Origin of the sequence: Oceanobacillus oncorhynchi, from assembly GCF_000821065.1 — a bacterium.
Taxonomy (GTDB): domain Bacteria; phylum Bacillota; class Bacilli; order Bacillales; family Amphibacillaceae; genus Oceanobacillus; species Oceanobacillus oncorhynchi.
This window is the reverse complement of the sequence record NZ_CDGG01000001.1, coordinates 2,649,241-2,706,911: the sequence shown is the minus strand read 5'-3', so window position 1 is coordinate 2,706,911 and position 57,671 is coordinate 2,649,241. Positions and strand designations below refer to the sequence as shown.

The following is a 57,671-nucleotide window of genomic DNA, read 5'->3' as shown; positions in this document are numbered from 1 at the left end:
CGATTACGAATGGAATTTATTATAAACTATTTTATTAAATATGTAAACAGTAATTATTACGTTTTAGTTTTTTTATCTGATAGCCTCAAAGGTTAACCCTACCTGTAATAAAAAATTTGTACAATAATTAATAGAAGGTTCCTGTTCCAGCTGCGAACATTAGAATCGTCAAAGTAAAAAACCATGGACACCTGCCCCCAAGTAGAGTCAGATATCCATGATTGATAAGCTGCTTTATTTCATTGTAACGCCGCCGTTCGCAGCAATAGACTGCACGATAACAAAGCTTGAGGATTAACTGCTTAGCCGTAATACCGCATCAGCAATTTCATCATCCTAACCTGCTGTTCGGATTCTCCTTCGCTCAACCTTGGAAATGCTTGAATTCCGACGAAGGATAGGATACGGCCACTCCTATTTCTATATAAATTTTTGATTCCCATGTCTTTTTTAAACAACCATCTATTTTAACAGCAATCTCTCCCAATTAGGAATAAGTGCAGAAAAAAAGAATCGGATTAACCTTTTCATAGTAATCCGATTCTCTCTCTATGCATGTTTCTCGCTATGAATTACTTCCACTAAATGTGACTCTGACTTTGTATGGCCATGGATATCACAATAATACACGACGGTTTTTATTTTATGAAAAACATCACAGGTGCGTGTTTCCCTGAGGAAATTTTTCCAATAAGTATATTCATGTGTGTCAACGTGGATTATTTCATAATTAGTGCTTGATATTTCCCAATTGTGTTCTATTTCATCCGTCGTCGTGTCTCCCTCAATAATTTCTGCTCCTGCTTTAGGCAACCCTATTGAGAAGTATAGAATAAGCGTAAGCCCTATTGTAAAAAAAACATTTCTCAATTTTATCAGCCCTTTTATCATTTTATTTAATTTAATAATTCTTCTATGTAATTTAACCAAGCAAATGAGAAATATACCCCTTATACGACAAAAATGGAGAGATGCCCGACACTGTAAAAACAGTATCATGATTATTTATGAATCTGTTTTTTTATAGAAAAGAATACCTCCGGCGGCTTGTTGCTGTTATCTCGTTAATGTCGGCTGTATAATTTTTGGCAGCTTTCGTGATACTTGTTTCTAAAGCAACCGTTAAAAAGTATTTAATAATTCTTATCTTCAAATCCCTCTCACAAATCACATAATATTCGTACTAATTCACTCAAAGCAGCAGTACCAAAAATCATTCGATAACGTTTTTCCAACCTAGAAAAAGATTTTACACAATACAGATGCAAAAATATTGTAATCATGCGGTACTCTTCTGGAGATGATTTTGCATTTGCTTTAGCTCAAGGGTTAGAAAGCTAATCCTAATCATTTATAAACCGTGATGTGGTTAGTTCACATCACGGTTTACTATAATTTCTAATATAGTTTTTTTATCTTCATCCATACAATATAGGAGATAGTAAACGTTGATTATTCTTCCTCTTCATTATCACTATCACCATCAGAACCCTCAGCTTCTTCGTCGTGATCTTCTTTGACTTCAAAATAGGAATCTAAAACACGTTCCCCAACTTTTAAGTTAATCTGATCTCCTTCACCAATTCCAACATGCGGTACAACTACTGCAAAAGCAATTTCCGGATCATCAAATGGTGCATAGCCGACTAAGGTTAAATTATTGAGGTCAAACCGCTCTCCATCAACAAATTCCGCTGACTCTGCTGTCCCTGTTTTTCCTGCCGGGTTATATGATTTATCATCGAAATAATCATTACCTGTTCCTTGTGACCCTTGATAGGAAAGACGAAACCCGTCCTGCACACGACTAATTTCATCATCTGTCATCTCAATTCGGTTCATCGTCGTTGTATTGGACGAATAATACAATGGGCCAAGCTCATCCATGGAAGCAACTGGATCACGGGCTTCCTTTAAGAAATGAGGCTGAACACGATAGCCATCATTCGCAATCGTGGATACATACTGAGCAAGCTGCATGGTCGTATACGTATCATACTGCCCGATGACAAAATCAAGCAGATTCCCTGGATTATCAGGAACCTGTCCTCTTAATCCAGTACTCTCATATGGAAAGTCCACTCCTGTAGTCGAACCGAGTCCGAATTGATTAAAATAATTTTGCAGGGTTTGCAACGTTTCACCCATGTTTATATCTAAATTGGCATTTCGCGGCATCGGATGACGATAGTCTCCCCCTAACCGCAAGGCAACATAGAACATATAAACGTTAGAGGACCTTTCCAGTGCAGTTAAATCATTTACCGTTCCCATATCTTGAACCGACCTTTTCACTTCCGATCCTGCCAGCCGCATCGGTGCATCGTTAAACGTTTCCCCGGGAGAAATAACTTCGGAATCATAACCTGCCAGAATTGTTGCCCCTTTAATACTGGAACCAGGCTCATGCGCGTTAGCCAACGCTGTAAACCCGGCATTATTATTATATTCATCATTCTCGGTATCATATTCTACACCAGAAGTGGCTAACAGTTCTCCCGTTTTCGGATTCATAACAACAGCATAGGCATTGGTTGCAAACCGATTTTCATATGGGCTGCTTGCTTTCATGGATTGAAATTCATCTAATAAAATATCATCCACTTCCTGCTGAAATTCTAAATCTGTCGTTAATACTAAATCTTTTCCCCGTTCGCCGTCCACAATCGTTTCTGAACCGATAATCGATCCATTTTGGCTTGTCGTATATTGGATTTGTTCTTTACGACCGCGAAGGAAATCTTCATATTGCTCCTCAAGTCCACTTGTACCAACACGATCGTTTCTGCTGTATCCCATTGTTAAGTAAGCATTCAAATCCTCTTCAGGAATACCTTCTTCCTGACTGGAGACGTTGCCTAGAATACTAGTTAACGTGTCTCCATTTGGATAAACGCGGTCCCAATCTGTACTGGCATTGATTCCAGGCAGTTCATCTAAATTTTCCGCTACAGCTGCATATTCCTCGGCTGTGACATCTTCATTTTTGACAACCTGCGGGGTTAAAGCATAGGCACTATCCAATTCTTTTTTTATCGCAATAATCTCTAATTCATCATCTGTAAAATCGGAAATTTCTTCATCTGTGATTAATTCCAGCGTGGCATCATATACCTCGGAATTCTCCATTTCTTCTGTATTGACCGTCTCTAGCCGCTCTTCTATCTCTTCCTCATGATGCAATAGATAATATTCTCTTCTATCTCTGTCTGTTATTCGATCGATGGTTTGTTCATCACCCATATCGATATATTGCGCCAGCTTTTCAGCTACTTCCAGACGCTCCTCTGCTTGCACATCATTCGAAGGTGTGTACGTAATAGAATACATTGCTTCATTATCTACAATAAGTTCTCCATTGGTATCATAGATTTTCCCCCGGGGTACGGGTACATTCGTTGTATCTAAATTCGTCCTCTGAATTTCATCTTGATACGATTCTCCATTTAAAATCTGAACAACACCTAACTGAAGTACGAGCGCAGAAAATAATAGGAAGATGGCAAAAAAGAGGATATTCATACGTATAGAGAGCGGGGCTCGTTTTTTCTTATTTTTTTTGTCTGCCACTTTTCCCCTCCTTGTTCTATTTCAAGTATATTATCAATATGATATCTTTCTTGAAATACTTTGTCAGCTGATTGAGCAACAAATTTAAAATAATTCATTCTGCTGATTATTCCCATTTCAGATTGTAAAGCTCAAGTAAGTACATATCAAGTTAACCAATCCGTTTTAATGTTTTCAGAAATTTCTTTTTAATATTGGTACGCTTTTTCATCTATTTAATACCTCTTTCCTTGTATAAATAAACCCTGTTTTATAAAAAATCCCTTTATAAGATATGAGGCAGTTATTTTTCTAACGAGAACCTGGCCTATGGACAATTCAGCAGCGTTTTTGCTCATCAGGGTTTAATGAATTCCGAAGGGCACCGTGAGAATATATTGCAGGATAACTTTGCTGAATTAGGAGTTGGTGTCGATTTTAATGATGACAATCAGCCATTTTTCACAGAGAATTTTTTAAATGATCAGTGGTTATACTAACGCCCAAACAGCTATTTAAAAGGGTGACATCCATTGGTTCTGGAAGAGAAGAAATATATTTACTTTGAATTTGCCTTTGCTCTTCTCTTCCTACATATAATGATAATAAATTATTAACGCATCTGCGTTATAAGCTTTCCTTACTAGAAGAATCGCCATATTTTAAAGCAAATACTTTGAAATTTTTACAGCCTCTCTTCTATCGGGATTTCCCATGACGAATTTATTTCTTCTCGATGGCAAATTACCTGCCCATCATTATAATAAATTATCTTCAAATGGCAAAACCTAAGGTAATATTACATTCTCCCGTATCATTCCCTATGTTTAAGAGGTGACAACACATGAATTTACAACAACTATTGAAAAATATTAGTAAACCGATGAGTATACCAAATATGATAATCAATAAAATAACAACAAATTCCAAATCTGCAGATAAAAATGACTTATTCATCGCTATAAAGGGATACAGTTTTAATGGTCATGATTTTATTAATCAGGCAATCAAGGCCGGTGCGGTTTGTATTATAGGAGAAGAAGACCTCCAAGAGTTATCCGTACCATATATTCGAGTTCCTGACAGCCGTCTGGCTTTAGCTGAAATAGCTTCTGAATTTTACGGAAACCCCGCAAAAGACAAAAAAATAATTGGTATCACCGGTACAAACGGGAAAACCACGACAGCTTATATGATAAAACATATTTTAGAGGATTCTGGTCATACATGTGCCATGTTTGGATCCGTAAACACGATAATCAATGGGGAAACGTATCCTTCGCTGAATACAACACCCGATGCGCTGAGCCTGCAAAAGCACCTGGCAATAAGTAAGGACGAATTTGTTATTATGGAGGTTTCTTCACATGGAATAGCGCAGGGCAGGATACATGGAATTGAATTTGATTTTGGTCTGTTTACCAATTTAGATCACGACCACCTTGATTATCATCACACGATGGAAGATTATTTCTTAACCAAAGCCAAAATGTTTGAAGCATTAAAAGACCATGGGTATGCGATTATCAACAACTATAATGAATGGGGAGCAAAGCTTAGCAGCATACTTCCATCCCGTAATTTCTCCTTAATTACTTTAGGGAATAAAGAAAGCGATGCGCTAAAGATAAATAAAATAACCCCTGGTTTTTCTGAAATCTCCTATAAAGGATGTAACCTTCCCCTTCAATTAACTATCCTGGGACAGCATAATACGTATAATGCGGCGATGGCATTCTTGACAGCCTCGCAAATAGGCGTCCCCATTCAGCAAATCATGAAATCATTACGTACATTCTCTGGTGTTCCCGGAAGATTTGAACTATTCAAGCGTTCAAATGGGACAACAATTGTTGTAGATTATGCCCATACTGCAGAAGCTTTTTCTAATTGTCTTACCACTGCTAAAATCGAGGGCGCCGAAAAAGTTTTTCATGTTTTTGGTTTTAGAGGAGACAGAGATTCCAGTAAAAGAAATAAAATGATAACTGTTTCTAAAAAACTGGCGGATGAAATCATTCTTACATTTGATGACTTAAATGGCGTCCCCTCTGCTGCTATGCTCCAAGAGCTCAATGAACTAAACGAAGGACAGGTTATTTCAGATCGCACCTTAGCTATACAGTATGCTATTGAAAAGGCAGCGGAAAAAGACTGGGTAATCATCACGGGGAAAGGAAATGAACGTTATCGCTTGGATTTCAGTTTGCCAGTGAGCTCCGATAGAGAAACTGTGGAGTATGTTTTGCAAAAAGAAGGGAAAAGGGTGTTAGAAAAGGAACATTTAAAACTGCGTAATTTATTAAAATAGCTGCGAATAAAGTGAAACCTCATTCCGCGAGGGTTAAAAAGAAAATCCCTGCTGAATAAGGTTTCACTTATCAATTTATGATTTAAAATGTTTCCTCCACAAAATCACTAATCACCCCTATCGCCGCTTTACTCCCTTCACTTGCAGCAATAATCAGCTGCGGCGGACCAGATGCATTATCTCCGCCGGCATAAATCCCTTTGATACTTGTCCGGCCTTGCGAATCTGTTTTAATTCCACCCATCTCGTTCAGCTCTAAACCCAGGCGCTCAGCAAAAGGGGCAGCCTGCTCCATTTTATAAGATATAAAACCTGCTTCTTTATACAATTCGTTTCCATTCTTAAATAAAATTGCTTTTAATTGCTCATTTTCTCCTTGCAATCGTAAAATTTCATCATCAATAACCTCGAATTGCTTTTGCTTCAAAATATCTCTTTCTTCAGCGGAGAAGCTTTCTTTGCCATTTGTGCAAATGACTATATCTTTATTCCAATTGGAAATCATTTTTATACCATGAAAAGAAAATTCTCCATCAGCAATATAAACCAGCGGAATGTCTTTTAGCTCCCACCCATCACAGAAAGGGCAGGCAAACAGGCTCTTTCCATAAAAATCATGGATTCCTTGGATATCAGGCAATACATCCTTCAGTCCTGTTGCCAGAATAATGGTTTTTGCTTCGTAATCCTTCCCTGCTTCTGTGTGAATGCGAAAAGGAGAAGCAGCCGAATCTATATCGGTCACCCGGTCTTTTTGAATCACTATATTCGGATACTTTTTTAAATCTGCATGGGCCGCTTCCCGAAACTCAGCTGGTTTTACACCATCTCTGGTAATAAAATTATGAGATTCCTGTGTGACAGCATTGCGCGGGGCATCATCATCCAATAAAATCACTTCTTTTTTTCCTCTGCCTAAAACAAGAGATGCATTTAACCCGGCAGGGCCTCCCCCGATAACAGCACAATCATATACCAATATAATCTCCTCCTTCGTTACGCAGGTTCTGTTTTGCGTAATTTTTATTAACTATATCGTAATGATTACGATTTATCAAGTAAGGAGATTCTTTCTTATCCATTCTTTGATTCAAGCAGAAGCTGATGAGATTCTTTTTTACTTCAATCTGTACTATATGTAAAATAAAAGAACCTATAGAAAAATATCCCATCATCTATAGATTCTACTTATTTTTATATTTCATTTCTAAATTCGTTATTAAGAGCTCAGTACCTTAATCCCTTTAACAATATTCCAGATAAAATAATACACATCAATGATAAAACACACAGCTATCGCAATTATCATTGCAATAAATAATCTGCCGCTTACTTCATCTGTCCAAACTTGTCCGATGCCAATTGAAAAGATAATGATTCCTGCAATAATGGTTGCGATAATTGGAATAAGATGTGTCCATAAGGCTTTCTTCGCGTGCCCTTTTGTTTCCTCATCTCCAAGAATCCATACCAAAATCGGAAATAAAAATGGCGCAAAAAAGATACTAAAATAACATAATGATGATAATAATTTATTCCCTTCCATCCAATAAACTCCTTCAATATTCTCTAATAATAAGGAAGTTATTTTATCATTTCCTTCCTCAAAAATACACCCTCTTTTAATGATAAAAGGGTGTATGTAAACAATAAATTATTTAAAAGTTTTCTGCCACGTAATCACTGAGTACACTTATCGCCGCTTTGCTTCCTTCAGCCGCAGCTACAATCTGTTGAGGCAGACCGCCAGCATTATCTCCTGCAGCATATACACCTTTCCTGCTTGTGCGTCCATAGGGATCTATTCTAATTCCCCCCGCGCCATTGGATTCTAAACCCAGACGCCCGGCAAATGGTGCAGCCTGCTGTAATTTATACGAAATAAACCCGGCTTCGCGACGGAGTTCCTTCCCATTCTTAAATTGAATGCTTTTTAATTGCCCGCCTTCTCCTTGCAGCCGCAAAATTTCGTCTTCTAAAACCGGAATATTCTTTTGTGCTAGGATAGCTTTTTCCTCTGGAGATATACTATCCTTCCCATTTGTGCAAACAACAATATCCTTGCTCCAATTCGAAACCATTTTCACACTGTTAAAAGCATGTGGATATGCAGCAATATAAACCAATGGAAGATCTTTCAGCTCCCACCCATCACAGTACGGGCATCCAAAAAGACTTGTTCCGTAAAATTGTTGGATACCTTCTATCTCAGGAAGAATATCTTTTAATCCCGTTGCCAAAATAATTCTTTGCGCATCAAAGACCTGCCCTCTCCCTGTTTGAATCTGAAAATAAGAGGCAGCAGGAACAATATCAACCACTTGATTTCTTTCAACGGAAACCGTTGGATATTTATTTAAATCTTCATAAGCCGCTTTTTTAAATGCTGCTGGATGAATCCCATCTCTGGTAATAAAATTATGAGATTCCTGTGTTATGGCATTACGAGGTGTATCGTCATCAAATAAAATAATTTCTTTTCTACCCCTGCCTAAAACAAGTGATGCATTTAATCCGGCAGGTCCTCCTCCAATAACTGCGCAATCATACAACATGATGATTTCCTCCTTTTTACTGCAGGATGAAATTTCGTAATGATGAATTTACTATAAAGGAATCCATGTGCTTTATCAAGATGGAAGTCGATATAATTCACATCATAGGAAAATGAAACCACTTCGAATAATTCACTGTTATCCACAAAGCTTCTCTGCTTGAATTAGATTTACATTTTTATTCCAAAAAAACACTTGAAAAAGGATTCGCTTCTTCAAGTGTTTTTCCATTATATGTAATTTTATTTTTTGGCATGACTGTATTTAATAGTATACATCAACGAAATATATAAGTCTATTTTTTTCTTAATTTCATTGCTAAAATGAACAAGACATTCAGTTAAGGGGGATTCGCAATGGCATTTGAGGAAGAAAAAAAGGAATTACATGAAACCTTATCAATTATCAACAAGCAATATGAACGTTTAGCCGAAATACCGGAATATATCGGCGATGATTTCACAGAAAACGTATTGGAAGGCAGCCGGCAGCGTGTAAGAGAATCTCTGACGATTGCTAAAAAGGAACCCTATTTTGCCCGTCTTGATTTTAAAGAAGAAGAAAAGGAGGAAGTGAAAGCCACCTATATCGGGAAAGCCGGTGTTTTTGATGAGCACACCGGAGATGTTCTGATTACGGATTGGCGTGCCCCGATAGCCAGCCTGTTCTATGGCTTTAGCGGGAGTGAGGATGACGTCTATTATCTTTCACCAGACGGCATCGTAGAAGGTGAAATTTATTTAAAAAGAAATATCGTCACTTACAATCAGGAGCTTCAAAGAGTGGTAGACCGCTATATTCGTGGAGAGCAGGAGGCTTCCGGAGGAGATGAATTCTTATTATATAAGCTGGAAGACCAAAAGGATAACAGACTTCGTGATATTGTTGCGACCATCCAAGGAGAGCAGAATGAAATCATCCGTTATCCTTTAAACAAGGCTGTTATCATCCAAGGTGTTGCCGGAAGCGGAAAAACCACTGTGGCACTGCACCGATTAGCTTATTTATTATATGAATACCGGGAGCAATTAACGGCGCACCGGATGATTATTTTTGCACCGAATACCATCTTTCTTGATTATATTTCACAAGTATTGCCGGAATTAGGGGTCGGAGATATTGTCCAGACCACCTTTCCAAAGTGGGTCATGACCTCCATTATCGATGATCCGAAATGTAAGCTGGAATCTCTCAGTGAAAGAAGGAAGGCTTTTTTTGAATCCGGCACAGCAGAACAGAATAATTGGAAAGGCTCTTTAGAATTCCAGCAGCAAATCAGGGAGCAGTTATCGCAACTAGAAAAGGATTGGATCCCGGAAGAAGATTTTATTCCCTGGGAAAATAAAAAAGGTGTTCCCTTAGAACAAATTAACACTTGGATTGAAGCTGATTTTAAAGGCAATCCAGCCACTAAAAAATATGATAGGCTTAAAGCAAAATTAACACGGTGGATAGAAATAGAAGCTAAGATGTATGAAGAGAAAAAAGAACAGGAGCAAGCCCGTAAAGACGGCAAAAAGGAATTAAGAAGATATTTAAGGAAATGGAAAAAAAGAAAACCTTATGAACTGTACGCACAAATCTTAAAAAAGATGGAAAGAACAGACCTTTTGCCGCCTAAGGATAAAATAACTTTAGATGACCTGGCTCCCCTGCTCGATATTCATGATTATTGGTATGGAATTGAAAGAGACGAGCGATTTGATCATGTGGTGATTGATGAAGCACAGGATTTTTCGCCCTATCAGGTTTCTGTATTGCATGCACGGACTAAAACAGCGTCATTTACGATATTAGGAGATTTAGCACAAGGTATTCACAGCAACGAAGGAATTGACGAGTGGGAAAACTTTATTGACCTTTTCGGCACATCCCGCTCGAAATTCTTCCAAATGACAAAAAGCTACCGCTCCACGTATGAGATTATTGCGTTTTCCAACACCATTCTCCGTCATCTTGCCAATCGTCCGGCCTATGCAGAACCGGTATTTCGAAGCGGTGAGGAGGTACAGATCCAACAAGTAGATACAGAGGAAAAATTAGAGAAAATCACAAGCTGGATACATGATATGAAAAATAAAGAGATGAAGACCATTGCAGTTATTTTAAGATCGGAAGCTGATTGTAATGCGGTTTATCCAAAGCTAAAAGAAAAGATTCCAGAGTTAACCATGATTACTACCGAGGATAAGTCGTACGAAGGAGGCATTTCCTTATTGCCTGTATATGTATCTAAAGGACTGGAATTTGATACGGTATTAATGGTCGATGTTGATGAAACGCGTTATCCAGTGACAGAGCAAACCGCAAAATTATTATATGTTGGCTGTACCAGAGCGCTGCATCATTTATCCGTTATTCACAGCGGAAATGCATCGAAGCTGATTTCTAATGTATAAATATTGAATTAGACAGAGATGAAAAGCAATTCATTTGGCTGGTGGAAGTTGCTTTTTATTTCAGTATAAAAAGTGAGCAGTTTGAAATATAACCTGCTCACTTTTTTTATACTATAGCATGCGGATTACTTATTCTTCTTTTCCTTGCTTGCCTGCAAGCTTTTTAATCTCTGCTTCGCTGTACTCTGTAATTTCTGCTACTTCGCTGATAGACATGCCCTTTTTTATCAATTTTAAAACGATTTCTTGCTTTCCTTTCTCTATGCCTTCTTCTATCCCTTCCTCTTTTCCTCTCTCAAAATAAGAATTCGGCAGCTGTAAAACCATGTCTTTTTCCTCCTCCGGCAAGTTCTCCATTTGCTCCATCATTTGTGCCGGGTTGATTTGCATACGGGTGATCATGCGCAGAAACTCCAGCTTCACCTGAACCCTCTCATGCTCTTCATATCCCATCTGACTGAGCAAGGCTGCGGCGGCCGGGTTGTCTGATTGAATATATGCTTTCCAGTTTTTCTTGATTAAGTGTAATTGTAAAAAGTTAAATTGAAGGACGTCTTGGGTGGGGGGATCGATTCTGAATTGCGTCGGTTCTTCTTTTTCCCTATTATAACTCAAAACAGCGATGGGTTTGCGGTGTTTGGCGTAAAGGTAAGAAAAATAGAGAAACATTCTTTCGGGAAAATTTGCTTCATGAGTTGATTGCGCTTCGGTATAAATATGGAGTATTTTGTCTTCGTGGTTCAGCTTTACTGCTGCGAGAACGTCAATTTCTTTCTTGCGGCCATTGATGTAGTCCAGATACACTTCTTGTTCGATAAAGTGAAACTTCATTCAGCGGTATTCTGAATGGGACTGCGACTACTCGCCCCATCAAAACCGCTGTTAGTTGAACCAATCGGGCCGTTACTGGCTGTTAGACCTTCCACTTTGAAATAACAGATTTTCTTATTTTTGATGTGGAAGTCTTACAAAAGCACTTCGGTGGGACGAGTAACCGCAGTCCCAGCCAGTTACACTGCGGGGAAGGTGACCTTGGAGAAATCAATGTGAGGGTGAAGATTGGGGAAAAAAGCTTCGATAAATTCTTCAAAAAACTCTTGTATCAGCTTTTTTTTCAGCCGATCATGCTTCATGTAGTCTGCTTTTTTTTCTAGAATTAATGGTACTGTGAACAATAGACTTGAAATAAGCAGCAGAAATATAAATCCACCTACTCCGGCTGCATAGGTGGATTTATATTTCTGCTGCATTTTATCAGCCTACAAAAGCGACACCATAATATGTCAAAACTGCAATAACAATCCCATATACCAAAATACTTGCACCAGCGGATATGAATAACTTCACTTTATTCATCCCTATTCCATTGGCAATCACTGCAACAGCCCATGAACCAATGATCGGTGTCAGCAACACAACAACTAATGGTCCTTGCTTTTCGATACGATATTTATATTTGCTGTTTGCTAATTTATCCAGCCATTTCTTAATACGTTCTGATTTTGCAAGAAGCTGATAGAAAAAAGCAATGAACGGGACCGGAAGAAAATTCCCAAAACTGGACCAGATAATGGAAGAAACCGCATCTAATCCCATCACCATCGTAGCTGGAATTGCAATATATATTTCAAACATTGGAAAGAACCCAATAAACCATGCAGTAGCCGCTAAGCTCAAATAATTAAACATAAATTATACTCTCCTCTTTCTTTACACTACATTTTCTTTATTCCTATAGTATAATATAAAGTATATGGTTACCGTATACTCAAGCGTAAAGTTGGTGATGAAATGGATTCTTCCAAAAAAATGATGACAACTGGAGAATTTGCAGATTTATGTGAGGTCAAAAAGCAAACGCTATTCCATTATGATGAAATTGGTCTGTTAGAACCGGAATACAAAAATGAAAATGGATACCGTTATTACACGATTCAACAAGCTGAGGCTTATAGCGTGATTGATATGTTAAAAGAAATCGGAATGTCTTTGGCGGAAATCAAAGACTTTTTACATTCCAAAAACACAAAGAAGATTACTGATTTATTAACGGAAAAAGAAAAACTGGTGGATATAAAAATACGGAAAATGCAGCGTATCCAGCACCTCATTAAAAATCAGAAAAGGCAAATGGAAGAAGCATCACAATTAGACCTTGATCAATTTACTATCGAGGATATGAAGGTAGAACAGATTGTATTAAGTGAAAATATTTTAAATTATTCTCATAAAGACATCACAAAAATGGTTATATCGTTTATGAAATATGTAAAACAAGGCGAAATCAATGTGGAAAATTGGGGTGCTCTTATTCGCCACGAACAAATAGAAACAGGAGATTATTTAAATTATTCCTATTTCTATTTACGTGAGAACCAGCTTCATTTAACAAAGACATTTGAGAAAAAAGCTGGAAAATATGTCATTGGCTATCATAAAGGAAGCTATATGCATACGTATCAAACATATGAACAAATAAAAGATTATTTGAATGAGACAGGATATCGTATTTGTGGTGACAGCTTTGAAGAGTATCTCTACCTAATGGATGGAAGCAGCTTGAATGTAAGTGCAAATTACGTAATTAAAATAATGATTGAGGTAGAAGAAAATAACTGAGCGACTTTGCTTGCTGTATATATGTTTAATATGAGTTATATTGATAAACCAATACACTCATCGTCTTTATACTAATAGAAAACACGGCCCCATCAGTCCCTCTAGACTGCGAGGGTCAATTAGAATAGCCCCTTTAAATTCACATAATCCAGCTTCTACAATTGCTCAACATATTGCCGTCCTAATATCCTCGCTATATTCAAGCTAATCGGTCAGCACAAAAAATTCGTTTCACACTTTCTCTTTCCCTTCTGCCATGACCGACATAACATTATCCAGCAAATCCCTCAGCTTTTTCATTTCCGGCACTGCATTGCAAAGATAGTAATAATTCTTTGTTCCCTCCCGGCGGATATCAACGATTCCAATTTGTTTCAAAATCTTTAAATGATGTGATACAGCTGGTCGTGACAGCTTCGTTGCTTCTGTTAAATCAATTACACGAAGCCCTTGGCATCCATTGCAAGCATGGTCATTCAATAAAGCAACAATGATAATTTGTCTTTTTTCATCCCCTAAAGCGATAAGAAAATCCTTTACTTCATCAAATTCATTCTTTAAATTCTCTATTTTATTTGTTTTCATATACATCCTCGTTTCATTTGAATAATCAATCGTTCAAATTATTAAACCATTAAATTTTTATTACGTCAATAGCATGGATTCGTTGTGCATAATTAGAAAATGATCTTTGAAGTTACTTTTCATTTGATTAGTTGACATTTTTTAAAAATCAAGCTATCATACATTATTAGTTCAAACGTTTAAATGTTTAAACCATTATTCTAATAAGGAGATTTATCAAATGAAAAAACATATGAAAGCAATGCTTATTCATAAATATGGACAAAAAAATATGCAATTGGAGAATGTTCCTATTCCTGAAATATCTGATGATGATGTATTAGTAGAAATTCACGCTGCGAGTATTAATCCGGTTGATTTCAAAATTAGAGACGGAAAATTAAAGCCGCTCATCAACTATAAAATGCCATTGATTCTTGGAAATGATTTTTCCGGAACAGTCCTCAAAACCGGGAAAAATGTAACGAAATTTAAAGCTGGGGATTCTGTTTATGGACGTCCAAGAAAATCAAGGATCGGTACTTTTGCTGAATATATTGCTATTCATGAAGATGATATTGCACTCAAACCAGAAAACGTAACATTTGAAGAAGCAGCGTCCGTACCATTAGTCGGGTTAACTACCTATCAGGCATTTCATGAGATATTAAATCTTAAGCCGAAAGACAAAATTTTGATTCAGGCAGGCTCTGGCGGAATTGGAACCTTTGCGATTCAATTAGCTAAAGAGATGGGAGCTTACGTCGCTACAACCGCAAGTAGTGCCGGGAAAGATTTAGTAGAGAGCCTGGGTGCAGATAAGGTCATAAATTATCGGGAAGAAAATTTTGAAGAAGTATTAGCTGATTATGATTACGTATATGATACCTTAGGCGGCGATGCTCTAGTTAATTCGTTTCAAATCCTGAAAGCCGGCGGAAAAATTGTATCAATCTCCGACCTCCCAAATGGCCGCTTTGGAAAAGAGAATAATTATCCTTTTTGGAAAACAATCGCTTTTAGATTGATTTCAAGGAAATTAACAAAATTAGAAAAGCAATATCAAGTGCAATATAACTTTTTATTCATGAAGCCCAGCGGCGAGCAATTAAATAAAATCAAAGAACTTATCGAGGCTGAAAAAATCAAACCATTCATTGATCGGGTTATTCCTTTTGAAGATGTACAAAAAGCAATGGAATATTCCGAATCAGGCAGGGCAAAAGGTAAAATTGTTATTAAAATCAAGTGACTTGTTCTTGATGTATGTTTTAATTATATCTTTCTCTCTTTAACCAGCACGGCAGAAGCTTTTTCAATAAGGTGATGCCCTGCTGATTAGCTTTTTCATATTAGAAGGTATATACGAACCGAACTAATTGAAAAAACATAAAACTATTATTCCACTCTTTACTTCCAGCCCAAATTCATTTATTATATATCTAAATAATATATATCAAAAAGATATAAGGTGAGATAAATGCAAAAATATAATGACAGCACATACGCCATACTTGGCATTTTAACCACAAACTGTCGTTCAGGCTACGAAATAAAACAGTTTATTGATAATAGCCTGAATCATTTTTGGAAAATTAGCTATGGACAAATCTATCCGACATTAAAGCGGCTGGAAGAAGAAGGTTTAGCTACCGTTCAAACATTAGTACAAGAAGGAAAACCAGAGCGCAAGGAATATTTTCTGACAGAGAAAGGCAAAGATGTTTTAAAAAATTGGCTGGAGCAGCCGTTAACGCAATTGCCAGTCGAGCGGAATGAAGTATTGCTGAAGCTGTTTTTTGGCAGGCATCAGACAAAGGAACAAAGTCTCTATCTGTTAGCGGATTATAAGCAAAAGCTAGAGAAGCTGTATCAAACATATGAAGGAATTGAAGAAGGTATTTCCCGCCATAACACGAATCATCAGGATGCAAAATATTGGCTGTTTACTTTAGATTATGGAAAACGTGTGACGGAAGCTGCTATCGCATGGTGTGAGGCCACAATTAAGGAACTCTAATTTTTAAGGAGGAATCATCCATGGGTAAAAAAATCTACTCTGGCAGGTATACTACGGAAAATGATCAGGATGTTGTTGTTTTTATTATTGGGATGCGTATTAATAAACGGCTCGCGGTCCGGAAGTGGGGACCTGTGTTTACAGCCATGCCCGGTATGATTAAAGAATTGTATGAAAACCAAGAGGAATTAGGGTTTCTTTCCATGGAAAGCTATTTTGGTCTGCGCACTACCATCATGGTTCAATACTGGCGTTCTACAGAGGATTTGCTCGCTTATGCCAAAGGAAAAAAACATTTGAAAGCATGGCAGAATTTCAACAAGAAAGTTGGGGAAAATGATGCTGTCGGCTTCTATCATGAAACCTATCAGATAAAAGCCGGGAGTTATGAATCTGTCTATCGAAATATGCCCTTATTCGGCATGGGAAATGCGAAAAAGCATATTCCTATCACAGCACAGCATAATTCGGCACGTAAACGGCTGCAAGGCGTAAAATTAAACTAATTCCGTTTCTTTTCCCTTCACAAAAAGAGGCTGGGACATAACTAGCCAAAAATAATGAAAAGATGGATTTCACATCGGATTTTAATGTGAAATCCATCTTTTTTTGAAATCATTGATAGGTAGGTACATAAAAAGCGGCTAGAGGCAGCGTATCTTCTCAGATTCACTGCCATTAAGGCGAATCCCAATTCATTTTCCACTTTGGGTTTTCCTCGTACAGAGAAACGAGTGAAACCCAAATTAGCCTTCAAGAATCCAAAGAAAGGCTCTACATCTATTTTACGTTTTCCGTAAAGCTTGCCCATTTCTTCATCTGAAAGCTGTTCTCGTATCGTCTTCTTTTGTGCTTCCCATTTTTCATTATAAAATATTTTTCGGTTGTTGCCTTCCTTTGCTTTGGTACATTGCTCTCGTAAAGGACAGCCTGTACAATCTTCACATTCATAGACCTTAAATTGTCGCTGGTAACCATACTTATCTGTCCGCTTGGCATCATAACGATAGGTAACAGCTTGTCCGTTTGGACAAGTAAAGGCATCTTGTTTGGCATCATAATCCCAGTTGGCGGTGTTAAAAGGATTGTTTTTATATTTTTTCTTCTTCTCCTTACGATACATATTGTAAGTGATAAGGGCAGTTCGTAATCGTTCCAGGGTGACATTTTCTATATTCTGTTCACTTCCATAAGCTGCATCTGCTACGAGGAAATCAGGCAACGCAAAATAATCCTTTTCTATCCGATCTAAAAAAGGAATCCATGTTCGTGTGTCCGTAGGGTTCGGAAAAATATCATAGGCTAATGCGTAACGTCCTTCCGTTGCCAATTGCACATTATAAGCAGCTTTCAACTGCCCATTCTTCATATGATCATCTTTCAACCGCATAAAGGTGGCGTCATGATCCGTCTTAGAATAGCTGTTACGTTCTTCTAAAATCTCCAATGCTTCTTCATATTTTTCTTTACGGCGAATGAAATCGTGTACCTTTTTTAAGGCTTGTTTTGGTTGCTTTCGTTCCGAACGCAAAACTTTTCGGTCTTGTGCTTCTTCCCTTGATTCGATTTGTTCCGTATAGGTTTGGACAGACTTATCCAAATCCGTTGCCATCTGTTGAAGTTCCTTTGTCGTTAGAGCCTCAGGGCTTTCCCGTTCGATTTCTGGAATAATTTCTTTTTCTACCAGTTCTTCATAGAGTGCATTCGATTTCTTGATAAGGTTTGCTTGATAGCGTTCAATCGATTTTCGCCAGACAAACGTGAATTTATTGGCATTGGCTTCGATTTTGGTTCCATCGATAAAGATAGCCTCTGCATCAATCAACTCTTTTTCCACCAGCTGACAACGAAACTGAACGAAGCACTGACGCAATAGTTCTTTTACTTCCGGATTCACACGAAAACGGTTGATGGTACGATAGCTGGGCTCATATCCTTGCGCAAGCCACATCATCCGCACACTGTCTTTTAATAATCCTTCGATTTTTCGGCCAGAGAACACTGACTGGGTATAAGCACATAAAATAATTTTCATCATCATACGCGGATGATAGGCTGGACAGCCTGTCTGACGGATAAAACCGGTGAAAGCTTCTTCTGGAATCTGTTCAATAAATTCATGGACTGTATAAGCTATATCATTTTCTTGTAATTTCATCTCGAAATCTAATGGCAAAACGATTTGATTTACGTTATAATATTTATACATAAGGATACCTCGATTCTGTTTTTGTAGTGGTACTTTAACTTTATCAGAAGGTATCCTTTTTTTGTACATTTATTTCATTTTTTTTATCCAATTAAAAAAGTGACTTCCTACTTGCCTTAGTAGAAAGTCACTTTTTCTGTTTTTACTGGGTTTTGTCCCAGCCTCTTTTTTGTAATCACGATTTATCTTTTTGCTCTACATTCTCGGACTTATCCTCCATAATATCATTCGCCGTGCTCTTAAATTCTCTTAATGTTTCTCCAGCCGCTTTACCAATCTCCGGTAATTTTTTCGGTCCAAAAATGATTAATGCCAGAACAACAATAAGGATTAATCCAGGAATTCCTATGTTTGCTAACCCCATTAAAAATCGCCTCCAGCTCTTAATGGATTTTTTACATTAAACCTTTTTCTTTTAATTTTTCGCTTCCACAAGCTGCCCGCCATTTTTTAGAAAATCAATCGTTCCTTCTGTTGCACGATAGGTTAAAGCTGCAGCTGTGGTGGTAGGATTGGTTACTCCAAAGTGTGGAAAAGCGCTCGATCCACATACAAATAAATTATCCATATTCCACATTTGTAAATAGCTATTCACAAAGGATGTTTCCGGGTCATCTCCCATAATTGCTCCGCCACTATTATGCTGAAAAAGGAGTACTTAGCCAACAATCCCACCCGTTGTCATTCCTGCTGTTTTAATAAATTGACGTCGAGATACATCCACTTATTGCTGGTTTTCACTTACCTTCCCCTGTTTGTCATCCTTATTCTCTGAAATGTGACTCCCCCCTTATTTACAATCACACATGTAAAATATATTTTCGAAGCTCCTCCTTTCAAGCTTATGTAAAAAGACTGCTATTATATATAATATGTGGTCATCATAACTAGAAAACAAACATCTGTGAAGAACCTAAAAATTCTAGGTTACCTATGGAAAACAGAAGAACATGCCTGTTGTCTATCTACTAAAAATGAAAAAACTGCTAAATTAATAAGGTTAGTACGAAGGTTCATCCCGAGTTAATTATATACCCTTACATTAATTTCGAAGTACTTTGTTTAAGCACTTCTTAGGTATACCATTTATTTTTATAGACTATACTTCCCTTAAGTCATGTTACCAGTATGTATATGAATAAATTGTCTTATATATAACTGATGTTTTTATGAACACCTTAGCATTCTATTCTTACAGGCAATTGTTTGCGATAAACTCCAACAGAAAAAGAATGAATCACTGCCTTCTCGGGAATGTTATAACTTGCAAGCTAAAAACATACACTTTGGAGGAGATTATTCATGTCCCATCAACAACATCAGCAGCTCATTGACGCACTGCAAAACTGTATTGTTGCATGTAATCATTGCTACGATGCATGTCTAAAAGAAGAAGATATTAAAATGATGGCCGAATGCATCCGTTTGGATAGAGAGTGCGCCGAAATTTGTTCCTATCTGGCACAAGCTCTATGCAGAGATACGCCTTTTGCCAAGGAACTTGCTTCGGTTTGTGCTAACATTTGTGAAGCATGCGGAGATGAATGTAAAAAACATAGCCATGCGCATTGTCAGAAATGTGCGGATGCCTGCTTCCAATGTGCAGAGGCATGTAAAAAGAGTGCTTAAACGCATAAATAAAGAAGCAGCTCCTTTTATAGAACTGCTTCTTTATTAATTATTCTGCTTCAATTGTGACATCTCTAAAGAATGGGAAGCTGCTTGGAAATTGATAGTATCCATTTACTTCATCACGCAAGCCGGATAAAAGAACAGAATGATAAATCGGCACGATCGGCGCCTCATCTACAATCATTTGCTGTGCATCTGCATAGAGAGATAGCCTTTCTGCTTCATCGCCCTCTTGTCTGGCATCTTCCAGCAACCCGTCCACTTCTTCATTTGCATAGAAGGAACGATTCCCCGGCGCACCAGCATTATCAGAATGAAACATGGGGTATAAACCGTAATCCGCATCCAGCGTTACCGTTCCCCAGCTTCCTAAAAACATGTCAACGCTTCCGTTTGCAGTATCTTCTAAATAAGTAGCTGTTTCTGTCATTTGAATGTCCACGTCTATTCCGATTTCATTCAGCTGCGATTGGATGACTTGTGCGATATCGCCTGTATTTGTATCATAAGCCATCAGGGTTACCTCTAAGCCATCTGCATAGCCGGCATCCTCCATCAGAGACTGGGCTTCTTCCACATCTCTGTCAATAGGCTCTATATTTTCATCATATCCAAATACAGTCGGTGCAAGAGGCCCTTTTGCCGGTAAAGCAACTCCGTTCAAAACGCCATTAATAATTTCATCCTTATCTAAGGTCATCGCAATCGCTTGACGGACTCTTTCATCATCAAACGGCTCACGCTCTACGTTAAAGCCTAGATACGTCATACTGGCACTATCAGACTGCATCACATGTGTGCCATCATTATTGTCGACTTCCTCCACATTATTGGCATTTACCGGATAAATAAAATCAGAGTCCTCAGTCTGAAGCTCCGCAATGCGAGTTAAATCCTCCGGAACAAAATGGAATGCAATAGAGTCCATTCCAGCTTGCTCTCCCCAATAGTCTTCGTTCTTTACTACGGTTATTTCCCCGCTGACAGCACGTTCCTCAAATTTAAAATAACCTGTTCCTATCGGATTTTCATTTACAACAGAAAAAGGTTCTTCTCCATTTGCAATTGCTTCATTATCTGCTTCAATCGCCTCCAGGCTGATCATATGCCCGCCTGGATGTGCTAAATGGGCAGGTAATGCGGAAAACGGATATGCTGTTTCAATTTGAACCGTGTATTCGTCGATCACTTTAACGTTTTCAATCATGTCAAAGAGAAAGCCAAGCGGAGAACCTATTTCCGTATCACGTACACGGTCTAAATTTGCTTTTACCACTTCCGCATTAAAAGGAGAACCATCGTGGAAAGTAACGTCTTCCCGCAGCTTCGCCTCCCAGACCGTATCCTCGATTTGTTCCAGGCTTTCCGCCAGTGCAGGCTGTATTTCCAAGTCTGTATTCTGTTCTACCAATGTATCATACAAGGTATTCATTACATATAACGAATTACCATCATTTGCTGCATGCGGATCAAGCGATACAGGTTCTGACGCTAAGCCTGCCTTCAGCTGTGTTTCTTCCGCCGTTTCTTCGGCAGGTGCTTCTGTTTCATCTTCTGGACCGCTGTCATCTGCACATGCTGCCATCATAACTAACAAGGAAAACAGTATCGTCCATCCAATTATCTTCTTCAAATTTACTCCCCCTCATTTTCTATGTAGAATCTCCTTCATTCTGATAAGAATACAATTCTTTCAGTTGAGAATAAGTATATACTATTTTTAAAAAAGTGAGAAGAAGTAAATCTGCTGCTCCAAAGTGATAATAAGAAACTGTTGAATTAGATTGCGGTAAAAGTAGTCGTGTTTTAACAAAAATCTTGGCAATTCAAAAATACCAACGTTCTTCAAACCGAAAGTAATGTCCTTACAGCACTAACTTAACCAGCCTTTTTCTTTCACTCTCGCTATGGCTTCTATCCGGTTATCCACCTCTAGTTTATCCAAGATAATTGAAATATAGTTTCGAACGGTTCCATTGGATAAATGTAATTCTTTTGCAATCGCCTTGGTTGTTCCCCCCTGTGTTAACAGCTGCAGGACCTCTATTTCCCGTTTGGTTAAGGGGTTTTCTTCTGCAAAGGCAAGATCGATCAATTCGGAGGAATACAAACGCTTCCCCTTCATAATCTGACGAATGGAGTCGGCCAAATCCTCGCTGGGGCTATCTTTTAATAAGTAACCATCGACTTCTGCCTTTCTAGCCCGTTCAAAGTAGCCGGGTCTTGCAAAGGTGGTCAGAATAATAATTTTGCAGGAATCCTCCCTTAGATACTCTGCAGCATCCAGACCTGTCATAACTGGCATCTCAATATCCATTAAGCAGATATCAGGGCACTCTTGCTTGACTAATGCCAACAGTTCTTCCCCATTACCTGCTTTTCCTACCACGGTCATATCTTCTTCTAAATCCAGGAGCGCGCCTAAAGCTCCTAACAATAACTGTTGATCTTCTGCAATTACAATCCGAATCAAATTCAAACCTCCTCCATTTGCCTTAATATCTTTGGCACCGTCATATCTACTTTAAACCCTTTCGAATGTGCAGTGATAGCTAATGTCCCGTTGATAAAGGATAAACGCTCTCTCATCCCTTGAAGGCCATTTCCAAATTCAGGAACACTATTCTTCCCTATCCCATCGTCCTCTACCTGCAGTCTTATTTCCTTTTCTGTTTCTGAAAATTCCACGGAACAGTGATCTGCCTGACTATGCTTTACGACATTCGTTACTGCTTCTTTCAAGCACATACTTAATACTGTTTCCATTAACATTGGCAACGATGATTGATCTACTTTAATTATAATTTCATGCTTGATTTGTGCGACTTCCATTAATTGTTCGACATGCGCAAGCTCTTCTTCCAAGCGAACATTTTTCATATCCGACACCATTTCCCGCACTTCTTTTAATGCATGTCTGGCTGTATTCTGCACATCCTGCAGCTCTTTTTTCGCTTTTGCAGGGTCTTTCTCCAGCAGTTTCCCCACAAGTTCACTTTTCAGACCGATCATCGATAATTTCTGACCTAAGGTATCATGTAAATCACGGGCTATTCGATGCCGCTCTTCTACAATTGCAAGTTCAGCAATTTTGCGGTTAGCATCTTCCAATTGTTCCTCCAGCTCCTCCTGTTTCAAACGATTATAACGATTAATAGGTATCAGAATAACTCCTAATATGGTCATAATCAAGAATGGCAGCTGATTTAGAAACAGGGAATAATTAAAGAAAAATCCTGCCGTGATGGAACCTATAATCACGACCATGTGTATCACATACATCGTGATAAACCCTGCTTTGCCACGAACATTCCCAACAAAAAATGCAGTAAATAAAGCAAAATAAACGTATCCATATAGAATTGTCATCACCGTATTAATAATAAATTCCATCGTTAACCCGATATACATAAACGGTTCAAGGGAGTTAAAGGTAAACCAGTAAATCGCAAAGAAAAGTAATGTTAACAATACGCCAACACCGATCTCCCAAATCGAAGTAGAGCGAAAAATAAAGTAAAACGGCAACACACAAAAAATAACCCAAATATATATGCTTAATCCTGTGTTTCTTGGAAAAATATAATACCATTGACGCACGATTTGTCCCCCTATTTTCTCGCTTGACGTTATTATACCAAATATATCTCGTGAACGATAAAGAACCCCCTAAAACGTGCAGGGGGTGTGCAGCCAAGCCAGTTATGAGCGAATCGTAGAAGTTGACTTTGCTGTCGTTATCCTTTGATTTTTTGATTGATTTAAACGATGCTTCATTTCGCGGAAGCTGATAAATGTTTTCTGTTCTTCATCATAGAGACGGAATTTGATTGATTTCAAACTCGTTTTTAACGTAATGATAGTCGCATTGTGTAATGGCGGCGTTTCGCGGTGTGCTTGCTCCAAATGGTAATTAGGGACTTTGGGTGCTAAATGGTGCACATGGTGATAACCAATACTTCCCGTCATCCATTCTAACCATTTCGGCAGCTTATAGTAGGAGCTGCCATCTACCGCTGCTTTCACATAATCCCATTCTGACTCATTCTCAAAATAAGAATCCTCGAACTGATGCTGAACATAGAATAACCAGATTCCTAAGAAACCTGCAATATAAGCAATCGGCAGCTGCACGAATACAAGCGCCTGCCAGCCAAGCAGAAAGCCTATAAGACAGTAAATCACAATTAATGAGATATTAATAATATAGGTATTCTTTCGTTCCTTTTTTTTCGCATCTTTACGATTAATCCGATTACTATAGAGAAATAGCGAAAATGGTCCTAAACCAAACAAAATAATTGGATTGCGATATAAGCGATATTGCAGTCTCTCCCATTTTGTTGCCTTTTCATATTCCTCTACAGTCATAATCCAGATATCACCGGTGCCTCGCTGATCTAAGTTGCCGCTTGTCGCATGATGAATCGCATGTTCTCTTTTCCACTTTTCAAAGGGAAAATGAGTAATTACGCCGGTAATGGTGCCAAGCAGTCGATTTAATTTCGGTTTTTTGAAAAAAGATTGATGCGCGCAATCATGAAAGATAATAAACGTTCGGACCATGAAGCCCGCCGCAGCAATGCTGCATAACAAACTTAACCAAATGGAAACAGCTAAACTTTGATAAGCTAAAATCCACAGGATAAAAAATGGAGGTATCGTATTCAATAGTTGAACAATACTCGTTTTCGTTTTAGATGTTGCGAATGGCATAACGTCTTTTCTAAGCTGTGCTTGCTTTTGTTTGCTCATTGGTATCCCCGCCCTTATAAACTTACTATGATTTCAGTATAAGGAATCGAGCAATGAAATGTTAGATACAGTTGTCAGTAATTTGATATGACACTTGTCATATTTTCTGGATGATGTTCCCCTGTTATGGATTATACTTCACTTAACAGAAGGTTGAATAACGATTCTCCATGATTTAAACCACACATCCCACAGGAAAAAGCCAATTGGTTATAAAACGGGTAACCAATTGGCTTTTTCATTTTAAAATTATTTCCGTTCTTTCATCAGCCTGTATTCACTAATCCTGCAGCTACCCCATTGATTGTCAGTAACACCTCGGTCACCAGATCTTCAGGAGGATTAGCTGTTTCTCTTAATTTATGGATTAAATCCACCTGCAGGAAATTAAGCGGATCGACATATGGATTACGAAGATGAACAGAACCTTGAATATTTGGCGTGTGGCTTAGCAGTTCCTCATTGCCGGAAATGTCCAGCAGCGCCTTTTTTGTACGTTCATATTCATCTGCAATATCTTCATATATCCGTTTTGCAGTCTCCGAATCCTCAACTAATTCCAGATATTCTTCAGCAGTTTTCATATCTGCTTTCATCAATGCCATTTGTAAATTATTAATCGTCACTTTGAAGAAAGGCCATTCTTTATACATTGCTCGTAAAGCTTCTAAATGACTCGCATCTTCCTCAATGAAAGATTGCAGACCTGTGCCCGCTGCATACCATGCAGGCAGCATGTACCTGGATTGTGTCCACGCAAATACCCATGGAATAGCCCGTAAGTCTTCAAAACGCTGGCTGTTCTTCCTGCTCATCGGCCGCGATCCAATATTTAAAGCACCCAATTCCGTCAAAGGAGTTGCCTGATTAAAAAACGCTAGAAAATCCGGGTCGCCAAACACCAGCGATTGATATTTTTTCAATGATTTTTGGGAAATAGATTCCATTGTGATTTCCCATTCTTTTTGACGCAGTTCTTCTTGATCCGGTGTATTTGAAACCTTGGCGGACCTTGTAAATAAAGCAGAGGCTGCCTGCTCTAAATTTCGGTAAGCAATATCTTCAAGAAGATATCTGGAAGAAAGCACTTCTCCCTGCTCCGTAATTTTCACACCATCTTCTAGAGTCTCCGCAGGCTGGGAAAGGATGCTGGTACTCAATGAACCGCCTCCACGGCCAAGCGAACCCCCGCGGCCATGGAAGAATTTCAGACGGATTTGGTATTGTCTTGCTATATTATGGATTTCCTCCTGTGCTTTAAACAGGTTCCAGTTAGCGCTTAACGTACCGCCGTCTTTGCTTCCATCTGAATAGCCAAGCATAATTTCCTGATGTTGCCCGCGTGCTTTTAATTGTTTCTGATATACCTCTGTTTCAAACAATGTCTTCATAATATCCGGACCTGCAATCAAATCATCGATTGTTTCCAGTAATGGAGCGACATCAAGATCACTTTCCGCCGTTCCATCTGGATAAAGACGATAAATCCCGGTTTCTTTAGCAAGTACCAACACTTCCAAGAGATCGCTCGGCGATTCTGACATGCTGATTAAATAGACTTCAATTGCTCGTTTTCCAAATTCCTCATGTGCATTTTTTATCGTTTTGAAGACTTTCAAAATATCCTGTGTTTCTTTAGAATAACCGCCATCGAAAAGCAGCAGAGGTCTCGGATCATTCAAAACCTCACACAATACTTTTTGTTTCTCTTCTTCACCAAGCGCAGCATAGTCATCTGTAACATGAACAGCCGTTAAAATCTCATGAACAGCCGTTTCATGCTCTCCACTATGATTTCGTACATCCAATGTGGCTAAGTGAAAACCAAACATCTCTACTTGCCGGATGACCTTTCGAATCGTTTTCAGCTTTTTCGTCTTTGGCAAATGTGCTTCGGCACTTTCTTTGATTTCTTTAAGGTCATGAACCAGTTCTTCTGGAGAATCATAACCCTGTGACGTTTTCCCTGTTTCACGCAAACGTTTTAGAATAATGGCAAATTTACGTCGATATACTTCTGACTTGATTGGCCATTTATCGTTCTCATTTAAATAGCTGGTCTCTTCTTTTTCCATTCTATCAATAAATTGCTGATTAATAGATATTCGTTGACTTGATTGGCTAAATCGTCTCATCAGCTCAACGATAGAAGCTTCGTATTTTTTCAAAATCAATTCCCTCTGCATCTCCAATGTCTGCCAAGTGATTACTGGAGTTACATTCGGATTGCCATCCCTGTCTCCTCCAATCCAGGAACCAAAATGAATGAAATTTGGTACTTCCCAATTTCCCTCTGGAATTTGTTTCTGCAGCTGTGTTTCCATTTCTTGAAAGACATCGGGTAAGGTTTCAAATAATGTCTGGTCAAAATAATAAAGTCCATTTTTTACTTCATCCAATACTCCCGGCTTCCTTTGCCTCAGCTCATTGGTGTGCCATAAAGCAGTGATTTCATTAAACAGACTTTCTTCCACATCCGCCTTCTCTCTTTGTGAAGTCTGCGGATTGTCCAATGTCCGTAAATGCGCCGATATGCGCTTCTGTATTTCCAGCACCGTCCGCTTCGTTGCCTCTGTCGGGTGTGCTGTCATAACCAGTTCAATGGATAATTCATTAAGTATCTCTTGAATTCCTTTATTGGTAAGGTTGCTTTCTTTCACTTTGGATACGGCTTTTTCAATAGAAAAAGACTGGCTGCTTTCCTCATCCAGCAGATACTGGCGTTTGCGCCTGATCCGGTGATTTTGCTCCGCAATATTAATCAAATGAAAATAGATAGAAAAAGCACGGATGACCTGCTGACGTAAAGGCGGTTTTAAATTGCTGATTTCTCTTTTTAACGTTTGATATGTATCTTCATCATACTCATTTCGGATACTTTTCGTCATTTCCCGAATCGATTCTACCTTATCAAATAATGCTGTACCTCCATGTAACTTCAAAACTTCTCCTAATATGTTTCCAAGCATATTGACATCATTTCGCAATGAGGCATTTTTATCGATTGTTTCTCTCATGTTGTTTCCTCCTGTTCCAATTACCGTAGAATTATCATATCATTTTTTTGAAAAAAATGATAAAACGAAACTTCATTCAGTGGGAGAATGAAGTCTGTTTCCTACATTCTCCCACTGAATTAGCCTGAGCGATTCAGGGAATTAGCTCACCTGAACTCCCGCCTAAATAAATTTATTCTCTTTTTATTTTGAGGAGGGAGTTATACGGAAGGTTCTCCGTGATAAATTCATGATGCAAAAGTGTTTATTTTCCATTTTAAACAGTTAACCTTTTCACCGCTCTCATCGAGAAAAAGACAAATGAATATATCCTTAAACGATTATTTTCACATACATTATTTCTGATTTTTCTTTATATTTGTGGTGAAGCAGCGAGATGAATTAATACCTCTTTTCCCTTTTTATGAAAATATCAAACATTTGAGAGATAAACCTTGAAGATACCCTCCTTTATCTTTTTAAAACAAAGAATAAGATGTTGCTATTTTACTTGATTTTCATTGATTTATATTATAGCAGAAGAAACTGAAAAGCACCTGCTAAAAAGCAGATGCTTCCTTGTTATTTACTGTTTTTAGGAGATTGCTGATTCTGCACGCTTACTTCTTCCAAATTGGTATCACTGTATATTTCTGTCCCGTGACCTCCCGTTGTTTTAGCTAGGAATTCTTTGACTTCATTATAAGACATACCTGAGTTTTGGTTTGCCTTTTTTACGGCTTCAATATTTGTCCCAGCCGCTGTAAATTTCTTATCCTGATTTTTCTGCATTTATACCCCTCCTGCTTTGTTTCATTTTATTTTGTCCATTAGAGGGGTTTTTAGCCGAAATTTTCTCCTGTCGTTTATAAAAACTGGCGAGTATGGGTTTAACTTTTCTATCTTCTGTATTCTTCGAAGGATGTGTAAAAACAGTGGGCGATACATCAGGATACACTTTCCTTCGTAATAAACCAATTCATTTATTAGCTCAGCGAAACGGCTGAAAACGGCCGCTCTTTTTTATTTACCAACTAGAAGTGACTTGCTTACATGGATACATTCAGTGTTAAAAACGCTGGCAGCTGTTGTTTATGTTTATCAAGCATAATCTGCTCCGGCTTGATTCCCTGCTCTAAAAGCACGTCAATATTCTGCTGAAGAAATTCGTCACTGCCGACAACATAGAAGAGGCCCTCTTTATCAGCTGCAAGGTTTTTCACTTCTTCATAGTAGTCTTTCCGATTATCAACAAACTGCGACGTGAATTTTTTATCAGGTGCGGATTCAAAAATAGGCGTGAATAAGAAATCCTTTGTTGAATCGATGTTCAGAGAATGAATTTGATTAACGTTATCAGCACGTTCGAGATAATCCAGTACAAGCGGCCTGAAGGTTGCCAAACCGACACCTGCCGACAGCAAGTAAACATTTTTATCTTCTCTTTTAAGCGGTACATTCGAATGCGTTTTAAATATAGCAACCTCTTGACCGACTTCCATATTTCTTAAAATCGTTTTAAACTCAGAACATTGCTCTTTAATACGTGTTGTGATGCCGATGGAATTTTCATGCGGTAATGTAGTAATCGACATGTGGCGAATCAGACTGCGGTTCGGTTTCTCTCCGGCATTAAACCCTTCCAGTGCGAAGTGGGTGTGGGAACCTTCTTCCCACGTAAAACCTTCCGGGCAGTCAAGCATATATGTTTTAACCTCAGGTGTTTCATCAATAATTTTATTTATTTTCGTCCAGTATATTTGCATAATATATTCTCCTCCATTATATTTGCCTTTAGTATCTAATATACTACAAATGATAATAATTCTCAATTAAACGGGTTGATTATTTTGGAAAGCACTTGGGATTTTATTATAGGAGGGGTATCAATATGACACTTATAATGGCTACAGCTTCTTTTATTACATCTTTAACCGTGTTGATCATTGTCACTAGCCAAAACAAGAAGAACGAATGATAATATATAGATCAACCAAGCATATCAATTTTTTTAAATAGGAAATGATAACTTTATTAAATCACCTTAAAAAAGCGCCTCTGCTGCAGCTTCTATGCAGGGGCGCTTCGATCTTTCTCCATTATTTACTTATCTGTTTCCAGCGGAAGGTCAGGATCACTTGCCCATTCCGTCAGAGAGCCATCATACACGGCAACATTATGCTGACCAAGCTTGTTTAACAGCGTTGAATTCCAAGTTGCTGCAATCCCGCTGCCGCAATAGGTAATCACCTTCTTATCCGGATCAAGGGCTCCTGCTTTCTCAAACGTTTCCCGGATTATCTCATCATCGTAAAGCTCCAATGTTTCGGAGTCAGAATGATCTCCGAAAAAGACGTTTACACTTCCTGGAATATGTCCTGGACGGCCATACGTATTCACTTCGCCTTTATGAGCAGCTTCATTTAAGCTGTTGATAATAATAACATTGTCATCATCTATCGCTTGTTTTACCTCTTCCTTGTTAACAAACAGCTCGGGTTTTCGCCCGCCGCTAAAGCTTGCTTTTGGATATGAGCCTGACTCTGTGGTTACCGGTCTGCCTTCTTTTTTCCACTTTGGAAAGCCGCCATCAAGCACCGCGACATTTTCCAAGCCCTCATAGCGCAGCTGCCAAGCCAAGCGGGATGCCCAATCCGAAGCCACAACAGGACTATCTACTTGCGCACCTTGGTCATAAACGACCACATACGTGTCTTCATCGCCGACTCCTAATTCAGTGATTTTTTTAATAAACTCCTTTCTTGGCGGAAGGGTAAAAGCATACTCCGCATCCGTATCGGATAAATCTTCTAATAAATCGGCAAAAACAGCACCTGGAATATGCCCTTTTTCATACGCCTCTTTCCCTGACCAAATATCATAATAACCGCTTGCCGGCAATTTTAAAAAAGTCGTTGCATCTACTAATCTCAGTTTTGAATCATCCAATCTTTCCGCAAGCCAGTCTGTTGTTACAATGAATGGAACATGACTCATTATATGCACTCCTTCACTTTAATTATATAATTCTTATAAATTTACTTATATTTAAACGTATAATAACATGGGAGGATGGTTTTTGCAAAATAACAGATTCAAAATTTATGATGCCATTCCTTTTCCAATTCATCTCCTTTTAGTCGTTTGGACGAAGCATTATACGAAGGCAGCTTATACATACAACCCCTTTTTACTTTATTGATTTAAATTTGTCACACTTTCTATTCATCATGTTCATTATTTCACAAATACTTCACGAAATACCTCCATATTCTATGATATACTTATTGTGAAGATAATCACAAGACAACACTTAGGAGGTTTTATGATGAGATTCAAGCTTATATTTATGTCCTTTTTGTCCCTATTGTTAGTGGGATTTTTGGCCGCATGCGGTGCTGACGAAGAGGAGCAGACAGACGAAAATGCAACAAACGATACGGAGGAAACAGAAGAAGATGTCGTCACAACCGCATCCCTTGTTGATCAGCCCGACGCCTTTGTCAACGCAGTCAGCGAGGATGGAACTTGGATTATCGCTACACTGGATGATATCGCCATAGATGAGGATGTCGTGGTTGCCGGCGAATTCTATGATAAAGACGACGAATCCAGTGATATTTATCGTAAAATTGCTCCATATACACAAGATGAAGACCATAACATTACAGACTCATTTACGATTACCGTTCCCAGCATGACCGTACAGAGTGAAAACTTGAATTTTCAAGGCGGTACTCTGGAAGGTGACGTAATTGTCGAAGCAAACGGCTTTATGCTGGATGAAACAGCAACCATTGACGGAAATTTACAATTTGCAAATGAAGAAGCAGAAAGCTCCGCAACCATTGATGGAGAAGTAACAGGCGAAATCGAATAAAAATAGCAAGGCTCTAACAGGATGCGTCCTGTTCCCCCTCCCCGATTCAAATTAAATAAACAGATACCTCGCTAAAAAAGCGGCCAAGTCAAAGCTTGTCCGCTTTTTTAAATAGTAGAAAAATCGGCCGTTCTTATTGCGTTTTTTCTTTATTCCATCATACTGTCTCCTCCCTGTTCAAAAATCAGAGAAGAGACGTTTTCGTGTAACCTTCTTTTCTAAAAATGACACCAATCCATCTATCAATGAAAGTGATGCCCCTCTGTCCGTAATACGATCAGGATAACCGACAGCAGCACCATGGCAAAAAGAGTGAACGTATCTCCCTTCCGCCAATGCAAGCGTCGAAAGGAGGATCTTGGTTGATTGGACTGGTAGCCTCTTACCTCCATCGCATTCGCCATATCCTCTGCCCTGACCAGGGAGCTGACGAACAATGGAACAAACATCGGAACGATTTTCTTCATCTGCTGAAGCAGTGACCCTTCGCCAAATACAATCCCTCTGGCACGCTGTGCATCCAGCACTTTCTGCGTTTCGTCCAGTATAATGGGAATAAAACGAAGCGCTACCGACAGCATGAGTGATATTTCGTCGACCGGCAGTTTGAGCCGTTTCAAAGGTTGAAGCAGATAATTAATCGCATCTGTCAAATCAATTGGCTTCGTGGTTAAAGTAATGACTGTCGATACAAAAATAATCATGGCAAAGCGGCTAAAAATGTATACCCCATTGATTAAACCAAAGGATGAAATGGTAATTGGTCCCCAATCGATATATATTTCGCCCCCTGCCGTAAACATTACCTGTAACAGCACGGTAAATAAAATCAGCCATATCAGCGGCCGGACACCGCGAATATAGATGCGGAGGGAGACTCCGGAAATCTTCATCATCGTAAAGGTAAAAAGCCACAGCACCAGATACGTGAGCCAATTGTTGGCAATAAATAAGATAAAAATAAACGAAATCCCTGCGATTAGTTTAGCTCTGGGATCAATACAATGAAGCAGCGAATCGCCAGGGAAATAACGTCCTAAGATTAATTTGTTCATGCTAATCCCGCCTCTACTAAAGCATCTGCCAGCTGATCCAGCGTCAGACAAACCTGTGGCAAGGTAACGCCCGCTTCCTGCTCCAGCTTTACCTGCAGCTTCCTGGCCTGCGGCAATTCCAGTCCCCATTGATGAACCGCAGATACATCGGCAAATAATTGCTCAGGCTCTCCCTGAAAAACTATTCTGCCTTCCTCCATCACGACAACTTCGTCTGCATAATAAGCTGCATCATCCATATCATGGGTAACCAGCAACGTTGTTAATCCGCGCTCTTTATGCCAGGCATGGATCAGGTCCATCACTTCTTTCTTCCCTTTTGGATCCAGCCCGGCGTCAGGTTCATCTAAAACAAGAATATCTGGACGCATGGCTAATATTCCCGCCATCGCCACATACCGTTTTTGACCGCCGGACAAAGAGAATGGTGACTTCGACAAAATAGATGCATCTAAACCGACACGCCCAATAACCTCTAGGGCAATCTCCTTCGCCTCTGCTTCAGGCACTCCAAAATTCATCGGTCCGAACATAATATCTTTTTCCACCGTTTCTGCAAACAGCTGGGATTCTGGGAATTGAAAAACCATCCCCACTTTTCGCCGTGCTTCTTTTACGGATTGCTTCGCATTTTCCAGCGTAATTGTTACTTCGCCGACAGCTACCTCCCCTTTTTTCGGAAGGAGCAATCCATTCATCAGCTTCAATAAGCTTGATTTTCCGGAACCGGTCTGGCCGACTACAGCTGTAAAGGAGCCTGACTTTATCGTTGTACTAATTGACTTTAATATCTCCGGGCTGCGAATCGGACCTGCTTGATAATCTGCGGTTACTTCCTGTAAATTTATCTGCATAGCCATCGCATCATTTCCTGCTCTGTCATATATTGGTCAGGTACGGCACTGCCCCGTTCTTTTAATTTTCTTCTCAATGCTTCTATAAAAGGAACATCCAGCCAATCCTCTCTTTGAAAAATCTGGGCAGGTCTGTCTATTTCCTTCACACTGCCTTTCTGTAAAACCAGCATTCTATCCGCGGCTTCCGCTTCATTCATATCATGGGTTATCGAAATAATGGTCAGCTGTTGCTGTTTTCGCAAATCATGTAAAAAATGCATGAATTCCTGTCTGCTTTTAGGGTCAAGCATCACCATGGCTTCGTCTAATACAATAATGGCAGGCTGTAACGCTAAAAGTCCGGCAATAGCGACGCGCTGCTTCTGTCCCCCAGATAAACGGGAAGGGTCATGATCTGCATAGCGGCTCATTCCAACCATTTCCAACGCACGATTTACCCGCTGCTTCATTTCATGATAAGGCATGTTCTGATTTTCCAAGGCGAATGCCACGTCGTCTTTTACGGTTGTTCCAATAAATTGATTTTCCGGGTTTTGAAATACTAATCCGATATGACTGCGAAGCTCCCACTTGGATTCCTCTGTCAGCTCGATTCCATTAATATAAATGCTTCCTGAGGAGGGCGCGCGCAGCCCGACCAGCAAACTGGCTAAGGTTGACTTCCCCGAACCATTATGTCCGACAACAGCCAGCCACTCCCCGCGCTCTGCGGTAAAGGAAAGGTCTGCTATCGTTTCCTCCTGCTTTTGCAGATTATAATGAAAAAAGACATTTTCTACGTTGACACAAGGCGTTGACATTTCTCCACCCCTCTCTTCTAGATTACAAAATAACGGATACAAGCAAGGTAATCGCCATCGTTCCATTTACGAGCATCATATTTTTCAAAGATAATGGAAAAGTTTCCAGCTTACTCTGCTTTTGTCTAAACCGTCTGATGCTTTTCGTGATTGGAATCAGCACCAGGCATACAAGCAAGGCATAGACAGGCAGCACCTGAAGCAGCACAGCGGTTACAATCGCTGCAAATGTGAGTACATAGAGAAGATGGAATAATAACAAAGCATGCTTTCTGCCGATATAATAAGGAAGGGTAAAACGCTTATTGGCAATATCCTCTTCCAGATCGCAGATATTATTTGCCAGCATGATATTCGCAATGGTCAGTATACAGGGGAGCGAGACCAGGAAAATCTCCAGCAGCAGCAGGACATCCATTTCAAAGGTAATCATGCGTCCAGTCCAGCCTAAATGGGCTATTCCCTGATTAGCGGCATTGACATAGATAGCTAGAAATGTAATGCCAAATCCCATCGTCACACCGGAAAACACCTCGCCAAGCGGCATACGGGACAGCGGAATCGGTCCAAATGTATAAAAAATACCAATCGCAAAACAAAGCATGCCAATAACCAGCACAAATAAATCCGTACGAAATACCAGCCAAATCCCTAATAGTGAAGCTATCGCCAGCATGGTAATAATCGTGGCCACCACTCTCTTTTCAGGGATATTTTCCTGTCCGATAATATTGGATTGTCTGCGATAGTCATCACTTAATGCCTTCTTATAATCCATGTAATTATTGATAGCCGTTGTAGTTAAATCAAACAGCAGCATGGCACTAAAGAAAATAGCTGTGTTTAGCGGTTCAAACATATCATAACGATAGATAACAAATAATAGTCCAATTAAAAACGGAAATAAACTAGCTAATTTGGTGCGAATTTCTACCAGCTTTAAAAACGTAGGCAGTGTCATCATAGCCCGCTCCCCTCACCTATTCTATTAACGTAAATTCCTCATCTGTCAGTTCAAAATTGCCGGCTAATCCATCGGTGATATAAACATTTTTGTCCTTTGTCACAAAGATGGCTTCTGCATCCTGCATCTGTTGAATAAAGTCCAATCCTTCCTCTAACCCTTTTGAATATAGCAGTGTCGAAAGTGCATCCCCGTCAATTGAATGCTCACTGATAACCGAAACACTGGCAAGCTCTCCTTCAAACGGATAGCCAGTCTGCGGATTTAATAAATGATGATAGATTTCACCCTCCACTTCTAAAAAACGTTCATAAATACCAGAAGTAACGATAGACTGATTCGAAGCAGTCAATCTGCCAACAGTTTCTCCCATTGGCAAGAATGGATTTTGAACACCAACAACCCAGGGATCACCTGATGTCTGGTTCCCCATAACATATATATTGCCTCCTAAATCAACCACAGCAGTGGTGACCCCTTCCTCCTCTAACAGTTCTATGACTTCATCAGCAATATAACCCTTCGCAATTGCTCCCAGGTCTAACCGCATACTGGATTCTGTCAGCATCACGCTTTGCTCTGCTTCATCGAGTTCTATTTTTTTATAATCAATCAACGGCAGTATGTCATCAATTTCCTCCTGCAACGGTTTTCTTGCATCATCCATCCCGATATTCCAAAGGCTGGTTAATGGACCGACAGCAATATCAAAGGAGCCCTCTGCCAATTCACTGTAATCCTTTCCTTGCTTAATCACCTGCCATACATCCTCTGACACCTCGACAGGGTCTTTTCCGGCCTGTTCATTGATTTCAGCCACTTCCGACCCAGCTTCATTGGCAGTCATTTGCTGTTCCAATACTTCAATTCGGTCAAACACCTTATCTAACGCCGGCTCTTTATCCTTGTCATACACCTTTATCGTGATAACTGTTCCCAGTAAAAATTCTGTCTCACTATATGGATTGCTGATTAATGATGATGCATCGCTTGATGAATCGGCATTTTTAGAACAGCCTGCAATAATCAGCATCAGCAGCATCAGTGAGATACCAATTTGTTTCTTCATTTTCATACCTCCCTCGCCCTTGTGAATGTTAATAAACACTATAATAATTATTTTCATGTGATTTAATTCACAATTATTTGTATGATTTTAATTGTGAATAATTTCACAAATATTACATGTTTATTGTATAATTTATTTCGTATCATGTCTATAAAAAACACAAACAAATCTATTATTACCAAGGATTTTGTCATGAAAATGACACACCTGATTATTTGATATTTTATTTTTAATTTGTGAACTATTTATCAAATCTATAGACTTTTTTTATGAATATGTTAGAATGAAATTGTTCAATGTTTCACAAAGTTAACATTATCTATTTTGATTACAAAGGAGTGAATACAATGGCGGAGAAAAATATTGTTATTATTGGCGCCGGCTACGCAGGGGTGCATGCAGCTAAGAAGCTGGCCAAAAAATACAAACGTGATGATTCTGTTTCTATTACTCTGATAGATCGACATTCCTATCACACCATGATGACAGAATTACATGAAGTAGCTGCACACCGGGTAGAACCATCTGCTATTCAATTTGATTTACGAAAATTATTTAACCGCACCAAAGTGAAACTCGTCACAGACAATGTTACCAACGTCGATCATGATACGAAGACCGTCACCACGGAACACGGTGAATTCGCTTATGACTACCTTATTCTCGGGATGGGCGGCGAAGCAAACGACTTTGGTACACCAGGTGTAAAAGAGAACGGCTTTACCCTCTGGTCCTGGGAAGATGCAATCCGCATCCGGCATCATTTAGAGGATGTCGTCAAACGGGCAGCATTAGAACATGACCCGGAAAAACGCCGTGCCATGCTCACCTTTACAGTTTGCGGTTCCGGGTTTACCGGTATTGAAATGATTGGAGAGCTTATCGAGTGGAAATACCGTTTAGCAAAGGAAAATAAACTGGACGAAGGTGAAATTCAACTTTATGTTGTGGAAGCAGCATCCTCTATTTTAAACATGCTGGATCGCAAAAGTGCGGATAAAGCAGAAAAGTATTTAAATAAAAAAGGCGTTACCTTGCTTAAAAACTCACCAATCGTTGAAGTAAAAGAGGATAGCGTCGTATTTAAATCAGGGGAAACACTTTCCACACACACATTGATTTGGACAGCCGGGGTCAAAGCAAATTCGGATACAGAAGATTACGGCATCCCGACTGCCAGAGCAGGACGTCTGAAAGTAAATGAATATATGGAAGCAGAAAACTTGGAGAACGTCTATGTTATCGGCGACTTAGCCTATTTTGAAGAAGAGGAAGGCAAGCCGACGCCGCAAATTGTCGAAGCGGCCGAACAGACAGGTGTGACAGCTGCTAAATCCATTATTGCGGAAATCGATAATGGCCAAAAAGAAGCATTTGAAGGGAAATACCATGGCACGATGGTTTCCATCGGAGCCAGATATGGTGTGGCGAATTTAATGGGGCTGCGTTTAAGCGGCTGGCTGGCTAATCTGATGAAGCACTTGGTTAACCTGTATTATTTCTTCGGGATACGAAGCGGCTATTATATGTTTCATTATATTATGCATGAATTTTTCCAAACCAAGGATAAGCGCAACATTTTCAGAGATACAATTACCAGATATGGAAATGTTTTGTGGAGCTTGCCATTGCGATTATTTGTCGGCGGTTTTTGGCTCGATGAAGCAGCCTCTAAAATTTGGGGAGAATCTGTTTGGGGTGAAGTCACCTCAGGCTCTGCAGGTATTTCTCGATTATTTCAGGGACTCGGAGAAGATTCCTGGCTGACCGGGAACAGCGTGAACATGCCATTTGAATGGCTGCAAACAACCACCAGCAGTGCAAGTGAAGCGGTAGATGGCGGTGCAGAATGGGCCACTCCTATTTTAAGTGATATGCCAGGTATTTTTGAATGGTTTATGCAGATTATGCTGCCGACACCGGAAATAGCTATCTTTATGCAGAAGGTTATGACTTTCATTGAGTTATTCATCGGCCTTGCTATTGTATTCGGCCTTTTCACTTGGCTTGCCAGTGCTGCAAGTGCCGGATTCCTGATGATGTTTACTTTATCCGCAATGCTCGGCTGGGATCAAATCTGGGCACTCCCTGCTTCTATCGCTTTAATGAATGGTTCGGGACGTTCCATTGGTTTAGATTACTGGGCTGTTCCATGGCTGCAAAGAACACTGGGAAGATTCTGGTATGGAAAAGAGCAGGCTATCTATAAAGATCGTGAATAAAAACATCGGGCAGCCCGGCTTTTGCCGGGGAGATGAGTCAATATTTACTGAATGAGCTATAAGGGGGGATGGGCATGAAGGATTTCTATCATATGCTGAAACCTTGGGATGTTATTCTTGTTATCCTGTTGGTTCTTCTATCTTTTCTCCCTATTGGCATCTTTGTTTTACAGCAGTCACAATATGCTGAAGAAGATTCAGTAAACGTTGCGGTGATTACAGTAGATAATGAAATTGTAGAAGAAATCCAGCTGACAGGGAATACCGAAACCAGAGAAATTGAGATTGAGGTATCCGATCATGACAATAACATTATTGAAGTAGACAATGAACGCATTCATATCAAAAGTGCTACCTGCTCTGACCAAATCTGTGTGCGAACCGGCTATATTTCCAGGCCGGGACAGACGATTGTCTGCCTGCCTCATAAGCTTGTCGTCGAGATTCAATCAGACAGCGGGGAAACAGAAGATATGATTATCAGCTCTTAAATCAATTTTGAGCAGCTTATATACACGTTCGGAAATAGATTGGGAGGGTCTGGCGATGACAAATAACCAGCGTCTTGTATACATTGCATTATTAGCTGCGCAGGCAGTCATTATCAGTTTAGTAGAAAGAGCCATCCCCTCCCCTTTTGCCATCGCTCCAGGTGCAAAAATCGGTTTAGCGAATATTATTACGTGCATGGCGTTATACACGCTCTCTACAAAAGATGCGTCTAAGGTTGTGATGATACGGATTATCCTTGCTACCCTCTTGGGAGGTACACTCTCCTCTTTTATGTATAGTGCGGCCGGCGCCATTTTAAGCTTTATCGGCATGTGTGGAGTAAAAAAGCTCGGACCATCCCGAATCAGCTTGATTGGAGTCAGCGTAGCCGGCGCTATTATGCATAATATTGGACAATTAACGATTGCCAGCTGGATTGCCCAAACATGGACGGTACTTCTCTACCTCCCAGTTTTATCTTTTTTCGGGATTTTATCAGGCATTGCCATGGGTCTGGCAGCTAATTATTTATTAAATCACGTAGAAAAACTGGACTATTACCGGGACCTGCAAGAAATGAAATATACGCAACCCAATCAAGTATCATAGCTTTGGCTACAGAAAAATCCTTATGCTCGTTAAATGGAGGTTATCATGATGGCGATTCCAACTATTCCTGTTCATCCAATGTGGGAACCTTATCCCCGTTTACAATCTGATTTACAATCCGTTTTACAGGTGATTGAATCTCACCTGCAAATCCACGATAAACAAATCGAAGCTACAATTAAGGATTTGGTCTATTCAGGAGGAAAATTATTGCGTCCTGCCTATACGCTTCTATGTTCCCAGATTGGGGACGTAACACATCAGGAAAAAGAAAGGTCGATAGCCGTTGCCGCAGCACTGGAAACCTTGCATATGGCCACTCTGATCCATGATGATGTCATTGATGAAGCAGACTTCCGTCACGGAAATCCAACCATCCATACCCAGCAGGGCAATCAATTTGCCATCTATTCCGGTGATTATTTATTTTGTGTCTGTTTTACTATTTTATCTAAGTACGCGCGCACATTAGCACATCTTGAGTTTAATGCGCGCAGTATGGAAAAGATTCTCACAGGGGAACTGGATCAGCTCCATGCGCGCTACCAAAAGGGAACCAGCATCAAAGATTATTTAACGCGTATTTCCGGAAAAACCGCGCAGCTCTTTGCTGTCAGCTGCTATTCAGGAGCAGTGACCAGTCAAGCAACACGAAGGCAGACCATGCTCGCCTGGAATATGGGGCACTATATTGGCATGGCCTTTCAGATTATCGATGACATACTAGACTTTAAAGGTGATTTCAACACCATGCGAAAACCTACGCTTGCAGATATTCGTCAAGGCGTGTATACCCTGCCGCTGATTTACGCATTACGTGAACAGCCAGAGCAATTACATCCTTATTTAGATAAGAAAGCTGATTTAACAGATGAAGAATTAATGGAGATATTAGCTATTGTCGAAAAAACAAAAGGCATAGAAAAATCCAGGCGGCTTGCCCTGAAGTATACAGACAAGGCATTAAAATCCTTAAACAAACTGCCGGTCGGGAATTATAAAGAGACCTTGTATGAATTGACTGCGATGCTGTTGGAGCGGAAAATATAATGGCCTGCAATGAAACTTGCATAGTAATTTTCCAAACCGTTATCTATAATAAAATAAAAACTATAGGTGTTTTATATAATGAAAACCTTCATTTTACGGGACTTGCGAGAGTACTGATAAAATGAAGGTTTATTACAGTTTAGCTGAAAATCATCTAAAATAAGACTATATAAATTGAAGTAAGAAATTACACTTTATTTTTCTTATAAAAATCACGAAATAATGATTGAAAACAGTAACTAGCGACGGTTTTTGATGGGGCGAGTAATCGCAATGGTTTTCGGTGGGGCGAGTAACCGCAGTCCCAGTCCCAGAAGAAAAACACGGAGACTCCTGGTCGGCTAAGAACGGTCACGTCCTGTGACCAACGACCGACACTAGGACGTCCTGTCCGTCGTGGGAAAGCGCGGAGGGAAGACCCCGCAGAAAAAAAGCGAACTTCTTTTTTTCTACCCGCGGGGCATAAGTGCGACTTTGCTTCTGTCTGCGCCTGACGGCTTGCCAATCAGCAAGTCTTCTTTAAAGGAGATGAGCTCGGGGCCCACGGAAAGCGTAGTGTTTTTCTGGGGTTGCGATTACTCACCCCATGAAACCCGTTGTAGCGGTAGCTATTAATTTCAATTTATATAGCTTTATTTGTAAATGATTGGTAAAATAAAGACAATTCAAAGAAAGGAAGTGTCCTATTGTTTACATTCCCGGTTATTTACGAAGAAGAAGCAGACTACATGAAGCATGAGCGGCTGACGAAAAAGCTGATACAAGAGTTTTTTGAAGAGTTTATCGAAGCTTTTTTCCCCAATCTCCACCCTCACATTGACTTCTCCAACGTGTCCTTCCTTGAGCAAGAAGTATATCTAGACTATATCAATGGCCGCAAGAAGGAAATAGATGTCCTCGCCGAAGTAAAGCTGAATCACGAAGACAAAATCCTGCATATTCATACCGAAGCACAATCAACGCATGAAGCGGACTTCCCTGAAAGAATGTTTCTCTATTTTTCTTACCTTTACGCCAAACACCGCAAACCCATTCAACCCATCGCTGTTTTGAGTTATAATAGGGAAAAAGAAGAACCGACGCAATTCAGAATCGATCCCCCCACCCAAGACGTCCTTCAATTTAACTTTTTACAATTACACTTAATCAAGAAAGACTGGAGAGCATATATTCAATCAGACAACCCGGCCGTCGCAGCATTGCTCAGTCAAATGGGGTATGAAGCGCATGAGCGGGTTCAGGTAAAGCTGGAGTTTCTGCGCATGATCACCCGGATGCAAATCAACCCGGCACAAATGGAATTCCTCGCAGTGTAACTGGCTGTAAGACTCCCATATCAAAAAGAAGGAAATCTGTTATTTCCAAGTGGGAGATCTAACAGCCAGTAACGGCCCGATTGGCTCAACTAACATTCAGAACCCCGCTGAATGAAGTTTCACTTTATGTATGGTTATTTCGAGACTTATTTAAAACTAAACAAAGAGGAGGAAGCACAAATGATGGAGCAAATGGAGAACTTACCGGAGGAGGAAAAAGACATGGTTTTGCAGCTGCCGAATTCTTATTTTGAGAGAGGATTGGAGAAAGGAAAGCAGGAAGGAATAGAGGAAGGGATAAAAAAGCGAAATCAAGAAATAGCTTTAGAATTGATAGCAATAGGAATGCCGATCAACCAAATCGCAGAGATCACAAAATTAAGCAAAGAAGAGATTAAAAAACTTACTAAAAAATAAAGAATTAATTCTTTGCGAAAAATCCTATATCAGCATTGCAAAACGCTTCCTCCGTCTTTACAGGGGAAGCGTTTTGCATGTCATGTACAGTCTTTCATTTAACGATGCATAACTTTAAAGAAAAACGGGAATTTATAAAGGATTAACGAATTTTTGGAGGAGGATACGTATGGCTCAGGAAAAAGATTTTGAAGGCAAGGTTGTATTAATTACCGGAGCAGCTTCCGGGATTGGAGAAGCGACGGCGTTAAAATTTGCTGAACGCGGAGCAAAAATAGCGATTGGCGATATAAACGAAGATAGCGATAAAGTCGTTCAACAAATTAAAGCCAATGGCGGAGATGCGGTTTTCTTTAAAACAGATGTGAGCAATGCTGATCAGGTAAAATCACTTGTAGAAAAAACAGCCGGTCACTTTGGGAAAATAGATTGTGCCTTTAACAATGCAGGGATTCTGCCTAAAATTGCTTCTTTTATTGATACTACAGAAGAAGATTTTGACCAAACGATTGCCGTTGACTTAAAAGGCGTTTTCCTTTGCCTGAAGTATGAGCTCGAATATATGGTTAAAGCAGGCGGGGGAAGTATTGTCAATACGGCTTCTGTTGCCGGATTGATTGCTGATCCCGATATGTCTCCTTATGTTGCTGCCAAACATGGTGTTGTCGGGTTAACAAAGGCTGCCGGAATTGAATATGCGGATAAAGGCATACGCGTTAATGCTGTAGCACCCGGAGTAACTGCAACACCACTGGCTAAGGAGAAATTGGAAGATTCCGAAATACGTGAGGAAATGATAGGAAACGTTCCTGCAGACCGGGCAGCAACACCAGATGAAATTGCGGAAACCGTGCTTTACTTGTCATCCGATAAAGCGAGCTTTGTGATGGCTCAAACCTATGTGATTGATGGCGGCCAAATTGCCCATTAATATTGAAATATAGAAACGTAAAAATTGAAATTTATTATATACTGAATAAAGCATTTGTTTTATCAACCTGATTGAATTATATTAGAAAACGTATAAGTCCTAAAAAGCGTTACAAAGGAGGCGCAGAATGAAAAAGGTATACGAACTGACTACCATAGAAATGGCTGAAGAATTTTTGAATAATCATGCGTTAAGCTTCCTTTTCGTTTCCAGACCGGATTGCAGTGTATGCCATGCCATTTTGCCAAAGCTAACCGAAATGCTGGATGACTACCCTCTTATTCACCTGGGACATATTGATGCTTCCAAGGTGGAAGAAGTAGCAGAAAAGTTCTTGATTTTTACTGTCCCAATCATGCTTTTGATTATAGACGGCAAAGAATATATGCGGGAGGACCGTTTTGTCCGTTTTGAACAATTAGAAGAAAAACTGGATCAGTTGTATGAAATGTATACCCAATAAGCGGTTCAAGGTTATGTTCCAAAAAAAAAATCAATAGTTTTCGTTGGAACGAGGGATTTCAGTCCTGACGAAAACTATTGGTATTCCTCGTCCCATCGTAAAGACCTGTCAGTTGAGTGATTCAAGTCGTTAACCCGCCTAATTGTATTTATTTCACCCGCTACTTTGAAGCAAGCGTTGTTACGGTTGTTTAACTGTACTCACTAATTAAATAATACCCTCTTCTTTTTACTTCATAGACAAAACCACATCCTATCCAAACCATTTATTACCTTTTAATCAAGATTATTTCTTTTCTGTTAGCTATGGAAAAAATCTGCTTATATGGTACAATAATAAATCTGTACATTATTTCTCTGCCCCCAAAAAATTAGCCATCTTTTTGCGAACATTTCGCACAAAACCCTAACTATTTTTTCAATATACATCAATGAAGGAGGAATTTTATTAGAAATGGAAAACTTTACAATTTGGTCATTAATGATAGATATTAGTATTATTTCAGGATTACTATTAGCAGGAACAATCCTACGGGCAAAAGTGAAATGGATTCAATCGCTATTCTTGCCGGCCAGCATGATTGCCGGATTTCTCGGACTTGCATTTGGTCCCAGCGGGGTTGGTATTCTGCCCTTTTCAGAGCAATTCAGCAGCTACCCTACATTGCTGATTGCAGTTATTTTTGGAGCGATTCCAATCGGCGCTGCGAAAGTGCGATTATCAGAGGTATTTCACCGTGTTCGTGATATGTTCTCCTACTCCATTATCTTAACATTATCCATGTGGGGAGCAGGCGTCCTATTTGCTTTACTTCTATTAAACCCTATCTTCAGGGACTTGCCTGATGGTTTTGGACTTATTTTAGGAGCAGGTTTCCTAGGAGGGCATGGTACTGCAGCTGCTATAGGAGAAGGGTTAGCACATGCCGGCTGGGAAGAAGCAATGGATCTTGGCATGACCTCTGCTACTGTAGGAATTCTGGTTGCTGTTTTAGGAGGTCTTTTTCTTATTAAACGCAGTACGGAAAACGGACATACCACATTTATTTCAAGCTTTAGGGATCTCCCTTCTGAACTAAAATCTGGTTTAATGCCGGCTTCCAAACGTTCTGCAATGGGACAAGAAACGGTATCATCCAATTCGATTGACCCGCTTGTTCTCCATCTGGCAATTATCGCTTTTTTAATTGGCATATCTTACTGGTTAACCAATTTATTGACAGAATGGATACCAGCTGTGTCCATACCGCTATTCAGCGTCGCCTTCATTTTGGGCTTAGTCTTTCAGGGCATCAGCCGGCAGTTAAAGGCTGATAAATATATTGACGGGCGAGTAATGGAGCGTATCGGCGGAACAGCTACTGATTTCCTGGTTGCTTTTGGTATTGCTTCAATCAATATTACGGTCGTGATGGATTATGCATTGCCGCTGATTTTATTGTTTGCCTTTGGAATACTTTGGGCATATATTCTCTTCCGTTTTGTCGGTCCAAATATATTTAGAGATTTTTGGCTGGAGAAATCTATTTTCGGCTGGGGATGGAGTACAGGTACTGTGGCGATGGGACTTGCCCTTTTACGAATTGTTGATCCGGAACTGAAAAGCCGGACACCGGAAGACTATGCACTGGGGTATGTTGGAGTTGCACCTGTTGATATTATTATTGTTACCTTTGCTCCGATTCTTTTCGCACTTGGGTTTACCTGGGTAATTCCAAGTGTTCTCTTGCTTGGCGCTGCTATTGTAATTATGATTTACAAGAAAGCAGGCTGGTGGGGTCAAGGTAAACAGCAAAACACATCAAGCTGACATGCTTGATGTGTTTTTTCTTTTTCACTTTTAATTATACGGATTGTAAATTCCTGCGGACATTATAGATGCGATAGGAGTGCGCCTCCAACCGCCCCGGACACAACAATCACCCAAGGGGGCAGCTTCCAATAGACCAGCATACTAAATAGGATAGCCGCAAAAGCAAAATCAATCGGACCCAGGATAGCACTTGTCCAAATAGGATGATAAAAAGCCGAAATTAAAATCCCTACGACAGCTGCATTTACTCCCATCAAAGCTCCCTTCATTTTTTGATTTTGACGGATTTGATTCCAAAATGGCAGCGCACCTAAAATCAATAAGAATGCCGGCAAAAAGATAGCTGCAGTTGCCAACACCCCGCCTGTCCATCCGTTAATAACAGCGCCAATATATGCAGCAAATGTAAATAATGGTCCAGGCACAGCCTGTGCCGCCCCATAGCCGGCTAAAAAGGAGGTTTCGTCCATCCAGCCTGTCAGTACAAATTCACGCTCCAGCAACGGCAAAACAACATGTCCGCCGCCGAAAACAAGTGAACCAGAGCGGTAAAAACTATCAAACATAGCAATCCAATTCAGAGATGTCACTTCTTTTAAAATCGGAAGCAAAATAAGCAATCCGAAAAAAAGCGATAAACAAATGCCCCCCAACTTTCGGGAAATCGGAAAAACGAATTTCGATTCTTCGTTCTCAGCATGATTTTTATATACCAAATAACCAATGAGGCCTGCTAATAAAATAACGCCAACTTGAGTAAAGGCTGTTTGCCATAATAAAGTGATAACTAACGCGAACAGCGCAATGGATTTACGCTTTAAATCCGGTGTCAATTTTTGAGCCATTCCTAAAATCGCATGCGCTACAACAACAACTGCTACGATTTTTAACCCTTGAATCCAGCCAGTCTCTTCCATAGCTGAACCTTGTAAGATCAAAGCAAAAATAATCAACGCTATGACAGAAGGCAGCGTAAAGCCAATAAAAGATATTATCCCCCCGAGGATGCCTCCGCGCATGACACCAATACCAATACCAACTTGGCTGCTTGCTGGCCCAGGTAAAAACTGACACAGTGCAACTAAGTCGCTGTAACTTTTTTCATCCATCCATTTTCTTTTCCTGACATATGCCTCATGAAAATATCCAAGATGCGCAATCGGTCCGCCAAAAGATGTCAATCCCAGCCGTGTAGAAATAAGCAGAATTTCGAATAGTAGTTTGAATTTCTCTTTTGATGTTGTAATATGATTCACCCAGTACACCCTTCCCTGTCAGTCTTTAATTTCTTTAAACAGTTCATATGCTTTCTCTCGAGCTTCCTCCAGCACGGTCCGCCCTTTATCGGTAGCCGTATAATATTTTCTTATTTTCCCGCCTGCATTACGTTCTTCCATACTCAACAGTCCATCCTTTTCCATCGAGTGAAGAATCGGATATAAGGTTCCTGGACTTATCTTGTATCCATGCTCCCTTAATTCATCCAGCATCCATACACCAAAAATCGGGTGTTCCATTGCATGATGCAGTATATGGATTTGAATAAATCCCAAAAATAACTTTCTTAATATTTTTTCTTCCAATTTGATTCATCCCCTGAAGTATTGATATCGAATCATGATATCGAATTTCGTTATTAATTTACCATTAAAGCGCAACCATTTCAATCCATCATCTAAAAAATTTACAAAAACTTTACAAAACAGGAAAAAGCCAATCTATCCCATCCGCATATGGAACAAATTGACTTTCATAGATTAAATGAATTTTTTAGAGGTTAAGCTCCTTCTATCATATCCCGCCTATTATAGCCGAGGTAACCAATTATCATTAAAGCAATACTAATGCCCGTTATACTAATAAAAACAGGAGCATCAAAACTGTCCATCGGCATTTGCGGAATCCAGCTTTGGATGGCTGTTTTCGAAAACCAGCCCGGTAAATCCAAAATACCTCCAAAATAATTCAGGATAAAGGAATAACCAAGATACGCATAAATTATTTTCCCTAACTTCGGTGCCCATCCAAGTGCTAAAGCTGCAAGTCCGATAAAGAATAAGACGGATGGAAAGAAGTTATAGCCCGCAGCCAGAAAATCGCCGATGCTGAGCGCACCATGGTCGCTCATAACGGAGATAGCCGTACCTCCAAGACCTCCGGCAGCAAGCAAGGTTCCAATTAACCCGGACAAAATAGCTAACCCGATTGTCGTCCAGTAAAATTGACCGCGCGTGACTTTTGTAGCGTGAAGCTGACTTAAATGCAAACGGCTCTCTTCCGCAAAAAGCTTATTCACAATAACGATTGGCAGAATAGATACCAAAACAATCATGACCATCATAATTGTTCCTGTAAAGGATTCTTCAATAGAAACGCCTGACTGTGCAAACATTTGCGCCATCATTTCATTACTTTCAAGAAATGTCTGCATATCCCCATAAATGGAGCCGTACGCTGCGCCCATCACTGCAAAGCCAATCAGCCAGCCAATAATAACTCCCTTATTCAGTTTGGCAAACAATCCCTGCACCGATAATAGAGACCGTCTTGCATGCTCTCTGCCTTCTCTTTCAGGCAAGTAACCCGCACCCATATCACGCCCGCCTTCCAGTGCAAAAGCAAGGCTTACCATCACTGCACTAAAAATCAGGGCAAAAATAATCGGGAGCCAGCTGTTCTCTGTAAATGGATAAGTCAAATACGTCCAGCCGAGCGGATTGAACATGGATAAATCCACATTCGATACATCCGTTCCAGCACGAATAATATAGAGCAGCCCGACCAAACCTAAGCTTGAGCCTGTGGCACTGGATGAAGCCGGCATGATTTGCGCCATCACCAGTCCAATGACTGCTCCAATCACGCCGGCTACCCCAATCGACGTTCCAAATAGAATGGAGCCGTGGACAGAAACCGTATCAACATTAAAAATCATTAACAGACCGCTAATAAAAAGCGCCAATAATACATTAATAACAATCACTTCTGCCATTGCTGCAAGCGAATTTGCCTGTCTACCAATTTGAAAAGAGCGTACAAGCTCCGTCAGCCCGAGATCTTCCTCTTTACGTGTGTGACCTACAATATGCAGAACAGACATAATCATCGCAAATAATCCGCAGAATAATAACATCTCATGTGCATACATCGCTCCTAATGTATATTCCGCTGCCGTTTCAATTGGTGTGGGACCGACCATGGAGATCATCGCAGGGTTTTGCAGTGTTTCATACATTCCTATTAACCCTTGCCCCTTTGCTATTTCTTCAAACGCAGGAACAAAGCCTCCTGAAAATAAACCTACTCCCAAAATCCAAAAAATAATCTTTTTCCAATCACGCTTTAGATACTGTAAAAACAAGGTATCCCAACGTGCAAATTTTTCCTTCATTGCCTTTCACCTCCCTGTCAGCTTTTATCCCTCATAATGCCGCATAAATAAATCCTCAAGTGTCGGCGGTACCGCTTCAAACTTTTTCACACCAAGCTTCGTTGCCTCCGTTAAAATAGCATTGATGTATTTATTATCAGCAGAAAATGTCGCTTCGTTATCTTTCTGTGTAAAATCATGGATACCCTCTACAAATTCCATTTGCGAAACATCTCCTTCGGTTGATAAGGTGACAGCAGAGCGAGTCAAATGCCTTAATTCATCTAATGTCCCGGACTCTACAATCTCCCCCTGACGAATAATAACGACCCTGTCAGCTAAACGCTCTACCTCACTCAAAATATGAGAAGACAGTAAAATGGACTTTCCTGCTTCCTTGATTTTTTCTACTTCTTCCTGAAAGACCGCTTCCATCAAGGGATCAAGACCAGAAGTCGGCTCATCAAAAATATATAAATCGGATTCCACAGATAAAGCAGCGATTAAGCCAACTTTTTGCCGGTTTCCTTTGGAGTACCCCTTGGCCTTTTTCTTCGGATCCAGTTCAAAACGTTTGATTAAATAATCACGTTTTTGCTTATCTCCGCCCCCATGCAGCTTCATAAACAAATCAATAATTTCTCCCCCGGTCAGACTTCCCCAGAGCGCGACATCTCCCGGCACATAAGAAATACGTTTATGGATTTCCAGGCTTTCCTTCCAAACGTCCTTTCCAAAAATTTCTGCCTGCCCGGCATCCCGCTTAATAATTCCTAATAAAGCACGAATTGTCGTTGACTTACCAGCACCGTTGGGACCGATAAAACCAACAACTTCTCCCGCTTCTACAGTGAAAGTCACATCACTTAACGCTTGAAACTTACCAAACTTCTTTTGCAGGCCTTGTAATTTCACAATTTTTGTCATAAGGCTGACACTCCTTCTCTCCTTCATTTCATACGCTGTTTTACCCAGTTCTGCCTATTTAATCGTTCAAAAAACTAAACAAAACTATTCACCACACCACAGTTCAAAATAATACTTTAAATAAAAAGTTTTAAACCACAAAACTATTTTACAGTTCAATATTATTCCTTTTTATAAATGAAGTCAATATAATATATACTATTTTTTATTTGCCAGTTCATAATTAGACAGATATAATAAATAGGAAGAGATGCATTCATTTTTAGAAATTTTATTGAATGTTCAACGGAAAGCAGGTTATATATGTGAATGGTTTTGAAAAAAGAACAGAGGAAAAGAAACGAAAGATTTTAGAAGCAGCTTTTGAGCTGATAAACGGAGATACAGATGCCGGCAATGTAACCATGGAGGAAATCGCAAAGCATGCAAATGTCGGAAAAGCTACCCTTTTTAAGTATTTTGGCAGCAAGGATAATCTGATTCGTGAAGTTTTTCAGGACTTTATTAATCAATTGATTACCGATGCCAAAGAAATTATAGCTGAAAATCACTCTTTTGAAGAAACACTGATTGCATTAAGCCAAAATAAAATCAGCTATTTAGATAAAATCAATCACCAATTTTATATGCGAATGATGGATTTTTTCACGAAAAAGGATGAGGAAGGTCTATCTTTAATGATGCAGAAATTTAATGAAGTAAATTACGGCATGCTATTGGATTTATTCCATCGCGGCCGTAAAGAGGGAAAAGTGGACTTGAAATATTCCGATGAATTTCTGATTCTTTATTTCCAGGCAATTGTAGAAGGCATTTCCAAGCCGCAGATTTATGAGAAAATCGCTCCCTATACCGAAGAATGGACAGAGATGCTTATTAAAGGGATTGCCCCGAGGAAGGATTGATAATGGCTTTTAGACAGTTATCCGGTTGAAAAAGGGAAGGGTCCGGCGCCGGTTCCTTCCCTTCTGTCTTAATTAATACCCTACTTCCACAACGGCATTGACAATATACATCAGGTCATTTTTATCCTTTTGCTCACTTAGATAGATACCATTTGTCGAGGCCAAGCCTCCTTCCAGTTTTTCCACCGACACATCGCCATATGGTATTAGCTTTTTGATTCTTTCCTCATCCAAGTCCTCCAGATCTCTGGGGATGCCTAATTTCACATTTACCTTCATATTATTTAAATCCTGATTAGGAAGAGCGTCCTGAATACCTGGCATTGAATTAGATTGTATCGCATTGTTAATGGCACGCTCTGAAGCTTGGTTCACGTCCTGTCCATGGAGATCTACTCCTGTACCTGTCTGAATGAATATCTTTTTTTCCATGTTGTTCTCTCCTTCTTGATTTTTTTCAAATTCGGTATAACACATGAATACCCTTTTGCTATGCATACCTGATTTTGAATGATAATTACTTTCATTTTTCCCACCGCTTATGCTCAACCACCGTTTTTAATCCAGATAATAGAATATGTCCAACCGTTCTGGAATAAACGAACCAGATCTCTATGCTGTTTTTATTACCAATTCCGCTGTAATTCCATAAGCAGCAAAGTTCGCTGCGACTTCATTAATTACATTTTAGATAAGTGGCTCTTATTCCTACATTTTCCCGATAAAATTTGTGATAAAACACTCCTTTTATAGTTATTACAAATATAAAATCTTTTAAGAATTGCTTTTATCGCAGTATAACTGGCTGCAAGACTTCCACTTCTAAATAGAGAAAACAGGAAAATCAATCGCGGATGGCTGGAATTTAGATTTCAATCAAGCAAATTTGAACGTAGATAGCTCAAAACAAATCAATGATTTATAGCGGTATAATATTAGTGTAATGAAATTAATCATCAAAAATCGAGATTTCAGAAAGTGCTTTTCTAAGATTAATAGCATCCCAAGGCAGATGTTCAGCAATCCCAAGTCCTACAATTTCAGCTTTTCCTGAAACTGCAGCAGGAAAATCTTCTTCATCCGTATATGGTTCTGCCGGATAAACGGAACGGAAATTTTTTGGAGACAAGACATCCAGATCAAAGTGAACAGCTAAATATTCGATTTTGTTTTCCTTTATCCAATCTATGATTAGCTGGCTATTCTCTTTTAGCTCATCCGGACCGGCAAAGCGTACATTTAATTCCTTTACTAGTTTATCTCTATCACGTAAATTCTTTTCTATTAATCCTGCATACATCATATGACTTGTAGAAATTGGATTTTTCACTTTGGTAACAGATTGATCCGCACCTTTTCCAAGCAAATTCGCTGCAACCATCTCATGCCCATTTGACGAACCATTTGTTGTTGCAATATCAGGATGTGCATCCAACCATAAAATCCCTAGCTTATCTCCATATTTTCCACTCAAATAATCAAATGGTACTTGGTCCATGGAGCAGCCCCCGCCAAAAATAATGACTTTATCCGGCTATTGTTCTTTCAGGATATCAGCTGTCTTTTCCATTTGTTGAGATATTGCTTTGCCACCTGCTATTCCTTTTTCCTAAATTCCTACACTGTTAAACATGACGTCAAATATAACATTCCTTTCTTTAAATATGATTCCATCTATTACGTTATTTCTATAACAGATCTATGTTGCTCTACAACAGAGCGGAGAATTTAATTTGAATTTATTATAGTATACGTATTACTAAAAAAGATTCTAAAGGAAGTCAGTTAAAAATAAATAAGTAATAATTTGCCTCCTTCTATTATTCCATTCAAAATAATGAACTATATATTCCATAAAAGTAATTTATTACTAGTTATTGATGTACTTCTCTATTAATAACAAAAAATTCCCTTGCAAAATTCATTTCATAACCCTCCCAAACTATTTCCCGGGAAATTTCCAACAATTTTCATTACGTTATTCTTTTGTCTCAATGAATATTTCATCTCTAAAAATATTAAAATTCGACAACGAATACTAAGTATATCTATTAACAAAAAAAGAAGGCAGCGCTGCGTACCATTCAGTACCAACGCTGCTCTTTCCAGCCTGAAATTCAGACTGGGGGATTCTACTTCCGGTTTCAGCAATTACCGATTAAAGGACAATAGAACCTCTTGCCGTTATTACCATTCAAAAGTGTTCGTCATGTCCATCGCTTTTCTGGTGCCTTTTTTGCTCCTTTCTGCCCGTTGGCTGATTTCATCTCTTAATGTTGCACAAAAATTCTGTTCCAGCTTTAATTTTACTGCATTTCTCAAGGACTCCTGCAAGAGCTCGTCTGACAAATGCCTAAGACTGTTCATGAATATCCCTCCCACATTAGCATTTTTGAACCTTTCGATTTTCAACAGCCGGAAGTAGAATCTATCTAAAATATTACAAAGTAAGACAGAAAGGGCAAAATAATTCGACAATAACCGCCAGGTAGGATAATATTTTTAGGTCTCTTTTGAACATCCTAAAAAAGAAAATCCAAACCTATTCTTAGCTTGAATAAGTTTGGATTACTCTTTAAACATTATTTTATTCTATTACATTGGTTACTATTTTTGTTCTGAACCTGTGTTTTCCTCTGGAGAATCATCTGCTTCTTGTTCACTCTGCTCATAAGAAGCAGCAGCTTCCTGTTCCTTTCTCTCATCAACTTGACGCTGCGTGATGATTTCTCCATCCGGCGTCATATATTTCTTGTTCATCTTCCTTGTTTCCGGATCAATAAAGCTGTAGATAATCGGAATGATAAACAAGGTTAAGAACGTACTTGCAGTCAGGCCGCCGATAACAACAATCCCCATTGGTGCAATTCCTTCCATGCCTTCACCGATTTCCAGCGTTAGCGGAAGCATACCCAGAATCGTTGTAACAGCTGTAATGAGAATCGGTCTGAATCGGTCTTGAACGCTGATTTCAATCGCTTCATAAGCAGACATTCCTTTTTCCTTCTGCTGCTGGATATAATCGACAATCAAGATTGCATTGTTCACAACAATTCCGATAAGCAGAATAATACCTACCATTGCTATGACACTCAGCGGATTATTGGTAATTAACAGAGACAAAGCAACCCCAATAAATGCTAATGGAATTGTCATAATAACAGCAAATGGTGCTTTAAATGATTCAAACTGAGCAACCATGACAAGGTAGATAAATACGATTCCAAGTGCAATTGCAAGGATTAATTGCGGAATGGCATCATTGAGCATTTCCATATCGCCGCCCATAGAATGCTCTGTATCTTCATGCAGGTCAAGGTCTGTAATAACGTCATCAATCAGCTGACTTGCTTCATTTAAAGAAAGGCTGTCGCTGAACGAAACCGTTAATTCCCTTGTATCTGTCATCTCATCTCTATTTATAAGCGTAGGCGATTCAGCCTCTTCTAACGATGCAATATCGCCTAAATCGATATACTCTCCTTCATCATTTGGGATAGAGATATTCTCAAATGCCTCTTCACTTTCTAAGACATCTGCAGGATATTTCACATTGATTGTGGTGTAGCCGCCGGATTCTTCTATTGTAGAAGCTTCGACACCATTGGTTGCCTCATATAGAGCCTCTCCTACCTGTGCCGGCTGAAAACCATTTTCACGCGCTTCTGCTTTATCCACAACTACTTGCAATTCTTCCACTGTCCCTGAATTGCTGGATGTCACACTGTTAATATCCGCTTCGTCCTCCAATTCATTGATGATGTCTGTTTCTGCTTCATCCAGACGTTCTTCATCATTATCGGAAACATTCAGTACAACTGTATTTGGTTCCCCGGCGCCAGCCTGTGACATCGGGATAACATTGATTTCTGCGGATGCATCTGTATCTTGAATATCATCTTCCACTTCATTGATAAATTCAGAAGTGGTCATATTTCGGTTACTTGCATCTGTTAATTGCACGCTTATGGTTGCTGTATTGCTTTCATCTGCAAAAGACATCATACCGGATGAACCAGCTGTACTTAGATAAGCGTCCACTTCCTCATGATTATACAGTTCTGCTTCAATATCTTCTACAGTTGCCAGGGTGTCTTCCAGTAAGGTTCCCTGTTCTTTTTCCACCTCTATGGTTAAAAACCCTTCATCTTGCTCTGGCATAAACTCCATTCCCTGCACAGCCAAACCAAAGGCACCAGCAAGGAACAGAATAACAGCTGCAAACAGTACAGAGGCTCTGTGCCGCAACGACCATGCAGTAGCCTTTCTCAATCGTTTCATATATCCTTTTTGCTTCCGCTTCGTTTCATCCATATTTTTCGGTACCGTCAAAATACGGCTTGCCAGCATCGGTACTACCGTGACCGCTACAAATAGGGAAGCCAGCAGACTGAATACAACCGTAATTGCTAATGGCGTAAATAACTGCCCTACCAGACCAGTAACAAACACGACTGGTAAAAATACAGAAGCTGTCGTTAATGTAGAAGCAAGGATTGCTGTAACCACTTCCCTGGTTCCTTCTCTTGCTGCTTGTTTCGGATTTTTACCCATCGACAGATGTCTATAGATATTCTCAATAACAACAATTGAGTTATCGAGCAGCATCCCAATTCCAAGTGCTAAACCACCCAATGTCATCATGTTAATGCTGATATTTGTGAAAAACAGCAAAGCAAAGGTAGTGATGACGGAAAATGGAATCGATAATCCAATAATCAATGGAGCTTTCAGATTTCGTATAAATGCAAACAGCACAAACATTGCTAATACCGCACCGCTGATCAAGGAAACATAGATACTGTCGATTGCCATATCTATATACTCGCCTTCGTCATAAAGTGTACTGACAGAAAGCTGTTCATATTCCTCGTCATCAAGCAAAGCATCCAATTCTTCATTAAATTCTGCGTTTACAGAAGATGCATTCGCCCCGTCAGCTAACATCATTTCAAGCTGAACAGCATCTTCCTCGTTAAAGCGGGTAATGACGCCGCCATTATCTTCGGAAATAGAAATATCTGCCACGTCATTCAATGTTACCTCTTCATCAGGCATGTCGAGCAAAACGAGTTCCCGCAGTTCATCCAATCCATCCAATTCATTCATGGTACGAGTAGAAATGTTATAACCCTGCTCTGTATCTTCAATTGTATTAATAGGCATCGAAATATTATTCGCTTCAATCATTCCGGCAATATCCGATTGAGAGAGATTATAGTCACTTAGTGCTTCTGTATCTAATTCAACAGCTACTTCCCTTTCCATTAAACCATTAATATTAATTGATGCGACTCCTTGAATCGATTCCAGTTCATTTGCCAAATCATTGACCTGATTTTCAAATTCTGCTGTGTCTCCATTCGTAGACGTCGCTGCCATTTGTATGCTCGGCATCATGGAAATATCAAATTCGATAAAACTTGGCTCTTCCGCCTGTTCCGGCAGATTCGTAGAGGATATTGTACGAGTTATTTCATTCTCCACCTCATCTATCGTCATATCATAATCAAATTCCAAAATAACGAGTGAGGAAGCTTCCTGTGATTGTGAGGAAATATTTTGTAACCCTGTAACGGTAGAAAGATCCTCTTCCAGAGGTTCTGTAACGCTGTCTAAGACTTCCTCAGGCCCTGCTCCAGGGTAGCTTGTTGCGACAACTGCAACAGGCGGTTCAATCTCTGGCATCATTTGAATTGGGAGCCTGGTTAGCGATACGCCGCCCAGAATTAAAAGGACCAACATCACAACTATCGTGAATTTTGGTCTCTTGATAGAAAAGTTCGATAAATTCTTCACTTGCAAAATTCCTCCTATTAAATTTTTTGTTGTCTATTCAAAATTTCAACAACATGTTGTATTATTTATTGTAAGGAGATACGTATCATTAAACAATGAACAATTAGGGTCCATTTGTTGAAAAAAGGAGGGATTCATGATGGGTGTCAAAGAACAGACAAAATTTAATTTGCAGGAAGCATTTTGGGATATTTATAAAGAGAAACCTATCAATAAAATTTCGATTAAGGAAATAACAGACCGCGCAGGATATAACAGAGGAACCTTTTATAATTATTATACGGACGTATACGATATACTGAATGAAATCAAACAAGGCCTTGTACCATCAGAAGAATTAATCTCAGCTGTTTTACAGTGGTTTCAAGACCATGATCTGGGCAGTATTACAAAGGAAGAGAAAGAACGAGCCCGCTTTGAAGTAGAACAATCCTATGATGACGAATTGAACGAAAAAATGAATGAACGGATTATGGTGCTGCTTGGACCAAATGGAGATCCAGATTATTTATACGAATATAAAAAAGAAGCTCGAACGAAAGTAATGGAGCAAGTAAAAGATTTAAATGAAAAAGATCAAATCAAATTGGAATATATCATTGAATTTTTGCTTTCAGGAATCATTCATACGTGGATGCTTTGGAATGAAAATAACATGAATATATCCAAAGAGGAAGTAGATGGGATGTTTGACGAAATCTCGGAAATTGGATTTGAGAAGGTGCTCAGCGATATATTTAATAATAAAAAGTAACGCAGGATAAAATAATGAATGAAGGCTGAACAGGATATGAAGCGTAAAGCCGCTGCAGCATAGAAAAGAAGCTTTCCCTTCTGAAATAAGACAGGAAAAGCTTCTATACGGTTAATTCCGCATTATTGTTTTGCTTTATCAAAGAACATCAACTCTTCATCAATCGGCTCTCTTGATTGTATATGAGATGATGGTGAATCAGAGCTATCTTCATTTGGCATGTGAACGACGGTATCCGCTGACTTTTTATTCACCCTTTAACATCCGCAGCCCATTAAGAATAACAAGAATCGTACTTCCCTCATGCCCAATCACACCCAGGGGCATATTGATAATCTGCAGAAAATTGCTGGCAATCAGAATAGCTATG

Annotated in this window: 53 protein-coding genes and 2 pseudogenes (1 of these 55 running past the window's edge); 20 read left to right on the top strand and 35 right to left on the bottom strand. The window is 39.5% G+C overall.

What is annotated here, in order from left to right; all coding sequences use genetic code 11:
- Positions 1-1,452 precede the first annotated feature (1,452 nt).
- On the bottom strand, positions 1,453-3,570 hold the full coding sequence (locus BN997_RS12930; RefSeq protein ID WP_338112891.1) for a peptidoglycan D,D-transpeptidase FtsI family protein: 2,118 nt from the start codon (positions 3,568-3,570) through the stop codon (positions 1,453-1,455).
- 290 nt (positions 3,571-3,860) lie between these two features.
- Here BN997_RS12930 and BN997_RS22590 point away from each other — a divergent pair.
- Together BN997_RS22590 and BN997_RS12925 are read left to right on the top strand one after the other, a co-directional pair.
- A pseudogene (locus tag BN997_RS22590) lies at positions 3,861-4,049 on the top strand (CAP domain-containing protein); the annotation flags it as partial.
- Between the two features lie 344 nt (positions 4,050-4,393).
- Entirely contained in the window at positions 4,394-5,860 is a 1,467-nt protein-coding gene (locus BN997_RS12925) for a UDP-N-acetylmuramoyl-L-alanyl-D-glutamate--2,6-diaminopimelate ligase (protein ID WP_042532807.1), read from the top strand.
- Positions 5,861-5,942: 82 nt separating this feature from the next.
- Here the strand turns inward: BN997_RS12925 and BN997_RS12920 are convergent, their stop codons facing one another.
- From BN997_RS12920 to BN997_RS12905, 3 genes are all read right to left on the bottom strand, one after another.
- Positions 5,943-6,839: an NAD(P)/FAD-dependent oxidoreductase gene (locus BN997_RS12920; RefSeq protein WP_042532806.1), complete on the bottom strand. Its 897-nt coding sequence runs from the start codon at positions 6,837-6,839 to the stop codon at positions 5,943-5,945.
- 240 nt (positions 6,840-7,079) lie between these two features.
- The gene (locus tag BN997_RS12910; RefSeq protein ID WP_042532802.1) at positions 7,080-7,406 is read right to left on the bottom strand and encodes a magnetosome magnetite crystal formation protein family; all 327 of its coding nucleotides are present in this window, start codon (positions 7,404-7,406) and stop codon (positions 7,080-7,082) included.
- 112 nt (positions 7,407-7,518) lie between these two features.
- Positions 7,519-8,415 (bottom strand): NAD(P)/FAD-dependent oxidoreductase, encoded by an 897-nt coding sequence (locus BN997_RS12905; RefSeq protein WP_042532800.1) that lies wholly within the window; start codon positions 8,413-8,415, stop codon positions 7,519-7,521.
- 356 nt (positions 8,416-8,771) lie between these two features.
- On the opposite strand from BN997_RS12905, the gene BN997_RS12900 reads away from it, so the two are divergent.
- Positions 8,772-10,814 (top strand): HelD family protein, encoded by a 2,043-nt coding sequence (locus BN997_RS12900; protein ID WP_042532798.1) that lies wholly within the window; start codon positions 8,772-8,774, stop codon positions 10,812-10,814.
- Positions 10,815-10,943: 129 nt separating this feature from the next.
- Here BN997_RS12900 and BN997_RS12895 read toward each other — a convergent pair whose 3' ends face one another.
- The 3 genes from BN997_RS12895 to BN997_RS12885 all read right to left on the bottom strand — a co-directional run bounded on the left by BN997_RS12895 (position 10,944) and on the right by BN997_RS12885 (position 12,503).
- A complete protein-coding gene (locus BN997_RS12895; protein WP_052485010.1) occupies positions 10,944-11,645 on the bottom strand; it encodes an Rpn family recombination-promoting nuclease/putative transposase in 702 nt (233 codons plus the stop codon).
- A 179-nt stretch (positions 11,646-11,824) separates the two neighbouring features.
- Positions 11,825-12,064, bottom strand: coding sequence for a hypothetical protein (locus BN997_RS12890; protein WP_042532796.1), 240 nt, complete (start codon positions 12,062-12,064; stop codon positions 11,825-11,827).
- Positions 12,065-12,068: 4 nt separating this feature from the next.
- Positions 12,069-12,503, bottom strand: coding sequence for a small multi-drug export protein (locus BN997_RS12885; protein ID WP_042532794.1), 435 nt, complete (start codon positions 12,501-12,503; stop codon positions 12,069-12,071).
- A gap of 102 nt (positions 12,504-12,605) precedes the next feature.
- Between BN997_RS12885 and BN997_RS12880 the strand changes: the two genes are divergently transcribed.
- Positions 12,606-13,433, top strand: a complete 828-nt coding sequence (locus BN997_RS12880; protein ID WP_042532792.1) for a MerR family transcriptional regulator — start codon at positions 12,606-12,608, stop codon at positions 13,431-13,433.
- A gap of 231 nt (positions 13,434-13,664) precedes the next feature.
- Here the strand turns inward: BN997_RS12880 and BN997_RS12875 are convergent, their stop codons facing one another.
- The gene (locus tag BN997_RS12875; protein ID WP_042532789.1) at positions 13,665-14,018 is read right to left on the bottom strand and encodes an ArsR/SmtB family transcription factor; all 354 of its coding nucleotides are present in this window, start codon (positions 14,016-14,018) and stop codon (positions 13,665-13,667) included.
- Positions 14,019-14,250: 232 nt separating this feature from the next.
- Here BN997_RS12875 and BN997_RS12870 point away from each other — a divergent pair, with 232 nt between their 5' ends.
- The 3 genes from BN997_RS12870 to BN997_RS12860 all read left to right on the top strand — a co-directional run bounded on the left by BN997_RS12870 (position 14,251) and on the right by BN997_RS12860 (position 16,523).
- The gene (locus BN997_RS12870) at positions 14,251-15,249 is read left to right on the top strand and encodes an NADP-dependent oxidoreductase (RefSeq protein WP_042536103.1); all 999 of its coding nucleotides are present in this window, start codon (positions 14,251-14,253) and stop codon (positions 15,247-15,249) included.
- A gap of 228 nt (positions 15,250-15,477) precedes the next feature.
- A complete protein-coding gene (locus tag BN997_RS12865; RefSeq protein WP_042532788.1) occupies positions 15,478-16,017 on the top strand; it encodes a PadR family transcriptional regulator in 540 nt (179 codons plus the stop codon).
- Positions 16,018-16,037: 20 nt separating this feature from the next.
- Positions 16,038-16,523: a DUF4188 domain-containing protein gene (locus tag BN997_RS12860; RefSeq protein WP_042532786.1), complete on the top strand. Its 486-nt coding sequence runs from the start codon at positions 16,038-16,040 to the stop codon at positions 16,521-16,523.
- 41 nt (positions 16,524-16,564) lie between these two features.
- On the opposite strand, the gene BN997_RS12855 is transcribed toward BN997_RS12860, so the two are convergent.
- The 4 genes and pseudogenes from BN997_RS12855 to BN997_RS23845 all read right to left on the bottom strand — a co-directional run bounded on the left by BN997_RS12855 (position 16,565) and on the right by BN997_RS23845 (position 18,950).
- Positions 16,565-18,226, bottom strand: coding sequence for an IS1182 family transposase (locus BN997_RS12855; RefSeq protein ID WP_084612884.1), 1,662 nt, complete (start codon positions 18,224-18,226; stop codon positions 16,565-16,567).
- 175 nt (positions 18,227-18,401) lie between these two features.
- Positions 18,402-18,590: a twin-arginine translocase TatA/TatE family subunit gene (locus tag BN997_RS12850; protein ID WP_042532785.1), complete on the bottom strand. Its 189-nt coding sequence runs from the start codon at positions 18,588-18,590 to the stop codon at positions 18,402-18,404.
- Positions 18,591-18,641: 51 nt separating this feature from the next.
- Positions 18,642-18,863: pseudogene (locus tag BN997_RS12845) on the bottom strand (GMC oxidoreductase); the annotation flags it as partial.
- A gap of 21 nt (positions 18,864-18,884) precedes the next feature.
- On the bottom strand, positions 18,885-18,950 hold the full coding sequence (locus BN997_RS23845) for a twin-arginine translocation signal domain-containing protein (RefSeq protein WP_084613032.1): 66 nt from the start codon (positions 18,948-18,950) through the stop codon (positions 18,885-18,887).
- Positions 18,951-19,528: 578 nt separating this feature from the next.
- On the opposite strand from BN997_RS23845, the gene BN997_RS12840 reads away from it, so the two are divergent.
- Positions 19,529-19,855 (top strand): four-helix bundle copper-binding protein, encoded by a 327-nt coding sequence (locus BN997_RS12840; RefSeq protein WP_042532781.1) that lies wholly within the window; start codon positions 19,529-19,531, stop codon positions 19,853-19,855.
- Positions 19,856-19,904: 49 nt separating this feature from the next.
- Here the strand turns inward: BN997_RS12840 and BN997_RS12835 are convergent, their stop codons facing one another.
- The 8 genes from BN997_RS12835 to BN997_RS12800 all read right to left on the bottom strand — a co-directional run bounded on the left by BN997_RS12835 (position 19,905) and on the right by BN997_RS12800 (position 30,606).
- A complete protein-coding gene (locus BN997_RS12835; protein ID WP_139089200.1) occupies positions 19,905-21,446 on the bottom strand; it encodes a glutathione ABC transporter substrate-binding protein in 1,542 nt (513 codons plus the stop codon).
- Between the two features lie 285 nt (positions 21,447-21,731).
- Positions 21,732-22,331 (bottom strand): response regulator transcription factor, encoded by a 600-nt coding sequence (locus tag BN997_RS12830; RefSeq protein WP_042532777.1) that lies wholly within the window; start codon positions 22,329-22,331, stop codon positions 21,732-21,734.
- A 2-nt stretch (positions 22,332-22,333) separates the two neighbouring features.
- Positions 22,334-23,458 (bottom strand): sensor histidine kinase, encoded by a 1,125-nt coding sequence (locus BN997_RS12825; RefSeq protein ID WP_042532775.1) that lies wholly within the window; start codon positions 23,456-23,458, stop codon positions 22,334-22,336.
- Positions 23,459-23,560: 102 nt separating this feature from the next.
- Positions 23,561-24,613: a Delta(5) desaturase DesA gene (locus BN997_RS12820; protein WP_042532773.1), complete on the bottom strand. Its 1,053-nt coding sequence runs from the start codon at positions 24,611-24,613 to the stop codon at positions 23,561-23,563.
- Between the two features lie 266 nt (positions 24,614-24,879).
- Positions 24,880-27,630, bottom strand: a complete 2,751-nt coding sequence (ppc, locus tag BN997_RS12815; protein ID WP_042532771.1) for a phosphoenolpyruvate carboxylase — start codon at positions 27,628-27,630, stop codon at positions 24,880-24,882.
- A 561-nt stretch (positions 27,631-28,191) separates the two neighbouring features.
- Positions 28,192-28,401 (bottom strand): gamma-type small acid-soluble spore protein, encoded by a 210-nt coding sequence (locus BN997_RS12810; protein WP_042532770.1) that lies wholly within the window; start codon positions 28,399-28,401, stop codon positions 28,192-28,194.
- Between the two features lie 257 nt (positions 28,402-28,658).
- On the bottom strand, positions 28,659-29,375 hold the full coding sequence (locus tag BN997_RS12805) for an FAD-dependent oxidoreductase (RefSeq protein WP_042532769.1): 717 nt from the start codon (positions 29,373-29,375) through the stop codon (positions 28,659-28,661).
- Positions 29,376-29,712: 337 nt separating this feature from the next.
- Positions 29,713-30,606 (bottom strand): sulfurtransferase, encoded by an 894-nt coding sequence (locus BN997_RS12800; RefSeq protein ID WP_042532768.1) that lies wholly within the window; start codon positions 30,604-30,606, stop codon positions 29,713-29,715.
- 328 nt (positions 30,607-30,934) lie between these two features.
- On the opposite strand from BN997_RS12800, the gene BN997_RS12795 reads away from it, so the two are divergent.
- Entirely contained in the window at positions 30,935-31,489 is a 555-nt protein-coding gene (locus tag BN997_RS12795) for a hypothetical protein (protein WP_042532767.1), read from the top strand.
- A 242-nt stretch (positions 31,490-31,731) separates the two neighbouring features.
- On the opposite strand, the gene BN997_RS12790 is transcribed toward BN997_RS12795, so the two are convergent.
- From BN997_RS12790 to BN997_RS12770, 5 genes are read right to left on the bottom strand one after another with little or no spacing between them, the layout of a single operon-like run.
- Positions 31,732-32,544 (bottom strand): energy-coupling factor transporter transmembrane component T family protein, encoded by an 813-nt coding sequence (locus tag BN997_RS12790; protein WP_042532766.1) that lies wholly within the window; start codon positions 32,542-32,544, stop codon positions 31,732-31,734.
- A complete protein-coding gene (locus BN997_RS12785) occupies positions 32,541-33,398 on the bottom strand; it encodes an energy-coupling factor transporter ATPase (protein WP_042536100.1) in 858 nt (285 codons plus the stop codon). Before BN997_RS12785 ends, BN997_RS12790 begins: the two co-directional genes overlap by 4 nt.
- Positions 33,389-34,201, bottom strand: coding sequence for an energy-coupling factor transporter ATPase (locus BN997_RS12780; RefSeq protein WP_042532764.1), 813 nt, complete (start codon positions 34,199-34,201; stop codon positions 33,389-33,391). The genes BN997_RS12785 and BN997_RS12780 overlap by 10 nt, the downstream gene beginning before the upstream one ends.
- 22 nt (positions 34,202-34,223) lie before the next feature.
- A complete protein-coding gene (gene menA / locus BN997_RS12775) occupies positions 34,224-35,162 on the bottom strand; it encodes a 1,4-dihydroxy-2-naphthoate polyprenyltransferase (protein WP_042536098.1) in 939 nt (312 codons plus the stop codon).
- Positions 35,163-35,181: 19 nt separating this feature from the next.
- Positions 35,182-36,234 (bottom strand): FAD:protein FMN transferase, encoded by a 1,053-nt coding sequence (locus BN997_RS12770; protein WP_042532762.1) that lies wholly within the window; start codon positions 36,232-36,234, stop codon positions 35,182-35,184.
- A gap of 347 nt (positions 36,235-36,581) precedes the next feature.
- Here BN997_RS12770 and BN997_RS12765 point away from each other — a divergent pair, with 347 nt between their 5' ends.
- From BN997_RS12765 to BN997_RS12725, 9 genes are all read left to right on the top strand, one after another.
- The gene (locus BN997_RS12765; protein ID WP_042532759.1) at positions 36,582-38,456 is read left to right on the top strand and encodes an FAD-dependent oxidoreductase; all 1,875 of its coding nucleotides are present in this window, start codon (positions 36,582-36,584) and stop codon (positions 38,454-38,456) included.
- Positions 38,457-38,530: 74 nt separating this feature from the next.
- On the top strand, positions 38,531-38,947 hold the full coding sequence (locus BN997_RS12760) for a NusG domain II-containing protein (protein ID WP_042532757.1): 417 nt from the start codon (positions 38,531-38,533) through the stop codon (positions 38,945-38,947).
- Positions 38,948-39,002: 55 nt separating this feature from the next.
- Positions 39,003-39,557, top strand: coding sequence for a Gx transporter family protein (locus BN997_RS12755; RefSeq protein ID WP_042532755.1), 555 nt, complete (start codon positions 39,003-39,005; stop codon positions 39,555-39,557).
- Positions 39,558-39,620: 63 nt separating this feature from the next.
- Positions 39,621-40,607, top strand: coding sequence for a polyprenyl synthetase family protein (locus BN997_RS12750; RefSeq protein ID WP_042536096.1), 987 nt, complete (start codon positions 39,621-39,623; stop codon positions 40,605-40,607).
- 686 nt (positions 40,608-41,293) lie between these two features.
- Complete coding sequence (locus BN997_RS12745) at positions 41,294-41,923, top strand: RpnC/YadD family protein (protein ID WP_052485008.1); 630 nt, start codon at positions 41,294-41,296, stop codon at positions 41,921-41,923.
- 180 nt (positions 41,924-42,103) lie between these two features.
- Positions 42,104-42,340, top strand: coding sequence for a helix-turn-helix domain-containing protein (locus BN997_RS12740; RefSeq protein ID WP_084612938.1), 237 nt, complete (start codon positions 42,104-42,106; stop codon positions 42,338-42,340).
- Between the two features lie 169 nt (positions 42,341-42,509).
- On the top strand, positions 42,510-43,271 hold the full coding sequence (locus BN997_RS12735) for an SDR family NAD(P)-dependent oxidoreductase (protein WP_042532753.1): 762 nt from the start codon (positions 42,510-42,512) through the stop codon (positions 43,269-43,271).
- A 127-nt stretch (positions 43,272-43,398) separates the two neighbouring features.
- Positions 43,399-43,734, top strand: coding sequence for a thioredoxin family protein (locus BN997_RS12730; protein ID WP_042532751.1), 336 nt, complete (start codon positions 43,399-43,401; stop codon positions 43,732-43,734).
- Positions 43,735-44,187: 453 nt separating this feature from the next.
- Complete coding sequence (locus BN997_RS12725) at positions 44,188-45,543, top strand: sodium/glutamate symporter (protein WP_042532749.1); 1,356 nt, start codon at positions 44,188-44,190, stop codon at positions 45,541-45,543.
- A gap of 62 nt (positions 45,544-45,605) precedes the next feature.
- Here BN997_RS12725 and BN997_RS12720 read toward each other — a convergent pair whose 3' ends face one another.
- The 4 genes from BN997_RS12720 to BN997_RS12705 all read right to left on the bottom strand — a co-directional run bounded on the left by BN997_RS12720 (position 45,606) and on the right by BN997_RS12705 (position 49,843).
- A complete protein-coding gene (locus BN997_RS12720; protein ID WP_042532747.1) occupies positions 45,606-46,802 on the bottom strand; it encodes a chromate transporter in 1,197 nt (398 codons plus the stop codon).
- Between the two features lie 18 nt (positions 46,803-46,820).
- A complete protein-coding gene (locus BN997_RS12715; RefSeq protein WP_042532745.1) occupies positions 46,821-47,129 on the bottom strand; it encodes a PadR family transcriptional regulator in 309 nt (102 codons plus the stop codon).
- Positions 47,130-47,323: 194 nt separating this feature from the next.
- Positions 47,324-48,937, bottom strand: a complete 1,614-nt coding sequence (locus BN997_RS12710; RefSeq protein WP_042532742.1) for an ABC transporter permease — start codon at positions 48,935-48,937, stop codon at positions 47,324-47,326.
- 24 nt (positions 48,938-48,961) lie between these two features.
- A complete protein-coding gene (locus BN997_RS12705; RefSeq protein WP_042532740.1) occupies positions 48,962-49,843 on the bottom strand; it encodes an ABC transporter ATP-binding protein in 882 nt (293 codons plus the stop codon).
- A 305-nt stretch (positions 49,844-50,148) separates the two neighbouring features.
- Between BN997_RS12705 and BN997_RS12700 the strand changes: the two genes are divergently transcribed.
- Entirely contained in the window at positions 50,149-50,748 is a 600-nt protein-coding gene (locus BN997_RS12700; protein ID WP_042536094.1) for a TetR/AcrR family transcriptional regulator, read from the top strand.
- A gap of 72 nt (positions 50,749-50,820) precedes the next feature.
- Here the strand turns inward: BN997_RS12700 and BN997_RS12695 are convergent, their stop codons facing one another.
- The 4 genes from BN997_RS12695 to BN997_RS12680 form a co-directional block, all read right to left on the bottom strand.
- Complete coding sequence (locus BN997_RS12695; protein WP_042532738.1) at positions 50,821-51,180, bottom strand: Lin0512 family protein; 360 nt, start codon at positions 51,178-51,180, stop codon at positions 50,821-50,823.
- A gap of 517 nt (positions 51,181-51,697) precedes the next feature.
- The gene (locus tag BN997_RS12690; protein ID WP_276325316.1) at positions 51,698-52,267 is read right to left on the bottom strand and encodes an arginase family protein; all 570 of its coding nucleotides are present in this window, start codon (positions 52,265-52,267) and stop codon (positions 51,698-51,700) included.
- Positions 52,268-52,935: 668 nt separating this feature from the next.
- On the bottom strand, positions 52,936-53,115 hold the full coding sequence (gene sda / locus BN997_RS12685) for a sporulation histidine kinase inhibitor Sda (RefSeq protein WP_042532737.1): 180 nt from the start codon (positions 53,113-53,115) through the stop codon (positions 52,936-52,938).
- A 240-nt stretch (positions 53,116-53,355) separates the two neighbouring features.
- The gene (locus BN997_RS12680) at positions 53,356-56,547 is read right to left on the bottom strand and encodes an efflux RND transporter permease subunit (protein ID WP_052485006.1); all 3,192 of its coding nucleotides are present in this window, start codon (positions 56,545-56,547) and stop codon (positions 53,356-53,358) included.
- A 136-nt stretch (positions 56,548-56,683) separates the two neighbouring features.
- Between BN997_RS12680 and BN997_RS22245 the strand changes: the two genes are divergently transcribed.
- A complete protein-coding gene (locus BN997_RS22245) occupies positions 56,684-57,301 on the top strand; it encodes a TetR/AcrR family transcriptional regulator (protein ID WP_139089090.1) in 618 nt (205 codons plus the stop codon).
- Positions 57,302-57,423: 122 nt separating this feature from the next.
- On the opposite strand, the gene BN997_RS23700 is transcribed toward BN997_RS22245, so the two are convergent.
- Both BN997_RS23700 and BN997_RS12670 read right to left on the bottom strand, forming a co-directional pair.
- Positions 57,424-57,555: a hypothetical protein gene (locus BN997_RS23700; protein WP_256705961.1), complete on the bottom strand. Its 132-nt coding sequence runs from the start codon at positions 57,553-57,555 to the stop codon at positions 57,424-57,426.
- Positions 57,548-57,671, bottom strand: partial view of a heavy metal translocating P-type ATPase gene (locus BN997_RS12670; RefSeq protein WP_042532735.1) — the 3' portion only. It continues 1,760 nt past the right edge of the window; 124 of the gene's 1,884 nt are visible here — the last part of the coding sequence; the start codon falls outside the window, past its right edge — the gene reads right to left on this strand; it ends in the stop codon at positions 57,548-57,550. The genes BN997_RS23700 and BN997_RS12670 overlap by 8 nt, the downstream gene beginning before the upstream one ends.

Coding starts and splice junctions, on each gene's coding strand:
- BN997_RS12925 (WP_042532807.1), top strand. CDS start 4,394: ATGAATTTACAACAACTATTGAAAAATATTAGTAAACCGATGAGTATA.
- BN997_RS12910 (WP_042532802.1), bottom strand. CDS start 7,406: ATGGAAGGGAATAAATTATTATCATCATTATGTTATTTTAGTATCTTT.
- BN997_RS12905 (WP_042532800.1), bottom strand. CDS start 8,415: ATGTTGTATGATTGCGCAGTTATTGGAGGAGGACCTGCCGGATTAAAT.
- BN997_RS12900 (WP_042532798.1), top strand. CDS start 8,772: ATGGCATTTGAGGAAGAAAAAAAGGAATTACATGAAACCTTATCAATT.
- BN997_RS12895 (WP_052485010.1), bottom strand. CDS start 11,645: ATGAAGTTTCACTTTATCGAACAAGAAGTGTATCTGGACTACATCAAT.
- BN997_RS12890 (WP_042532796.1), bottom strand. CDS start 12,064: ATGCAGCAGAAATATAAATCCACCTATGCAGCCGGAGTAGGTGGATTT.
- BN997_RS12885 (WP_042532794.1), bottom strand. CDS start 12,503: ATGTTTAATTATTTGAGCTTAGCGGCTACTGCATGGTTTATTGGGTTC.
- BN997_RS12880 (WP_042532792.1), top strand. CDS start 12,606: ATGGATTCTTCCAAAAAAATGATGACAACTGGAGAATTTGCAGATTTA.
- BN997_RS12875 (WP_042532789.1), bottom strand. CDS start 14,018: ATGAAAACAAATAAAATAGAGAATTTAAAGAATGAATTTGATGAAGTA.
- BN997_RS12870 (WP_042536103.1), top strand. CDS start 14,251: ATGAAAGCAATGCTTATTCATAAATATGGACAAAAAAATATGCAATTG.
- BN997_RS12865 (WP_042532788.1), top strand. CDS start 15,478: ATGCAAAAATATAATGACAGCACATACGCCATACTTGGCATTTTAACC.
- BN997_RS12860 (WP_042532786.1), top strand. CDS start 16,038: ATGGGTAAAAAAATCTACTCTGGCAGGTATACTACGGAAAATGATCAG.
- BN997_RS12855 (WP_084612884.1), bottom strand. CDS start 18,226: ATGTATAAATATTATAACGTAAATCAAATCGTTTTGCCATTAGATTTC.
- BN997_RS12850 (WP_042532785.1), bottom strand. CDS start 18,590: ATGGGGTTAGCAAACATAGGAATTCCTGGATTAATCCTTATTGTTGTT.
- BN997_RS12840 (WP_042532781.1), top strand. CDS start 19,529: ATGTCCCATCAACAACATCAGCAGCTCATTGACGCACTGCAAAACTGT.
- BN997_RS12835 (WP_139089200.1), bottom strand. CDS start 21,446: ATGATGGCAGCATGTGCAGATGACAGCGGTCCAGAAGATGAAACAGAA.
- BN997_RS12820 (WP_042532773.1), bottom strand. CDS start 24,613: ATGAGCAAACAAAAGCAAGCACAGCTTAGAAAAGACGTTATGCCATTC.
- ppc (WP_042532771.1), bottom strand. CDS start 27,630: ATGAGAGAAACAATCGATAAAAATGCCTCATTGCGAAATGATGTCAAT.
- BN997_RS12810 (WP_042532770.1), bottom strand. CDS start 28,401: ATGCAGAAAAATCAGGATAAGAAATTTACAGCGGCTGGGACAAATATT.
- BN997_RS12805 (WP_042532769.1), bottom strand. CDS start 29,375: ATGCAAATATACTGGACGAAAATAAATAAAATTATTGATGAAACACCT.
- BN997_RS12800 (WP_042532768.1), bottom strand. CDS start 30,606: ATGAGTCATGTTCCATTCATTGTAACAACAGACTGGCTTGCGGAAAGA.
- BN997_RS12795 (WP_042532767.1), top strand. CDS start 30,935: ATGATGAGATTCAAGCTTATATTTATGTCCTTTTTGTCCCTATTGTTA.
- BN997_RS12790 (WP_042532766.1), bottom strand. CDS start 32,544: ATGAACAAATTAATCTTAGGACGTTATTTCCCTGGCGATTCGCTGCTT.
- BN997_RS12785 (WP_042536100.1), bottom strand. CDS start 33,398: ATGCAGATAAATTTACAGGAAGTAACCGCAGATTATCAAGCAGGTCCG.
- BN997_RS12780 (WP_042532764.1), bottom strand. CDS start 34,201: ATGTCAACGCCTTGTGTCAACGTAGAAAATGTCTTTTTTCATTATAAT.
- menA (WP_042536098.1), bottom strand. CDS start 35,162: ATGACACTGCCTACGTTTTTAAAGCTGGTAGAAATTCGCACCAAATTA.
- BN997_RS12770 (WP_042532762.1), bottom strand. CDS start 36,234: ATGAAGAAACAAATTGGTATCTCACTGATGCTGCTGATGCTGATTATT.
- BN997_RS12765 (WP_042532759.1), top strand. CDS start 36,582: ATGGCGGAGAAAAATATTGTTATTATTGGCGCCGGCTACGCAGGGGTG.
- BN997_RS12760 (WP_042532757.1), top strand. CDS start 38,531: ATGAAGGATTTCTATCATATGCTGAAACCTTGGGATGTTATTCTTGTT.
- BN997_RS12755 (WP_042532755.1), top strand. CDS start 39,003: ATGACAAATAACCAGCGTCTTGTATACATTGCATTATTAGCTGCGCAG.
- BN997_RS12740 (WP_084612938.1), top strand. CDS start 42,104: ATGATGGAGCAAATGGAGAACTTACCGGAGGAGGAAAAAGACATGGTT.
- BN997_RS12735 (WP_042532753.1), top strand. CDS start 42,510: ATGGCTCAGGAAAAAGATTTTGAAGGCAAGGTTGTATTAATTACCGGA.
- BN997_RS12730 (WP_042532751.1), top strand. CDS start 43,399: ATGAAAAAGGTATACGAACTGACTACCATAGAAATGGCTGAAGAATTT.
- BN997_RS12725 (WP_042532749.1), top strand. CDS start 44,188: ATGGAAAACTTTACAATTTGGTCATTAATGATAGATATTAGTATTATT.
- BN997_RS12710 (WP_042532742.1), bottom strand. CDS start 48,937: ATGAAGGAAAAATTTGCACGTTGGGATACCTTGTTTTTACAGTATCTA.
- BN997_RS12705 (WP_042532740.1), bottom strand. CDS start 49,843: ATGACAAAAATTGTGAAATTACAAGGCCTGCAAAAGAAGTTTGGTAAG.
- BN997_RS12695 (WP_042532738.1), bottom strand. CDS start 51,180: ATGGAAAAAAAGATATTCATTCAGACAGGTACAGGAGTAGATCTCCAT.
- sda (WP_042532737.1), bottom strand. CDS start 53,115: ATGAACAGTCTTAGGCATTTGTCAGACGAGCTCTTGCAGGAGTCCTTG.
- BN997_RS22245 (WP_139089090.1), top strand. CDS start 56,684: ATGATGGGTGTCAAAGAACAGACAAAATTTAATTTGCAGGAAGCATTT.